This is a genomic window from Streptomyces sp. NPDC005402 (assembly GCF_040606575.1).
In the GTDB taxonomy this organism is placed as follows: Bacteria; Actinomycetota; Actinomycetes; order Streptomycetales; family Streptomycetaceae; genus Streptomyces.
Genome location: NZ_JBEXFB010000016.1, coordinates 1 through 57,671, shown reverse-complemented (window position 1 = coordinate 57,671; position 57,671 = coordinate 1). Strand labels below are relative to the sequence as shown.

Below are 57,671 nucleotides of genomic sequence, written 5' to 3'. Positions count from 1 at the left end.
GCGCCCTCCATGGCCCGCATCTCCCAGGTGACCTGGTTGAGGTCATGGTTGTTCCAGATGGCGACGATCAGCCGCGGATCTTCCCACAGGTCGCGGTACTTGGCCGCGGTGATCAGCTCGGCCATGCCGTTCATCTGCATCGCCCCGTCCCCGACCAGAGCGATCGCCGGCCGGTCCGGATGCGCGAACTTCGCACCGATGGCGTACGGCACCCCGGGGCCCATCGTCGCCAGCGTGCCGGACAGCGACGACCGCATACCGGGTCGCATGGTCAGGTGCCGGGCGTACCAGTTGGCGGTGGACCCGGAGTCCGAGGTGACGATCGCGTTGTCGGGCAGCAGCGGGTCGAGGGCGTGGGCCACGTATTCGGGGTTGATCGGGTCGGCGGACTGCTGCGCCCGCCGCTCCATCACCTCGCGCCAGCGCGTGACGTTGCCGCACACCGTGTCGTACCACTCGCGCCCGTCGCGCTCCACGTCCAGCATCGGGATCAGCCGCTGGAGCGTCGCCTTCGCGTCACCGACGAGGTTCACCTCGTACGGGTAGCGCATGCCGATCATGTGCGGGTCGATGTCGATCTGCACGCCCCGCGCCTTGCCGAACTCCGGCAGGAACTGCGTGTACGGGAACGACGAGCCGATGGTCAGCAGGGTGTCGCAGTCCCGCATGAGTTCGTACGACGGGCGGGTGCCCAGCAGGCCGATCGAGCCGGTGACGTACGGGAGTTCGTCGCTCAGCGCGTCCTTGCCGAGCAGTGCCTTGGCGACGCCCGCGCCGAGCAGTTCGGCGATCCGCTCCACCTCGGCCCGTGCCCCGGCCGCGCCCTGACCGATCAGGATCGCGGGCTTCGCACCGGAGTTGAGGATCTCCGCGGCCCGCTCCAGCGACTCCTGGGAGGGCACCGCCGTCCAGGCGCTGCGGTCCAGGCTGGAGGGCACCATCTTGAACTCGTGCGTGGGCGCCGAGTAGTCGAGCTCCTGGACGTCGCCCGGGATGATGATCGCCGTGGGGCAGCGGCGGGCGTACGCGGTGCGGATCGCCCGGTCCAGGACGTTCGGCAGCTGCTCGGGGACCGTCACCGTCTCCACGAACTCCGAGGCGACGTCCTTGAACAGGGTGTGCAGGTCCACCTCCTGCTGGTACGACCCGCCCATCGCGGTGCGGTGCGTCTGGCCGACGATCGCCAGCACCGGCACATGGTCCAGCTTGGCGTCGTACAGCCCGTTGAGCAGGTGGATCGCACCGGGCCCCGAGGTCGCCGCGCACACTCCGATACGGCCGCTGAACTTGGCGTAACCGACCGCCTCGAACGCGGACATCTCCTCGTGCCGCGACTGCACGAACCGTGGCTGGTTCTCGGCCCGTCCCCAGGCCGCCAGCAGGCCGTTGATGCCGTCGCCCGGATAGCCGAAGACATGGTCCACCCCCCAGTCGCGCAGCCTCTCGAGGATGTGATCGGACACCTTGGTGCTCATGGGCTGACCTCCCGGACATGGATGGACAGGCAGGCTTACGAGTCACCCTGCGGGGCGCCGGAAAACCTGCCCCGGTGTTTGGCCCGGAGGGCCGGGGGCAGGCGCACTCACAGTGCTTCGGACCGGAGGCACGTCCGTGGGAGCGGCGATCGGCCGCCACGGCCGCGCCTGCCCGCACGCGGACGCGCTCCCCACGCCGACCGTCCACCCCAGAGCACGATCTAGGGAGTTGCGACGCAGATGCCCACTCCAGTGAGCGCGAAGCACCACCCGCACGACGACGCACCCGACACGGCCGAAGCCTTCCGCAGGCTCGCCGAGCTGCCCCCGGGACCCGAGCGCGACAGCCTGCGCGGACAGGTCGTGGAGGCCTGGCTGCCCATGGCCGACCGCCTCGCCGGACGCTTCCGCAGCCGCGGCGAGAGCTTCGACGACCTGCGCCAGGTCGCCGCCCTCGGCCTGGTCAAGGCCGTCGACCGCTACGACCCCGCCCGCGGCAACGCCTTCGAGAGCTACGCCGTCCCCACCATCACCGGCGAGATCAAGCGGCACTTCCGCGACCACATGTGGACCCTGCACGTGCCCCGCCGGGTCCAGGACCTGCGCAACCGCGTCCGCTTCGCCTCCCAGGACCTCGCCCAGACCATCCCGGGACGCAGGCCCACCGTCGCCGAGATCGCCGAGCACGCGAACATGAGCGAGGACGACGTGCTGGTGGGCCTCGGGGCCCTGGAGAGCTTCACCGCCCTCTCCCTCGACGCCGAACTGCCCGGCAGTCAGGACGGCTACTCGCTCGCCGACGCCCTCGGCTCGGCCGATCCGGCACTGGACACGGTCGTCGACCGGGAGTCCGTCAAGCCCCGGCTGGCCGCCCTGCCCGAGCGGGAGCGCGCCATCCTCTACATGCGCTTCTTCGGCGACATGACCCAGAGCCGGATCGCCGAACAGCTGGGTATCTCCCAGATGCACGTGTCCCGGCTGATCAGCCGCTGCTGCGGACGGATGCGCGAGCAGATCATGCGCGACGCCGCCGGCTGACGGGAGCGCGCCGGCGGAACGACGCCTTCGGCGCCCGGCGTCACCCACTCGGCCCTCCCCGTCCCGCCAATGGCCTCCGGCCGCGCGCGGGACGGGGAGGGCCGGGCTGTGATGACCGTGGGTGCGACCGTCGTGCCCCCGGTCCAGTCGTCGTGACCCCGACGCCCGACGACGGGCCCCGCAGCCGTCGGCCGAAGGAGTCCACCCCATGCGCCGCACCGCCCGTCTCCGGGCCCTGTCCGTCGTCCTCCCCGCGCTCGGCATCACCCTGGGCGCCGCCGCGCCGAGCGCCTTCGCGGAACCGGCCGCGGAGGTCAGCCCCACCAGCGTCCAGCCGGGCGGCAGTGTCACCGTGTCCGTCTCCTGCGACCCCGCCACCGGGACGCCGCCCGCCACCGTCGACGCCACCTCGGAGGCCTTCGAGTCGCAGACCGTGCGGCTGCAACTGGTGCCCGGCAACGACGACAAGGTCTCCGGACCCGCCTACAGCGGCACCGTGCGCATCGCCGCCGACCAGGAACTCCAGGACGGTGCCGGAGGAGTCGGCCCGGACTCCGCGTGGACCGTCGACGGCACCTGCCCGACCGCTGACCGCGCACCGGGCAAGGCCTGGAGCGCCACCTTCACCGTCACCCGCGGCACCGCCACCGCCGACAGCAGCCACCGACCGTGCACCGAGCCGCACACCGAGCCATGGACCGAGCCGCGCACCGAGCCACGGACCGAGCCGGACACCGAACCGCGCACCCAGCCGCGCACCGAGCCGCGCACCGAGAGCTGCGCCCCCGCCGCCGTCCAGCGCCCCGTCCACGCCGGTCAGGGCGGCTCCTTCACCGACTCCGTGCCCGCCCTGGTCGCCGGCGGTGTGCTGATCGCGGGCGCCGCCGCGGGCGCCGTGTACCGACTGCGCCGCAAAGCTCCCGCGACGGACACCTGAGATCGAAACCTCAGGTCCGTGTGACAGGCGCAACCCGCGCCCCGCCCATGGACAGGCGGCACCGTGGGTACTCGGAGCGCGAGGAACGCAAGGAACGCGCCAGGCGCGAGGAGACGAGACGGCGGACCGGACGAGCCACCGGACAGCGCCTTACGGAGGTGACCATGCGGACCGACCCGGAGGGCCACGGCCCCGTCCGCTACGGCCCTCCGCCGCCCGACGACGGACTGCCCGTACTGCCCGAACTCACCGCCGTCCTCGCCGCCGCGGCCGCCCGCCCCCGCGCCGAACCGGTCGGCGGCGGCCACCCGCTCCTGGAGGCCGCCGGCGCTTACGCGGCCCGGCGCGGCCTGCCCGCCGAACCCGACCACGTGGCCGCCGCGCCCGGCGCCCCCGCCCTCCTGGTCGCCCTGACCGCCGCGCTCGGCGGCGACGTCCTGGTGCCCCGCCCCTGTGCCGCCTGGTGGGCGCCGTACGCACGCCTGTTGGGCCGACCCGTCTTCCACGTGGCGACGCCGGCCGAGTGCGGCGGAGTCCCCGACCCGTACGCCCTCCTGGAGACCGTGCGCCGGGTGCGCGCCGAGGGCGGTGACCCACGGCTGCTGGTGCTGTCCGTCGCCGACGACCCCACCGCCACCGTCGCCCCGCCCGAGCTGCTGCACGAGACCGTCGAGGCCGCCGCGGGGGAGGGCCTGCACCTGGTCAGCGACGAGACCTGGCGCGACACCGTGCACGCCCCGCACGAGACGGTCCTGCTCAGCCCCGCCGAGATGCTGCCCGACCGGGTCACCGTCGTCACCGACCTGGCCGGCAGCCTGCTCCCGGCCGGCTGGCCGGCCGCCTTCGCCCGCTTCCCGGCGAACGGCGGCGGCGACGGTCTGCGCGCCCGCGTGCTCGACGTCCTGACCGCCCTGGGCGCCCACATCGCCGCCCCCGTCGCCGCGGCCGCCACCCACGCCCTCACCGAACCCGAACCGGTCACCGCCCGCCGCACCGCCGTAGGACACCTCCACGCGCGCGTGGCCGCAGCCGCGCACTCCGTGGTCGTCGGCGCGGGCGCGCTCTGCCGGCCCCCGCGGGCCGGACGCCATCTCTACGTCGACCTCGGCCCCCTGCGCCCCGCGCTCACCGCGCGGGGCGTCGGCGACGCCCAGGACCTGGAGGACTTCCTCACCGCCCGGCTCGGCATGCCCGCACCCGGCGGCCACCGCTTCGGCGACGACCTCGGCGCACTGCGCGTACGGCTGTCCACAGGGCCACTGCTCGGCGGCTCGGACGAGGAACGCGCGGAATGCCTCACCTCACCCGCGCCGTTGGAACTGCCACAACTGCAACGCGCGTTGAACACCCTGGAGTCGGTCTTCGACGACCTCCGCGACGACGCTCAGCGATGGGAGCCTCCTCGATGACGCAGCAGTCCGAGTCGACCACAAGCATGCGAGTGGTCGACGAGCCCTTGGCCCCCTCCTCCTTCGCGCCGCCGTCCCCGCCACTCGCCGAACCCCGCCCGCTGGGGGAGCGCAGAGTGTGGCCGAAGTCCTTCCACGACCGTCTGACCGCCCCGCTGCCCGGCCTGAAGGCAATGGCCCGCTTCGCCCGCGAGGGCGCGGTACGGCCAGGACCCGAGGGCCTCGCCGACATCCCGAAGCTGCCCTACGCGCCCGGCCCGCTCCCCGCCGTCGACGCCAGCACGGTCGCCGTCTCCTGGGCGGGACACGCCAGTTGGGTGGTCCGGATCGGCGGCCTGACGATCCTGACCGACCCGGTGTGGTCCCGTCGCATCCTCGGCACCCCGGCCCGCATCACGCCGGTCGGCATCGACTGGGACGCTGTGCCGCGCGTCGACGCGGTCGTCATCAGCCACAACCACTACGACCACCTGGACGCCCCGACCCTGCGCCGCCTGCCACGCGACACCCCGGTCTTCGTCCCGGCCGGCCTCGCCCGCTGGTTCCACCGCCGCCGCTTCACCGCGGTGACCGAACTCGACTGGTGGGAGGCGGCCGAACTGGACGGCGTCCGCTTCGACTTCGTCCCCGCCCACCACTGGTCCAAGCGCTCCCTCACCGACACCTGCCGCACCCTGTGGGGCGGCTGGGTCCTCACGGCCCGGGACGGCCAACGCGTCTACTTCGCCGGCGACACGGGCTACGGCCACTGGTTCTCCCGCATCGGCCACCGCTACCCCGGCATCGACCTCGCCCTCCTGCCCATCGGCGCCTACGACCCCCGCTGGTGGCTCAGCGACGTCCACTGCGATCCGGAGGAGGCGGTGCGAGCCGCCCAGGACCTGGGCGCCCGCCGCATGGCCCCCATGCACTGGGCGACGTTCGTGCTGTCGGCGGAGCCGGTGCTGGAACCTCTGACGAGGGTGCGGGAGGCCTGGGAGAAGGCGGGTCTGGCACGCGAGGACCTGTGGGACCTGCCGATCGGAGGCTCACGCGTCCTGGAGTACCCCTGAGGGGCGCTCTCAGGAGCGCACCCGCTTCCACACCGTCGGCGCCGCGCTGATCGCCACGGTCAGCGCGACCGCCGCCAGCACGCCCTCCCAGGGCTCCTTGAACAGCGACCCGCCCAGAATCCCGATCAGCTGGTACGTCACGGCCCAGGCCAGACAGGCCGGCAGATTCCCCCGCACGAACCGCCGCAACGGCCACTCGGCCATCAGGCAGGCCAGCATCACCGGAATCCGCCCCGCCGGCACGAGCCGGGACAGCACGAGGACGGCCACCCCGTGGTCGGCCAGCTTCCCCTGCGCCTGGGAGAGCCGCTCCTCCGGCGCCCGGGACCGAAGGGCCTCCAGCCACCGCGAGCCGTTCTTCGACTTCATCCCGCGCCGCCCCAGCCAGTACAGGGCGATGTCCCCGAGGAACGCGGCGAGGGAGGCCGTGACGAACACGTACAGCAGGGACAGGGGCGCGGTCTGGTGAAAGGCCACCACGGCCGCCGAGCTCACCAGCGCCCCCGTGGGTATCACGGGCACCAACGCCCCCAGGAACACCAGCAGGAACAGCGTCGGATACCCGATCGCCTGCCCGGCGGCACCGGGTGTCGCCCCCGTGGTGGCGGCCGCGAGCCAGGTCACGGCGTGACCTCCAGCCGCACGCTCTCCCCGTGCTCCAGCCGGTGCACGTCCACCTCGGGCGCGAACCGAGCCGCCAGCCGCACGAACTCCGCGCCCGGAGCGTGGAACTCGTGCGGCCGCACCGAGTCCATCCCGATCGGCCAGTACGTCCCATAGTGCACCGGCACCGCACTGCGCGGCCCCAGCCGCGCCAACGCCTGGGCCGCACGCCCCGCGTCGAGGTGCCCCTCCCCGAGATACGGCCCCCACCCGCCGACCGGCAACAGCGCCACGTCGACCGGGCCGACCTCCTTGGCCATGTCGTCGAACAGGCCGGTGTCCCCGGCGAAGTACGTCCGCGCCGAGCCCTCGACGACGTAACCGAGCGCGGGGGAGCGGTGCGGCCCGAGCGGCAGCCGCCGCCCGTCGTGCCACGCGGGCACCGCGCGTATCAGAAGGTCGCCGACGCGCCGCTCGTCGCCGGGCGCCACCTCCTCCACCCGCAGATGGGTCAGCCGGCGCAGCCCCGGCACCTGGCGTGGTGCGCCCCGGGGCACGAGCAGGCGCGTGCCCGGCTCCAGCCGGGCCAGCGAGGGAACGTGCAGATGGTCGGCGTGCAGATGGGAGACGAGGACCACATCCGCCCGCCTGGCGTCCGGCGGGGGCACCGCCCCGCGGCGCCGGCGCAGATGCGCGAGCCGACGGGTGAACAGAGGGTCGGTGAGCACACGTACGTCCGAATCCGTGACCGTACAGGTGGCGTGGCCCCACCAGGTGATCTCCACCGGCACCTCTTTGCCTCCTTCGCGCGACTCCCCGAAGCCTACGGGCTGGAGTATGGTCGGCGGCGAAACCCGGAGGTGAGGGGGACACCATGGGAGCGGTCCATGTCACGGCGATCGCGAGTCTGACGCCGCTGGAGGAGCTGGACGCCGATCCCTTCCTGGTGGACTCGCGCAGCCAGCACGCGATGTGCGCGCGCTGGGCCGCGGAGCGGGGGTACACCGTGCGGCGGGAACTGCTGGTGCGGGGCCTGCGCGCCGACCACTGCGTGCTGTGGGACGGGGTGCGGGCGGGGCGGGATCTCTTCGTGGCCCCCAGCCGCCGGGTCCTGGAGAGCGCCCTGTCCTCCGTGGAGGAGTTCACCGCCGAATGCGCCCGCCGCGGAGTGCGGGTCGAGACAGTGGGCTTCGCGGAGCCCCTCTACGACGCCCAGATGAAGGCCAGCGTGCACCGCAGGCTGTCGATGCCGACGGCGGGATACGACGGACGCTGACTGTCCGACCCGTATGACACGCTGGTCCCAGCGCCCGCACCGACGACGGGCCAGGACGTGAGGTGTACGGGGCGTGGGTGCGGGGCGTGGGCGGCGGATCGCCAGTCAGGTCGGGCGGAGCATCACGGTATGGGCCGTCTCGACCCTGACGATGCTGGTGCTGGCCGGCATCCTGCCGGACTTCCGGCTGCAGTCCCCGACCGGTGACAGCGCGACCCGGATCGCGGTCACGGCGGCGTTCGGCGCCGGTGCCTTCGGTGTGCTGTCGGCCGTCGTGTGGCCCCTGCTCGTACGGCTCTTCCTGCTCGTGCCGACGCTGGTGCTCGGGCTCCTCGTCTTCTTCCTCAACGGGGCGCTGCTGCTGCTCGCCCTGCGCCTGAACCCCGCCGAGCGCGGCGACGCCGCCCCGGAGACCGCGGTCGTGGTCGCCGCCGTGATGTCCGCGGTCGCCTCCGCCACCGGCGGTGCCCTCGCCGTGCGCGACGACGACGCCTACCGGCGCCGCCTGTACCGTCTCGCCGACCGCCGCCGCAGAGGCGGTCCTGTCGGCCCGGCCACCCCCGGCACGGTCTTCCTCCAGCTCGACGGCGTCGGCCACGACGTCCTGCTGGCCGCGGTCGGCCAGGGCCTCATGCCCACGATCGCCCGCTGGATCGGCCACAGCCACACCCCCGGCCGCGCGGTACGCCCCACCCACCGGCTCACCTCCTGGCGCACCGACTGGTCCAGCCAGACCGGCGCCAGCCAGCTCGGCATCCTGCACGGCAGCAATCACGACGTCCCCGCCTTCCGCTGGTACGAGAAGGACCGCGGCGAGGTGATGGTCTGCAACCGCCCGACCAGCGCCGTCGAACTCCAGCGCCGGGCCGTGGAGCGGGCGGGTCACGCCGGACTGCTCGCCGTCGACGGGGCGAGCCGCGGCAACCTCTTCTCCGGCGGCGCCGAGGAACAGGCCCTCGTCCTGTCCATCGCCACCCGCCGCCGCAGCCGCGAGACCCGCTCCCGGGCGGGCTACTTCGCGTACTTCTCCGACCCGGCCAACGCCGTGCGCACCGCCCTGTCCTTCTTCGCCGAGGTCGGCCGCGAGATCGGCCAGTCGACCCGGACCCGGGCCCGCAAGGAGCGCCCGAGGGTCGGCCGCGGGGGTCTGTACCCCTTGGTCCGCGCCTTCGCGACCGTCGTCGAACGTGACGTCGTGGTCGCCGCCGTCATGGGCGACATGCTCGCGGGCCGTACGGCCGTCTACGCCGACCTCGTCGCCTACGACGAGGTCGCCCACCACTCCGGGCCGACCAGCCGCGACGCCGCCAAGGTCCTGGAGCGCCTGGACCGCTCGCTCGCCCTGATCGAGAACGTCGCCGAGCACGCCCCGCGCCCGTACCGGATCGTCGTCCTCTCCGACCACGGCCAGAGCCCCGGCGAGACCTTCCGCACCCGCTACGGGCTCACCCTCGGCGACCTGGTCCGGGCCGGCTGTGGGCTGCCCGTGTCGCGCAAGGCCGAGCGCACCCACAGCGGCGCCGAGGCCCGCGCCGCCGTCCGCGCCGCGCTGCGCCGGCCGGGTAAGGAAGGACGCGAGCAGTACCGTCCCGCGCGTGACTCGGAACCGATCGTGCTGGCCTCGGGGAATCTCGGACTGGTGTCCTTCCCCGATGTGCATCACCGGATGAGCAAGGAGGAGATCGACGCGCGGCATCCGGCGCTGCTGACCACGCTCGCCAACCATCCCGGCATCGGTTTCCTCCTGGTGCGGAGCGAGGAGCACGGCGGGGTGGTCCTCGGCCCGTTCGGTACGGAGATCCCGCTGGAGCAACTGGACGAGAATCCGGGGCCGTTGGCCGACTTCGGGCCCGGCGCGGCGGAGGCGGTACGGCGTACGCACTCCTTCCCGCACACCGCCGACATCATGGTCAACTCGTGGTACGACCCGGGTGAGGGGGAGGTGCTCGCCTTCGAGGAGCAGATCGGGTCGCACGGCGGGCTCGGTGGGGCCCAGGGGAAGCCGTTCCTGTTGTCGCCGCTTGCCTTGTCCGCGCCGCCCGAGGGGCTTGTGGGGGCGGAGGGGGTTCATGAGGTGCTGCGTCGGTGGCTGGATGAAGCGGGGGGTCCTCAAGTGCCGTTGACTGCGCGAGAGGACAAGGCTGCGTAGTCGTTCGGCCGCTGGGCGGTGGGGGCTTGTCGCGCAGTTCCCCGCGCCCCTGAAAGCGGATACCTGGGCCTCGATATTCAGCTGCGGTTATCCGGAGCCCCGCACACAGGGACGTGTTCTGCGACGCCGCCCCGCATGACGCCGGCTATCTGCCCGTCACCGAGATCGCCGAGCGGGTCCGGGTGCACGGGCGCGGCGGCACCGTCCTCCAGCCGGGCATCGACCTGCTGCACCGGGCCGACGACTTCCCCGCGAACGCGCCCGTGCTGGTGATCACCGACGGCTGGTGCGATGTGCTGCGGGTGCGGCGCGAGCACGCCTGTCTGATCCCCCAGGGGGCCAGGCTGCCGTTCAGCGCAGGGGGACCGGTCTTCCGCGTGAGCTGAGCCGTAGTGTGATCGGATGGATCCCGCATCCCCCGTCCGCGGGACCACACGAAAGGACTGATCGTGGCTACCACGCGCTCCGCACACACCGTCTGGGAAGGCAACCTCCTCGAGGGGAGCGGTGTCGTCAACTTCGACTCCTCCGGTGCCATCGAGGCACAGCCGGTCACGTGGGCCTCGCGCTCCCAGGACGCGAACGGCAAGACCAGCCCCGAGGAGCTGATCGCCGCCGCGCACTCCAGCTGCTTCTCGATGGCGCTGTCGCACGCCCTGAACGGCGCGGGCACCCCGCCCACCAAGCTCATCACCTCGGCCGACGTCTCCTTCCAGCCGGGCGAGGGCATCACCGGCATCCACCTCACCGTCGAGGGCACCGTGCCGGGCCTCGACGAGGACGGCTTCGTCGCCGCCGCCGACGACGCGAAGGCCAACTGCCCCGTCAGCCAGGCCCTGAAGTCCGTTCCGATCACGCTGGACGCGAAGCTCGCCTGAACCCCGAGACACCGCGTCGCGCAGGCCGCTCGTCCGGGGCGGTCTGCGCGAAGCGCGGTCTCGGGGCCGGTCCGGTGGGGTGAAAGGGCACACGATGACGGTGGGAACGGCAGGCGGTACGGCGGCACTCGACGCCGGCACCCGTGAACTCACCCGTGTCGTCGTGCTGTTCAGCCTCACCGGCCGACTCGATCCGGGGCGTCCCGCGCTGGGCAGCCTCGTCGACACCTTCGACTTCGGCCGCTTCGCCCTGCACCTCACGTCCAGCGAGGCGGTGCTACCGGTGCCGGTGCTCGTCGAGGACGTGGCCCCCGCGGACCTGCGGCTGCCGCACGGCGACCACGGGCTCGACCTCGCCGCCGTCGAGATCGCTGTCCTCGCCACTCCGCGCGGGGACCTCACCCTGGCTCTTGACTGCGGATTCGCCGGAGAAACGCCTTCCGCCGCCCTCGCGGCGTGGCTCGCCGACAGCTGCTTCGATCGGGACCGGATCACGCTCGGCTCCGAAGACCTGCTCGACTCGCTGAGCGGACGGCTCGCCCCGCGCGAACCGCTGGCCTTCGGCCAGAACGTCCACCAACTGGTGTTCCCCGGCGGCGACTTGGCGGACGATCTGTTGGGCCCGGACGAGACCCGCCCACCCACCCTGCTGAACGAGCTCGTGTACCGCGGCCGGCTGTCCACGTCCGAGCCGCCCCATCTCAGCAGGCACGGCCGCACGCTCTCCGCACACGGCCGCGGGGTCTCCGTCCACGCCGGCTGGGCCGAGCACGTGGAGAACGGTCTGACCCTGGTCGCCATCGGCATGGTCTCCGCGCTCGCCGTCCTCCAGCGCACGCGGCTGGCCGCCTTCGAGACGATGCGGGCGAACGAACAGGCCTCGGCGAGCTCGCCGTACGAGATCCGTTCGCTGATCTCGCAGCTGTCCGCGGGGGTCAACGAGCTCCAGCTGGACCTGGCCTTCGGGGTGGAGGCGTACGTCGACAGTCTGCTGATCCCGGAGATGGTCATGGAGGCCTTCCAGTCGTCCCTGCGGGACGCGCTCGGCATCCGCGACAGCCTGGACAACTCGGCCCGCATGGTGGAGCGGCTGACCTCGGTGATCAGCGCCCGCTCGGCGGCACTGGACGCCGAGCTCTCGGAGCGCGACGACCGCCGCGACCGTACGGTGTCCGTGCTGGTCGCGATCGCCACCCTGATCGCCCTGCCGCCGACGCTGCTGCTCGCGTTCTTCGGCGTCAACGCCACGACCGTCAACCCCCACCGCTCCGTCTTCGACCCGCGGTACCTCCCGGCGTACCTCCTGGCCTGGATCCCGTTTCTCGTGCTCGCCGTGATCGGATACGTCCGGATCATCCGCACCGGCAGACGCTCCGGCTCCCTGCTTACCCCGGCCGACCCGATCCCCGCCCAGCGCCCACCGTCCGGAAGCTGACCGCCGTATGTCCCGACGTCCCGCCGTCTCCGCCCACCGGGGCGGGTCCGAGCGTGCCGGTGCCGCGACCTGGGAGGCCTACGAGGACGCGATCCGGTCCGGGGCGGAGTACGTCGAGTTCGACATCCGGCGCACCGGCGACGGTGTCCTCGTCGTCCACCACGACCCGCGGGTGGGGCGCACCGGTCCGCTGCTCGGCGAGATCACCCACGCCGAGCTCAGCGACCGGGTGGGATACCCCGTGCCGGTCGTCGACGAGGTCATGTCCCTGATCGCGGGCCGGATGGTCGGCCACCTGGACCTCAAGGAGAGCGGCTACGAGCGCGAGCTGATCGACCGGGCGGTCGCCCTGCTCGGTGCGGACGGCTTCGTCGCGACCACTCTGGAGGACCGTTCCGTCGCCGCCATCGCCCGGGCCTTTCCGCGGGTGCGCACGGCCCTGTCCCTGGGGCGGGACGGCAAGGAGGTCGGCCGCTCCCGGCTGGCCGGCGTCCGGCTCAGCGAGCTGCTGCCGATGCGCCGGGTGCGCGCCTGCGGCGCGAGCGGGGTGGCCGTGCACCAGCGGCTGGCCCGCGCCAACGTGCTCCGTGAGGCCGTCCGGCACGACCTGTTCACCATGGTCTGGACGGTGAACGACGACACCCTGATGCGGACGTTTCTCGACCACCCGCGCGTCGACGTCCTGATCACCGACCGGCCGCGGCGGGCCGTCGCGCTGCGGGCGGAGCCGAGCGAAGAGCGTTCACCGGGGTACCCGTCCCGTTGACAAGAAAGCTCCCGGGTCTTGTGCTGGAGTGCGGGACGCTCCCTGGCGGAAGGGGACAGCGATGGGACGTGCGGTCGGGATCGATCTCGGTACCACGAACTCGGTGGTGGCCGTACTGGAGGGCGGTGAGCCCACGGTTGTCGCCAACGCGGAGGGGGCCAGGACCACACCGTCGGTCGTGGCCTTCGCCAAGAACGGCGAGGTGCTGGTGGGCGAGGTCGCCAAGCGGCAGGCCGTGACCAACGTCGAGCGCACCGCGCGCTCCGTGAAGCGGTACATGGGCGACGGGAGCTGGCGCTTCCCGGACCAGGGCGACATCGACGGCACCCGGTACCGGGCGCAGGAGCTGTCGGCGCGGGTCCTGCAGAAGCTGAAGCGGGACGCCGAGTCGTATCTCGGCGAGGACGTCACCGACGCCGTGATCACGGTGCCCGCCTATTTCGACGACACCCAGCGGCAGGCCACCAAGGAGGCCGGGGAGATCGCCGGCCTCAAGGTGCTCAGGATCATCAACGAGCCCACGGCCGCGGCGCTGGCGTACGGCCTCGACCGGGGCGAGGAGCAGACGGTCCTGGTCTTCGACCTCGGCGGCGGCACCTTCGACGTGTCCCTGCTGGAGATCGGCGACGGGGTCATCGAGGTCAAGGCGACCAACGGCGACACGCATCTGGGCGGCGACGACTGGGACCAGCGGGTCGTCGAGCACCTCGTGAAGAAGTTCCAGGGGCAGTACGGCGTCGACCTCGGCAAGGACAAGATGGCGCTGCAGCGGCTGCGCGAGGGGGCCGAGAAGGCGAAGATCGAGCTGTCGTCGTCCTCCGAGACCACGATCAACCTGCCCTACATCACCGCCTCCGCCGAGGGGCCGCTGCACCTCGACGAGAAGCTGACCCGCGCGCAGTTCCAGGAGCTCACCGCCGATCTGCTCGACCGCTGCAGGACCCCCTTCCACCAGGCGGTCAAGGACGCGGGCATCAAGCTCTCCGCGGTCGACCACGTGATCCTCGTCGGCGGCTCGACGCGGATGCCCGCGGTGACCGAACTGGTCAAGGAGCTCACGGGCAAGGACCCGCACAAGGGGGTCAACCCGGACGAGGTCGTGGCGGTCGGGGCGGCGCTCCAGGCGGGTGTCATCCGCGGCGACGTGAAGGACGTGCTGCTGCTCGACGTGACTCCGCTGTCCCTGGGGATCGAGACCAAGGGCGGCATCATGACGAAGCTCATCGAACGCAACACCACGATCCCCACCCGCCGTTCGGAGATCTTCACGACCGCCACCGACAACCAGCCCTCGGTGGGCATCCAGGTCTACCAGGGCGAACGCGAGATCGCCGCGTACAACAAGAAGCTCGGCGTCTTCGACCTCACCGGCCTCCCGCCGGCGCCCCGGGGCGTCCCCCAGATCGAAGTGGCCTTCGACATCGACGCGAACGGGATCATGCACGTCTCGGCGAAGGACCTCGCGACCGGGCGCGAACAGAAGATGACGGTGACGGGCGGATCGGCGCTTCCCAAGGACGACATCGACCGCATGATGCGCGAGGCCGAGCAGTACGCGGAGGAGGACCGCAACCGCCGCGAGGCCGCCGAAACCCGCAACCAGGCCGAGCAACTCGTCTACCAGACGGAGAAGTTCGTCCGGGAGAACGAGGACAAGGTCCCCGCCGAGACGAAGACGGAGGTCCAGTCGGCGGTCTCCGAACTGAAACAGCTCCTGGAGGAGAACGCCGACACGAACACCCTCCGGGGCGGCGTCGAGAAGCTCGCCACCGTCAGTCAGAAGATGGGCCAGGCGATGTACGCCCAGGCGCAGCCGTCCCAGGAGACACCCACGGAGGACGGCGGCCCGCGCACATCAGCCCAGGAGGACGAGGGCGTGGTCGACGCGGAGATCGTGGACGACGAGAAGGACCAGAAGGGCGGCGCCGCCTGAGGTCCCGTCAGACCTCCGTCATGTCCCCTCCCGGCCGCTCCGGTCGCGGCCCCAGCTGCCTGGGGTCGCGCGCACGGGGCAAGGGCCGGTCGACTCGCGGCAGTTGTGGCCGCTGCCAGAAGTGGGGGTCGGCTCGGCCACCATGCCCATCGCGGCGAGCAGCACGAGGTACATGAGCTTGTCGTAGATGCTCGCCGATCCCGAGCGCGTCCGTCCAGGAGTGTGCTCATCGGCGCACCCTCGTGGGAAGCGTGGCGCACACGGCGTCGAGGACCGTCGCGTACGGGGTGCCGAAGTCGGTGAGCCGGGAGCGGAGGTGCTCCAGGCCGTCGCGGTGCTCGGTGAGCAGGCCGAGGTCCCCGGTACGGGCCGCGAACTCCAGCACGGCAGGGAGGAAGTCCGGCAGCTCCTCGCCGGTGAACTCCAGCCCGGCGGCCCGGTAGACCTCCTTGAAGCGGGCCGGCGACATCCCGCGCCGCCGCGTGTTCCCGTCCTGCCGCCGGCTCAGATACAGACTGTGCCGGTTCTCGCAGTCGAAGACCTGCACATAGTGCGCCGCCAGCTCCTGCGCGGGCGTCACCGCCGCGTGGTCGACGAACTCGCGCAGTTGCGGCGCCGCTTCCCGCAGCAGCGGCAGCCGCGCGCGGAAGTCGTCGTCGGGATACGTCAGGCAGAGCGCCGCCGCCTGGTAGAGCACGGCGTCCGAGGGCATCAGGCCTCCTCCGCGTCGTCCGTGGTCTGCCGTCCGGGGAGCACGTGGAAGTTCTCCACCGACACCAGCGGCAGCTGCCCGCGCCCCGAGTCCCGCCCGAACGGCCCGTCCCCGCCCAGGCCAGGACCGGGTCGCGGAGCCTTCCGGGCGCCGCGCGGTACAGCTCCAGCAGGACGCCCCTGACGTACGGGTGGCGCACCCGGGCGGGGAGTGGGTGTACCCCGAGGGGGCGGTGCCGCGCGGGCAGCCGCGGGGCTCGTGCTCGGGGCGGTCGGGGCCCACCGGCGGACAGTCCGTTTCCGGGTGTCGGTCACGTGCGCTCCCTCCGCTTGCCCGCGGCTCGCTTCGAACCTAGGGCGGGGCGGGGGAGCGCACCCGTTCACGGCACCCGTACGGGTCAGACCTTGCGCGCGACCCCCGCGTACACCGACACGATGCCCTCCGCCTGGGCCGCCACGTCCTCCGGCCCCGGACGCCAGCCCGACACCGGGATCACCCCGGGGCCGAGCAGCTCCAGGCCGTCGAAGAAGCGGGAGAACTCGGCGAGCGAACGGGGGAAGAAGGGGGTGCCGCTGCGGCGGAACTGCTCGGCGGCCTTCTCGATGGCCTCGGGGCTCAGATCGGGCGTGACCTGGGAGAGGATCACGTGACTGCCCGGGGCGAGCTCGGTGACGTACCGCTCGAGCAGCCCGTACGCCTCGTCGCTCAGGTAGTGGGTGAGCGCCACCAGGGACAGTGCGACGGGCTGGGCGAAGTCCAGGGTCTCGGCGGCGAGGCGCAGGATGGTGTCCGGGTCGCGGACATCGGCGTGGACGTAGTCCGTGGCGCCCTCGGGGGTGCTGTGCAGCAGGGCCTGGGCGTGCCTGAGGACGATCGGGTCGTTGTCCGCGTACACGACCTTCGACTCCGGGGCGACCTCCTGCGCCACCTGGTGCAGGTTGGGCTCGGTCGGGATGCCGGTGCCGATGTCGAGGAACTGGCGGATCCCGGCCTCGGCGGCCGTCCGCACCGCCCGGTGCATGAAGCGGCGGTTGGCGCGCGCCCCGCGCATCACCGTGCCGTCAACGGCGAGGATCCGGCGCGCCAGCTCCTCGTCCACCGGGTAGTTGTCCTTGCCGCCCAGCCACCAGTCGTACACCCGGGCCGGGTGCGGCCGGCTGGTGTCCATGGCGGGCACTGCGGCGTCGGATCCGGTCATGCGGTCTCTTCTCCCCTGTGATGGTGGCGTGGTGCACCCGGCGTGTGGTCGTGCCCGCCCGCTCAGAAGTCCTCGCGGCGCTCCCGCAGGAGCTTCTTCGTGCGCTCGGCCGACGCGGCCCGCGCCGACATGTGGTCCAGGACCTCCAGGTGCGTGGCGACCTCCTGGCGGGAGTCGAGATACAGCGCACCGGTCAGGTACTCGGTGAAGACCAGGTCGGGCAGCTCCGGCTCGGAGAAACGGAACAGCGAGAAGGGCGCGTACGTCCCCGGGTGCGGCCCCTCCTCGAACTCGCACACCTGGAGCGTGACCCGGTCGCGCTCGGCGAACTCCAGGAGTTTGTCGAGCTGTTCGCGCATCACCTCGGAGCGGATGCTCACCGGGCGGCGCAGCACCGTCTCGTCCATGATCGCCCACAGGTGGGGCGCGTTCGGGCGTTCCAGCAGTTGCTGCCGGGCCATGCGCAGCGACACGTGCCGCTCCAGCGCCTCGGGGCCCGCCTGCCCGATGGTCCCGGCCTCCATGACGGCACGCGCGTAGTCCTCGGTCTGGAGCAGTCCGGGCACGAAGTGCGGCTCGTAGGAGCGGATGATCCCGGCGGCGCCCTCCAGACTGACGTACAGGCTGAACCACTCGGGCAGCACGTCGTGGAACCGCTGCCACCAGCCCGGTTTGTTCGCCTCCTCGGCCAGCTGGACGAAGTCCTCGACCTGTTCGTCGGGCACGCCGTACGTCTCCAGGAGCACCTGGACATACGGGATCTTCAGGGCGACCTCGGCCATTTCCATCCGCCGTACGGTCGCGGGGGCCACCCGCAGTACCTGCGCGGCCTCCTCACGCTTGAGGCCGGCCGCCTCCCGCAGTTCCTGAAGCCGTCGGCCGAGCACCACCTGGCCCACGGTCGGCGCAGGTCGCCGCTCACTCACGCCACGCCTCCCCTACGCGTCGAAGCTAGCGTGCAGTGTGCCATGTTCCGGTGCCGGCCTCACCGGTCACGACCGGTTCCTTCCTTACCTCCCGCGTAATCGACCGGGGCGCGGGGCGGCGGGATGGTGGAGCCCAGGGGTTCCGGGCCGGCGCACTCCGGTCCGGAACCCGCCGTCCGCTTCCCCGTTTCCGACCTCGACGGAGGGTGATTCGTCATGTCCGCGACCCAGCTCACCGCACTCGCCCGGACCTCCGACCCGCACACCATGCTGCGCCGCTTCCTCGCCCTGGACGCGGCGGTGACCGGTGCGAACGGTCTCGTGTACCTCCTCGGGTCCGGACCGGTCGGCCGGTTCCTGGGCGTCGGCTCCGGGCTGCTGCTCGGACTCGGGGCCTTCCTCGCGGCGTACGGGGCCGTCGTGGGCGTCCTCGCCTCGCGCGGCCGTCCGCCGGCGCTCGCCGTCCGTGCCGTCGTCGAGGCCAACCTCCTGTGGTCGGCCGTGAGTTGTGCCGCCCTGGGGCTGTGGCTGTCGCCGACCACCGCCGGTGCGGTGTGGACCGTGCTCCAGGCGATCACCGTCGCCGGGTTCGCGCTGCTCCAGTACGCCGCGCTGAAGGCGTGTCAGGGCAGCAGTGAGTGAAGGTACTTGACCGTCGCCGGGTCGGCCGGAAGGAACGTCTCGATGGCCAGCTCGGCGACGGTCACGTCCATAGGGGTGTTGAAGGTGGACGTGGACGAGATGAACGACAGCGTCCGGCCTTCGTGCTCGATCCGCATCGGCAGCGCGAAGTAGGGGACCTGCTCGGCAGGTCGGCCGTCGTCGGACTCCTCCGGGTCCGGCACCGGATAGGCCGCGACCTCCTCGTACAGCTCCCGCAGCCGCTCCGACCGGCGCAGGGCGATCTGCCGCCGCATCTGTTCCAGCAGATGGCCGCGCCACTCGCGCAGATTGCGGATGCGCGGGGCGAGGCCCTCGGGGTGCAGGGTGAGCCGCATGGTGTTGAGCGGGGGCCGGAGCAGGAACTCCGGGACGCCGTCGAGGAGCATCATGATCCCGCGGTTCGCGGCCACGACGTGGTAGCCGGCGTCGAACACCAGGGCCGGGTAGGGCTCGTAGCCCTGGATCAGCCGCTCGATCCCCTCACGCACGGCGTCCAGGGCCGGATCGTCCAGTGGGGTCTCGGGGAAGCGCGGGGCGTAACCGGCCGCGAGCAGCAGCGCGTTGCGCTCCCGCACCGGCACCTCCAGATGCTCGGCGAGCCGGAGCACCATCTCCTCGCTCGGACGGGAGCGCCCCGTCTCGACGAAGCTGATGTGCCGCGCGCTGGAGTCGGCCCGCAGCGCCAACTCCAGCTGACTGACCCGCCGTTGCTCCCGCCAGGCACGCAGGAGCGGACCGACGCCCTGGTCGGACGGGGTGGCTGGGGCGGAGTGGACAAGGGTCATACGCACGACCGTAGTCCAGGACCGGGCGCGTGGGCGGACCGTGGACGACGGCGAGGGCTGCGGTGCGGTGCGGTGCGGTGCGGTGCGCCAGGGCGGGGCCGTCCGTCGCAGGCGTCCGCTCCCCGCTGTAGCGATGCGTGTACCCGCGGTGACGGGGGACCCGGAGAAGGCCGGGACCAGGTCAGGCCGCCGCGGCTGTGGGACGCTGAAGACACCCCGACCCCCAGGAAGGAGCGAGGTCATGCCCGTCGAACCCCTGTCGCAGAAGGAGATCGAGGACCGGCTCGCGGAACTGCCGGGCTGGTCCGTCGACGACGGCCGCCTCACCCGCTCGTACCGCCTCGGCACCCACTTCGCCGCCACGGCGATGGTCGTCCACATCGCCCAGGTGCAGGAGGAGCTCGACCACCACTCCGACCTCACCCTCGGCTACAACACGGTCGCGCTGTCCGTGCACACGCACAGCGCGGGCGGCGCCCTCACGGAGAAGGACTTCGAGCTCGCGCAGCGGGTGGAGGCGCTCGCCGCCGGTCACCGGGCCCAGTGAGCCCGTGCTCGACTACGACAAGGAGGCCGACGCCTACGACGCCACCCGCGGCGGCGAAGCCAGGGCCGCCGCGGCCGCGGACGCCGTGCTCGGTCTGATCCCCGCGGACACCCGCCGGCTCCTCGACGTGGCCTGCGGCACCGGGATCGTCACCCGCAGGCTCGCCGCCGCCCGGCCCGCGACCCGGGTCACCGGCGCCGACCTGACGTGCGGGATGGCCCGCATGGCCGCGGTCCGGCTGCCCGGCGCGGTCGTGCTCGCCGACAGCCGCGCGCTGCCGTTCCCCGACGGGGTGTTCGACGCCGTCACCAGCGTGTGGCTGCTGCACCTCCTCGACCGGCCCGAGGACGTCCGGGCGGTGGTCGCCGAGTGCGCCCGGGTCCTGAGACCGGGCGGGGTGTATGTCACCACCGTCGACAAGGCCGCCGCGCACGACGTGGGCAGCGACATCGACGCGGTCCTCGCCCCGCGCCCGCGCCGTCCGGCCCCGGACGCGGCGCCGCTCGTCGAGTCGTACGCCGCCGCCCACCTCCTGCACCCGGCCGGCCAAGCCCGCTTCCCGGGCCGCGGTCAGGGCCGCAGCCCCCGGCGCACCGCCGCCGACCTGCGGCGCGGCTGGTTCACCCGGCTGCCGCCCGGCGACCCGCGCACCGAACGGTTCGCGGAGCGGTTGGAGACACTCCCCGACCAGGACCTCCCACGCCCCGACCCGATGTTCAGCGTCCGGGCGTTCCGGAAGGCCGATTGAAGTCCCCATGGTCCGCTCGGTCCCACAGACGATCGCCGAACTGGCCGAAAGGTACGGCAACTCCGTTTCCCCGGGCGGCGACTGAGGGGGTGGAACCCGTCCGCCCCCACAGCTTCGGAGGTCCACCCGTGCAGCACCCGCACCCGCACCCCCACCGCAGACGCCGAGTCGTCCTCTCGGCGGTGACCGCCGCGACGGCCCTCGTGGCCGCGGGACTCACCGTCCTGAGCCCCGGCTCCGCCGAGGCCGCCACCGCCCGCCAGGTCGAGAAGCTCGACCGGGGCGTCGTCAGCGTGCACACCAGCAGCGGCAACCTGGTCAGCTGGCGCTGGCTCGGCACCGACCCGAACGACGTGTCGTTCAACGTCTACCGCGCCGGTACGAAGGTCAACTCGGCCCCGGTCACCGGCTCCACCAACTACTTCCACTCCGGCGCGCCCGCCGAGGCCGACTACACGGTCCGCGCGATCGTCGGCGGAGTCGAGCAGGCCGACTCGGTCCACGCGGTCCAACTGCGCACCGGCTACAAGGACGTTCCCATCAGCCCGCCCGCTGGAGGGACGACCCCGGACGGGGTGGCGTACACCTACGAGGCGAACGACGCCTCCGTCGCCGACCTCGACGGGGACGGGGCGCTGGACTTCGTCCTGAAGTGGCAGCCGACCAACGCCAAGGACAACTCCCAGTCCGGCTACACCGGCAATACGATCCTCGACGGTGTCAAGCTCGACGGCACCCGGCTGTGGCGGATCGACCTCGGCCGCAACATCCGTTCGGGCGCGCACTACACGCAGTTCCAGGCGTACGACTACGACGGCGACGGCAAGGCCGAGGTCGCCATGAAGACCGCGGACGGCACGGTCGACGGCACGGGAGCGGTGATCGGCAGCTCGTCGGCCGACCACCGCAACTCCAGCGGCTATGTCCTGTCCGGTCCCGAGTACCTGACCATGTTCAACGGCCAGAACGGCAAAGCGATGCAGAGCGTCGACTACGTGCCGGGCCGGGGCACGGTGTCGTCGTGGGGCGACTCGTACGGCAACCGGGTCGACCGCTTCCTCGCGGGCACGGCGTACCTGGACGGGGCGCGTCCGTCGCTCATCATGGCCCGCGGCTACTACACCCGCACGGTGATCGCGGCCTGGGACTGGCGGGGTGGCGCCTTCACCCGCCGCTGGACCTTCGACACCAGCTCCTCGACCAACAGCGGCAAGGGGTACGACGGTCAGGGCAACCACCAGCTGTCGGTCGCGGACGTCGACGGCGACGGCAGGGACGAGATCGTGTACGGCTCGATGGCCGTGGACGACAACGGCTCCGGCCTGTGGACCACCAAGAACGGCCACGGCGACGCGATGCATGTCGGCGACCTCGACCCGTCGCGCGCGGGCCTGGAGGAGTTCAAGGTCGACGAGGACAGTTCGAAGCCGTCGTCCTGGATGGCGGACGCGAGGACCGGCCAGGTCATCTGGTCCACTCCCGCCAACGGCGACAACGGCCGGGGTGTCTCCGGGGACATCTGGTCGGGCAGCGCGGGCGCCGAGTCCTGGTCGTCGTCGGAGAGCGGCATCCGCGGCCCCAAGGGCACGGTGGTCGCGACCCGCAAGCCCGGTTCGACCAACTTCCTGTCCTGGTGGGACGGCGACACCGTCCGCGAACTCCTCGACGGCACCCACATCGACAAGTACGGCACCTCGGGCGACACCCGCCTGCTCACCGGAGCGTCGGTCCACTCCAACAACAGCACCAAGGCGACGCCGTCCCTTTCCGGCGACATCCTCGGCGACTGGCGCGAGGAGGTCGTCTGGCCGACGTCGGACAACAAGGCACTGCGCGTCTACTCCACGCCGTACGAGACGACGACGAAGATCACGACCCTGCTCCACGACACGATGTACCGCACGGCCCTGGCCTGGCAGAACACGGCCTACAACCAGCCTCCGCACCCGAGCTTCTTCATCGGCAACGGAATGGCGACGGCATCGAGGACGACGGTGTACACGCCGTGAGGTGACAAGATCTCAAACTGGTGAATCTTCAACCAGGCGGGGCGTATCCGGCCCGACCGGCGGATAATCTTCACACCTCATGCACATATGGGGGACAGATGACACAGCAGGACCTGCCGCCGCTGCCGGACGCTCCGCCGCCCGCTCCAGCACCCGTCATGCCCGCGCCGTTCCCGCCCCAGGTCGCGGTGCCCGGCAGGCGTATGAACCCGGCGGTGGCCGGGATGATCGGACTTGCCCTCGGGGCGGGCATCGTCGGCGGCGTGTGGGCGATCAGCGCCGCCGGTACCGGCGACCCGGGTACGTTCACTCTCGAGGGCAGCTTCGATCTGACCGACGACGTCGTCAGTGACGGCGGCGACGGCTGCCAGGGCCGGTACGACAGCGGATACGACGACATCGCCGAAGGCACCTCCGTCACCGTCTACGGAGCCGGCGGTGAGGTCGTCGCGACCGGAGCCCTCGGGGACAGCAAGGAAGACGAGGACGGTACCTGCACGTTCGCCGTCGCCGTCGATGGCGTCCCCAAGGGCGAGAGGTTCTACAAGGTCGAGGTCTCCCATCGAGGCACCGTGCAGCTGACGGCCGAGGAGGCGGAGAACGGCGAACTCGCCGCCAGCCTGGGCTGAGCTGAGGGCGCGTACCCGGTGCGGTACGCGCCCCCTGTGGTGCGGTCAGGCGATCGTGCAGTTCTGGTCGCCCACCTTGAACGCGGTCGGTTTCCCGTTCGTCCCCGACCAGCTCCCCGTGAAGCCGAAGCCGACGGACGAGCCCGCTGCCACGTTGGCGTTCCAGCCGACGTTCTTCGCCGTGACCGCCGAGCCAGTCTGGGTGGACTCGGCGTTCCAGGTCTGGGAGATCGTCTGGGCGTTGGGGAAGGTCCAGCCGAGCGTCCAGCCGGTCCACGCGCCGGAGCCCGTGTTGCTCAGCTGGACGTCCGCCTGGAAGCCGCCCGACCACTGGTTGGTGATCTTGTACGTCACCGTGCAGGAACCCGTGGGAGTGGGGTCCGGCGGGTCCGTCGGATCGGTGCCGCCACCTCCGCCGCTCGTGTCGGACGTGTCGCCGTAGATCACCCCCCGGCCGTTGGTCGAGACGTACACCCGGCCGTACACCCGGGGGTCACCGGTGATCGCCGCTCCGGTCCAACCCCACTGGTGGGCGTCGTCGTTGATGCGGGTCCAGCTCACGCCCTTGTCCGTGGAGCGGAAGATGCCACGCACTCCGCCGATCTTCGCGCTGGTGTAGAGCGTCTGGTACGACGCCCCCGTCGCCGCCTTCCCGAAGCCGATCGCGTCGGCCTGGTCGACGTTCGCGAGCTTCGTCCAGCTCGTGCCGCCGTTCGTCGAGTGCCACAGACCGTAGGCCCCGTCGCTCGCCCCGCCCGCCAGCCAGACATCGCCCTTCACCCCGGGCAGCGCCTTGAACCGCACACTGTCCCCGGCGGGCAGTCCGGTCGCCGGGGACGCCGTGAACGTGGCCCCGCCGTCCGTACTCACGTAGAACTTCCCGGACTTGAAGCCGTAGAAGGTCTTCGCGTCCACCCGGTCCGACTCCACGATCGCCCCGGCGGGGATCCCGCTCGACGCCGACCAGGACGAACCGAAGCCGGTCGTGTATTGCACGCCCGCACCCTCGGGGCTCCACACGAATCGGCTGCCGTCCGAGGCGGCGGCCACCGTCCCGCCACCGCTCACACCCGAAGGATCGGTCCCCGCGAACCAGTTGGCGCCGTTGTCCGTCGAGAACGCGATGTGCGGCCCCGAGTCCAGATTGCCGGTCCGCACGACCGTGTTCGGGTTCGTCTCCGCGAAGTCCAGACTCGTGGTCGTGGTGAAGTTCGGGGACGTGAACATCATCGAGGGGACCTTGGTCAGGTCCGTGTGCCGGAAGCCGCCGACGTCACCGAGCGCGCTCAGCAGCGGGGCGCCCGAGGGCGGCGACGCGAGGTCTTGGACCGCGGTCTCCTCCAGGCCCTGCACCATCGGCTTGATGGTGAACTGGCTCCCTGAGTCCCAGTTCGTGAGGTTCTCCGTGCCGTAGAGCGTGGCCCCCGTCCCGTACACCATGCGGTTCGAGTTGAACGGGTCGATCTCCAGGGACTCGGTCATCCACCCGAGTTTCGGGCTCTGTTCGGGCGGTGACGGGTTCGCGCCCCAGGTCAGCCAGGGGGAGGACGAGACGTCCATCGTGTAGCGGTTCGCGCGGTTGGGGTACGACGAGTAGTCCCACGCCTTCGTCCAGGTCGCCCCGCTGTCCGTGGAGCGGAAGATCTGGGTGTCCGGCCACCAGGAGCTGTACGCCGTCGCCATCACCGTGCCGGGTTTCTGCCGGTCCACCGTCAGTCCGCTGAAGCCGTAGTAGGTGTCGGCCTCGGCGACCGGGCTGATGTTCGTCCAGGTGCCGGTCGCCGTCGCGTACCGCCACACCTGGCCCTTGCCGCCGTCGTACGGCCCGCCCTTGTCGCTGTAGGAGAGATACAGATAGCCGTTCACCGCGTCCAGCACACCCTTGTGGGCCAGGTAGCCCGTCGGCTGACCGGCGAGCCGGCTCCAGGTCGCGCCGCCGTCCGTCGACCGGTACACCGAGTTCTGCAGGTCGGCGACCCCGACGTAGATCGCCTGCGTCGCGCTGCCGGACGTGCCCGTCTTCTCGTCGAAGGTGACCCAGACGATGCCCTGGTTGTCGCTGGCGTAGCCGCTGGTGTCGCTCGGATCCTGCTGGTAGTTGCCGACGTTGGGGAAGTTGGTCACCTGCGACCAGGTGGCCCCGGAGTCCGTCGACCGCCACAGTCCCTTGCCGCTCGGCGCCCCGAGATACAGCACGCTGTTCTTGTTCGGGTCGACCGCGAGCCGTTCGCCCATGCCCCGCCCCGGCATGTTGCCGCCGAGCTTGAAGGGCAGGTCGGTCTTCTGCCAGCTCGCGCCGCGGTTCGAGGAGCGCATGACCGCGCCGTTCGTCGGATCCCAGCTGTTGGTGTAGGTTCCGACGGCCGCGTACACCTTGTTCGGGTCCACGGAGTCGGACGCCAGGCTGACCACTCCGGTGTGCCCCCAGTCGTCCCAGCCGACCGAGTCGAGCAGCGGGGTCCAGGTCTTCGAGGACTCCTGCCAGCGATAGGCCCCGCCGATGTCCGTGCGGGCGTACGCCAGGTTCTTCTCCTTGCGGTTGAAGACGATGCCCGGCACGAAGCCGCCGCCGTCGATCCGGGCGTTCTTCCACGTGTAGGTGTCGGCTGCGAGCGAGACCTTCGCGGTGCTGTCCGCCGCCAGTGCGGGCGGGGTGCCGGCGAGCAGCCCGGCCGCGAGCGCGAGCACGGCCGTGAGGATGCGGGTTCTTCGCACGGGAGGGTCCTTTCCCGAGTGGGGGGCAAGCGCTTTCCGTATGGGGCGAGAGTTGCCGGGCGACCCCCAGTGCGGGAGGGGGTCGCCCGGCTTGTCGTCCCGTCGTCAGGTGACGGGACCGAGCACGCGGAGCTTTTTCAGGCGGTTCCGAGGTAACGCCGTGTACGGGTGCGCCCCTTCAGGGGCACGAGGAACTGCGCGACCAGCCACAACGGACCCGCAGTCGAACACGGCCCTACCCGCGGAGCGCCCGGCGGGGGCTATTCGAGAAGCTCCGCGTACGACCCCATGGCCAGGGCGATGTCCGCCTGGGCCCAGAACCGGTGATACGTGAACGAGGGCACCGCGCCGCCCGCGAGATAGGCCTGGATCTTCGACCAGGCCGGGTCGTTCTTGTAGAAGGACCGGATGGACTCGAACGTCGACGACGAGTTGATCGCGTCCCCGTTCGGCATGGTCCCGGTCCAGCCGCTCGGCACGTACACCGAGTCGTCGAAGCGGTTGTAGTCCGCCCGGTTCTCCGGCACCGCGATCCCCAGGCTGTCCTGGTAGTTGTTCCACATGCCGTCCAGCAGCGACTTGGCCGTGGCAGCGGCCTGGGTGTCACCACTGCGGTCCGCGTAGTACGTCAGGGTCTTGGCGTACGCGGCGGTCACCCCGACGTCGTTGGTGTAGTCCGCGACGGTGACGTGAAGTCCGCTGTTGGCACCGGGACTCGACGCGTTCCAGGTGTCGGGCTGGCCCGACCACTGCAGCGTCGACGGGATCTGGTAGGTGCCGTCCGGGTTGATCGTGGTCTTGGACAGCGCCCACTTGACCCACTTGTCGAGGACCGCCTTGGCCTGCGCGTTCCCCGTCTGCTGGTAGTACTCGGCCACCCGCTCCATCGACCACGCCTGGAAGCCGAACCACTGGTTGGACGGCGGGTCGTGGTAGACGGGCTGCTGGTCGTAGTACATGCCGTAGAACGTCGACTTGCCGGCCGGGGGAGTCGCGTAGCGGCCCGCCCAGCTGTTCGTCGCACCGCCCGCGATGGCACCCTCGTCGGACTGCAGCCAGCGGTAGAACTCCAGCTGCCGGCCCAGCGAGGTGTTCCAGTCCGCCGCGCCCGTCGCCGACTTGGGCTTCAGGTCGGCGTAGGAGCTCAGCGCGTACGCGGCCATCGGGTTCTGGTAGCCGCCGTGCGCGTGACTGGATCCGATGCGCCAGGCCCAGCCCGCCGAGGTGTCGGTGGCGCCGCCCCAGGCGTAGTACCAGGACAGCAGGTACATCGAGGCGTCCTTGCCGGTACCGGCCGCGCAGGTGGACGGACCGACACAGTTGCCGATCTTCTTGAAGTACTTGTCGTACATGGCGTAGCGCAGATAGTCGCCCATCTTCGCGGCCTTGCCCACGGTCGCGGAGACGTCGGAGCCCTTGCCCTGCTCCTTCGCCCACTTGTCGGCCCAGTACGCGGCCTGCACCGCGCGCGCGTCGGCGTCCGGGGCGTTGGTGAACTTCCACTGCTTGGCGTACGAGGCGTCACCGGTGAAGAGGTCCAGGTAGCCGTTCTTGCCGCCGTACTTGAACTGGTCGCAGGTCGGCTGCGGCACCGTCTCCCACACCGACTCCTGCGCACCGCGCTGGAAGGTGTTGATGTACGACGGTCCGGTGTCCGTCGGCCCCGCCTCGCACTTGCCGGGCGAGTTGCCGTAGCCGTAGACGTTGTCGACGTCCTGGAGCCAGTGCATGCCGTAGATGTCGTCCGTGCCGTACGCGCTCTTCAGCTCACCGGCGATCGGGTCCGAGCCGACGGAGACCGAGGAGTCGAGCTTCGCCGGGTACTCGTTCGGGGTGTCCAGCTCGGGCGCGTAGGTGGCCGGCTTGGAGGCGTTGTAGAAGGAGTTGGTCGGCTGGTCGGCGTGCGTGGGGATCATGTACTTCTCCATGATGTCCCAGGCCCCGTTGAACTTGGACCAGTCGCCCGTCACCTTGCCGTACATGGCCTGCAGCCACAGGAGGTAGCTGTACGCCTCCGACGTGGTCTCGTGGCCCTGGTCCGGCGCCTCGACGATCAGCGTCTCGACCGAGTGGTAGGGGATGCCCTCGGGGGAGAAGTAGCCGTTCGCCGGGTTGGTGATCTTGCCGTACAGATCCAGGAAGCGGGCGTTGTACGTGCCCGTCGCCGCGATCTGGGTGACGTTCACCGAGGCCTTCGCGTGACCGGTCGCCGTCGACTCGAAGGTCGCAGCTCCCGTGCCGGAGGCGTTGCCGGTGATGGTGACCGTCTGCGCGGTGTTCCAGTTCGACGGAGTGAAGGTGAGCGAGGCCCCACCGGTCACCGAGAGACCCGCGTTGCCGCTCGTGCGGGCGGTCGTGACGGTCACGTTGGCCGAGGGCTGCGTCGACAGCTTCACGGTGTACGTGCCCGTCTTGCCCTGCTGGACGGCCAGTTGGGTGGCGGAGGCGACGACCGCGGGGCCCGAGGCGACCGTGATGCCGACCGGCGTCGACTCACCGGACGCGCCCAGGCTGTCGTAGGCCTTCGCGAGCAGGGAATGACTGCCCACGGTCAAGCTTGAGACCGAGAGCGAGTACGGCGATGTCGTGTCGGTACCGAGCAGCGTGGTGTTGTCGTAGAACTCCACCTTGCTGATGGTCGCGTTGTCCGCGGCCGCCGCTGTCGCCGCGAGCGGCACCGCGTTGCCCTGGGTGTAGACCGCGCCCGCGGCCGGGCTGGTCAGCACGGTGATCGGCGGCTGGTGGGCGCCGGTGCAACTGGTGCCGTTGACCGCGAAATCGGTCGGGGCCGCGTTGGTGCCGCTGTAGGTGAACTGCCCGCCGGTGGTGACGGCGGCGCCCGCGGCGATGTTGGCGTTGTAGGTGGCGCTCTTGACCGTGACCGCCTGGCCGGACTGGGACCACGTGCCGTTCCAGCCGTTGCTCAGCTTCTGGTTGCCCGCGTAGCTGTACGTCAGGGTCCAGCCGTTGATGGCGTCCGTGCCGCGGTTGGTGATCGTCAGATCCGCGGTGAAACCGGAGCCCCAGTCGTTGGTCTTGTAGTCGACACTGCACTGAACTGCCGCTGCCTGTGCGGGAGTTGAAGCCGCACTCAGCATCGCGAACGGCAGTGCCATGGCCGCCACGACAGCGGTCCACAATCGCCGGACGGTCCGGCGTCTCCTGGTGGGGGGCATTGCTGGTTCCTCCTTGTGCGGCTCGGAGAAGTCAAGGCTTGAACCAGTGGGAGCGCTCCCATAGTGAGGACGAGCGTTCAAGGGGTCAAGGTGCTTGAAGAGTCGAAAAGATTCGACGAACGAGGCTCCGGAAAAGTCAAGTGACCCCTCTGTTCTTTGCTGTCACTTGGCGCTACCTTCCTTGACACCAGTGGGAGCGATTCCATCAGTCGACGCGTCCGTAACGACGCGCTGATCTGCAAGGAGTCGCTCATGCGACACCCCTCGCGTTCAGTACCTTTACTCAGGTTCGCCCCGCGCAGGACGCGCCGGTCACGTCAGCCGGCCCGTTTTTCTGCTGGGGGTCCGGGGGTTATCCCCCGGGGGAAAGCAGCAGCCGTTGCCGGCGCGGTCGCCCTCGTCGGGTCCGTGACGGCGCCGGTGGTCACGGCGTCCGGCGCCACCCCCGCCTGCTCGGTGGAGTACTCCGTCACCAGTCAGTGGGGCAGCGGTTTCCAGGGCTCCGTGAAAGTCACCAACAACATGGCCGCGGTGAGCAGTTGGAGTCTCACCTTCGACTTCGCCGGCGGTCAGAAGCTCACCCAGGGCTGGAACGCGAAATGGTCCCAGTCCGGCACGACGGTCACCGCTGCCAACGAGAGCTACAACGGCTCGCTCGGCAGCGGAGCGAGCGTCAGTGCCGGATTCATCGCGTCCTCGTCCGGGAGCAACGCCGTACCCGCGTCGTTCAAGCTCAACGGCACGGCCTGCAACACGGACGCCGAGCCGTCCCCCACTCCGGATCCGCCGGATCCTGAGGACACGGCTCCCCCCGTCCTGCGGGTCTCCGGCAACAAGCTCGTGGACGCGGGCGGCGCCACCCGTCGGCTGCTCGGCGTGAACCGGTCCGGCGGCGAGTTCATGTGCGTCCAGGGCCGCGGTGTCTTCGACGGCCCGGTCGACGACGCCTCCGTCAAGGCGATCGCCGACTGGAAGGCGAACACGGTCCGCATTCCCCTCAACGAGGAGTGCTGGCTGGGCCTGTCCAACATCAACCCGGCCTACGCCGGGGCGAACTACATCAACGCCGTCAAGGACCTGGTCGCCAAGGTCAAGGCCCACGGCATGACACCCGTGGTCGAACTGCACTGGACCTACGGCCAGTACACCGGCAACTCCGCCGGCTGCTCCGACGTGCACGCGAGCTGCCAGAAGCCGATGCCCGACATGCGGTACACGCCCTCCTTCTGGGCCTCGGTGGCCAACACCTTCAAGAACGACCGCACTGTCGTCTTCGACCTGTTCAACGAGCCCTACCCGGACCGCGCCACTTCCACGACCACCCAGGCGTGGCAGTGCTGGCGGGACGGCGGCACCTGCCCGGGCATCGGGTACGAGGTCGCCGGCATGCAGGACCTCGTCGACAGCGTCCGGGGCACCGGAGCGACCAACCTGATCCTCGCCGGGGGGATCGCCTACTCCAACGACCTCAGCCAGTGGCTGACGTACAAGCCGACCGACCCGGCGGGCAATTTCGCCGCCGCCTGGCACGTGTACAACTTCAACACCTGCTCCAACGAGAGCTGCTGGAACTCCACGCTCGCTCCGGTGGCCGCCCAAGTTCCCCTCGTGGCAGGGGAGATCGGCGAGAACACCTGCGCGCACGGCTTCATCGACCAGGTCATGAAGTGGTTCGACGACCGAGGCCTGTCGTATCTCGGCTGGACCTGGAACACCTGGGACTGCTCCTCCGGACCGTCCCTGATCAGCAGCTACGACGGCACCCCCACAGCGTTCGGCACCGGGCTGCGTGACCATCTGCGTGCCCTGAACGGATAGCACCCGCTCAACGGACCCACCCGCTCAACGGACAGCACCCGCTGAACAAACAGCACCCGCTCAAGGGACAACTCCCTCGAACGAGAAGGAAACCCGCACTCATGAGTCGTACGAGAACAGCGCTCCTCGCTGCCCTGGCGCTCGTCGCCGGGGCCTCCGGGACCGCGCTAGCCGTGACCCCCGGGGACGCAGGCATCGCCGCCGTCCCCTGCACCGTGGACTACAAGGTGCAGAACCAGTGGGACACCGGCTTCACCGCCGCCGTCACGATCACCAACAACAGTGCCGCCAAGTCGAGTTGGTCACTGAAGTGGTCGTACGCCGGAAACCAGAAGGTCACCAGCGGCTGGAACGCCAAGATCAGCCAGAGCGGAACGGCCGTCACCGCCGCCAACGAGAGCTACAACGGCACGCTCGCCACCGGCGGTTCGGCCAGCTTCGGCTTCCAGGGCACCTACAGCGGCACCAACGCGATCCCCGCCACCTTCACCCTCGACGGGGTGACCTGCAACGTCGACGGCGGCACCGGTCCGACGGACCCGCCGGACCCCGGGGGCGGCACCAAGGTCGACAACCCGTACACCGGCGCCAAGGTGTACGTGAACCCCGAGTGGTCCGCGAAGGCCGCCGCCGAGCCGGGCGGCAGCCGGATCTCCAACCAGCCCACCGGCGTGTGGCTCGACCGGATCGCCGCGATCAACGGCGTCAACGGCGGCATGGGGCTGCGCGCCCACCTCGACAAGGCCCTGGAGCAGAAGGGCAGCGGCGAACTCGTCGTCCAGCTGGTCATCTACAACCTGCCCGGCCGCGACTGTGCGGCGCTCGCCTCCAACGGCGAACTCGGTCCCACGGAGATCGACAAGTACAAGACGCAGTACATCGACCCGATCGCGGCGATCCTCGCCGACCCGAAGTACGCCTCGCTGCGGATCGTCAACACGATCGAGATCGACTCGCTGCCGAACCTTGTCACCAACGTCTCGCCGCGGGCCACCGCCACCGCCAACTGCGACACCATGAAGGCCAACGGCAACTACATCAAGGGCGTCGGCTACGCGCTCAACAAGCTCGGTGACGCCCCCAACGTCTACAACTACGTGGACGCCGGCCACCACGGCTGGATCGGCTGGGACGACAACTTCTCGGCGACCGTCCAGACCATCAAGCAGGCCGCGACCGCCGAGGGCGCCACCGTCAACGACGTCCAGGGCTTCATCACCAACACCGCCAACTACAGCGCGCTCAAGGAGCAGTACTTCACCATCAACGACTCCGTGGGCGGCAAGTCCGTGCGCGAGTCGAAGTGGGTCGACTGGAACCGGTACACCGACGAACTCTCCTTCGCCCAGGCCTTCCGCCAGGAGGCGGTGAACCAGGGCTTCGCCTCGGGCGTCGGCATGCTGATCGACACCTCCCGCAACGGCTGGGGCGGCACCGCCCGGCCCACCGGCCCCGGTGCCACGACGGACGTGGACACCTACGTCAACGGCGGCCGGATCGACCGGCGTATCCATGTCGGCAACTGGTGCAACCAGTCGGGGGCCGGTCTCGGTGAGCGTCCGAAGGCCAGTCCGGCCGCCGGGATCGACGCCTACGTGTGGATCAAGCCTCCGGGTGAGTCCGACGGGTCCAGCTCCGCGATCGCGAACGACGAGGGCAAGGGCTTCGACCGGATGTGCGACCCGACGTACACGGGCAACCCGCGGAACAACAACAACATGTCCGGTGCGCTGCCGAACGCTCCGCTGTCGGGGCACTGGTTCTCGGCGCAGTTCCAGGAGCTCATGAAGAACGCGTACCCCGCGCTCTAACCGGGCCGGGTGCGGTGGGGCTGCGGGTACCGGTCCGTCGTGGCCGGTCGCGCAGTTCCCCGCGCCCCTGAAAGCATCACGTCGGCCGGGGCCCGGTCAGTTCTCTTTGGCCAGGCCCCGGCGGATTGCGAACTCCACCGCCGAATAGTCGCCGTCGGGGCGGTCCAACTCGTACGGCTGCGCCGGGAGCAGTGGCGGCTGTGCCATGAAGCGGGGGTTCGTGCCGTGGTGGGGCTGGGCCGCGTGGACCAGAAAGGGGTGGCAGAGGTAGACGTCCCCGGGGCTGCCGGTGGCGTGGGCGAGCGGGCGGTGTGCCGAGGCCTTGTCCACCTCAGGGCCCAACTCCATGAATGACGCGCCCTGTTCGCCGTGCGGCTCCAGGACCGGGGGTACGTCGAGATGGGAGCCCACTCTGATGCGGGTCGGGGCGTCGGTCTCGGTGACCTCACTGAACAGGAACAGCATCAGCAGGGCGCGGTCCCGGGAGCGCAGGTTGGTGTGGTACATCCCGGCCGGCGCGTCCTCGGGAAGGTAACTCCCCTCGATGTGCCAGCCCGCGTCGTCGGGTTCCTCCGCGTGCGGAAACCGCAACGGGAAACTGCCCAGTGAGTAGCGGGGCTGCCAGCGGTTCTCACCCACCAGCAGGTCGAACGCCTCGTGCAGCACCGGCGAGTTGGCGGCCGCCGCGAACGGGCCCTGTGCCATCCCGGCCACCCACACCACCGGGTCCTTCCAGGAGGCCCGGTCCTCGGGATCGTAGGCCGTCTCCCGCCACAGCAGCGACGCGCAGTGCTGGGCGACGCGGGGCGGGAAGGCGCCCTCGATCCTCACGAATCCGTCTTCGAGGAAGCGCTCCACCAGTTCGTCGTCCATGGGGTCATCGTGGGGGACCGGCGGGGGCGGGCGCATCCCATTTTCTTTGCGTCCGCTTTGCCGTGCTTTTTGCTGTCGTGGCAACATCGCTGGCTTGTTCGCGGTGCGTCGGCGCACGCTGGCCGCGTCCCGAGGAGAGGCTGGCACCATGGCGCACGATCACGACACCCACGGTCACCACCACCACGACCACACCGACATCGACTGGTCCGAGATGGCCCACCACCTGGAGACCCAGGCGGAACTGTTCACGCCCCTGTACGAACGTGCCCTGGCCTGGCTCGGGCACAAGCAGACCGAGCCGGGGCTGATCGTCGACGCGGGCAGTGGGCCCGGGGTGCTGTCCTGTCTGCTCGCCGAGGCGTTTCCGGGGGCCCGGGTGGTCGCCGTCGACGGGGCCGAGGCCCTGCTGGAGCGGGCGCAGGCCCGGGCCGAGCGGCTCGGTGTCGCCGATCGCTTCGGAACCCTCGCCGGTGAACTGCCCGGAATCCTCGATGACTTGGACTACCCGGTGGATCTGCTCTGGGCCAGCCGGAGCCTGCACCACCTGGGCGACCAGCGGGCCGGGATCGCCGCGTTCGCCTCGCGGCTGGCGCGGGGTGGCACGCTGGCGTTGATGGAGGGTGGGCTGCCCGCGCGTTTCCTGCCCCGGGACATCGGGATCGGACGGCCGGGGCTCCAGGCCCGGCTCGACGCGCTGGAGGAGCAGTGGTTCGCCCAGATGCGCTCGGACCTGCCCGACTCCGTCTCCGAGGCCGAGGACTGGCCCGCGCTGATGGCCTCCGCGGGGCTGCGGCACACCGGTACGCGGAGTTTCCTGCTGGATCTTCCGGCACCGACGACAGACCGGGCCCGTGCGTACATCGCCGCGTCACTGGGGCGGCTGCGGGACGTGTTCGCGGACCAACTGGACTCCGGCGACTGCGAAACGCTCGACCGGCTCCTCGACCCCGAGGACGCGGCGAGCGTGCACCGGCGGCCGGATGTGTTCGTGCTGGCCGCGCACACCGTGCACACCGCTGTGCGGACGGGCTGACATGCGCCTCTGCATGGACCGCGTGATGCCGTCTCCCTCAAACCGACTACCGCCGGACCTGCCGCACTTGACTTGGAGAACGCTCCAACTGATGTACTCCCTGCCGTCCACGAGATGACAGAAGAACACAGGGGGAAGCCATGTCCGACTCACCGGTCGCGCTCATCACCGGCGGCGGCAGTGGTATCGGCGCCGCGGTCGCGCGGCAGCTGCTCGACGCGGGGCACCGGGTGGCCGTCACGGGGCGTGGTGAGCCGCGGCTGCGGGCCTTCGCCGAGGAACTCGGCAACCCGGAGGGCCTGCTGACGTTCGTCGGCAACGCGGCCGAGTACGGCGACATCCAGGCCGCCGTCGACGGCACGCTCAAGGAGTTCGGCCGGCTGGACACGGTCGTGGCCAACGCGGGCTTCGCCACCCATGACACCGTGGCCGCGGGGGACCCCGCCGGCTGGACCGAGATGGTGCTGACCAACGTGCTCGGCCCCGCCCTCCTCATCCGCGCCTCCATCGACGCGCTCAAGGAGACCCGCGGCCGGATCGTGCTGGTCGGCAGTGTCGCCGGGTTCATCCACGGGCCCGGCAACCTCTACGGAGCGACGAAGTGGGCCGTGACCGGGCTCGCCGAGAACGCCCGCCGCGAGGTGACCGAGTTCGGCGTCGGCGTCACCCTGATCGCGCCCGGCCGGGTGGAGACGCCGTTCTGGGACAGCAACGGCAGCCTGCCGCCCGGTCACCTCCTCACCGCCGACCAGATCGCCGCCTCGGTCGTGTGGGCCGTACGGCAGCCGGAGGGCGTCGACATCAACACCGTGGTCGTACGGCCGATCGGACAGCCCGTCTGACGCGCGGGGCCCTGCACGGGCCGGCTGACGCCGGACACGCGACGGCCGGCGGTGGGCTCCCTGTGACAGGGGCCCACCGCCGGCCGAACCGCTGTGCCGTCAGGCGGCGTTGAACGTCGACGGGTCCGGGCCCAGGCGCCGGTCCTCGTTGAGCGCGCTGATCGCCGCCAGGTCCTCGGTGTCCAGGCTGAAGTCGAAGACCTCGATGTTCTCCTTGATCCGGGACGGGGTCACGGACTTGGGGATCACGACATTGCCGAGCTGCAGGTGCCAGCGCAGCACGACCTGGGCCGGGGTGCGCTCGTGCTTCCGGGCGATGGCCACGACGGCCGGGACCTCCAGCAGGCCCTTGCCCGAGCCGAGCGGCGACCAGGCCTCGGTGGCGATGCCCTGCTCCGCGTGGTACTCGCGGGCCGCGTGCTGCTGGAGGTGCGGGTGCAGCTCGATCTGGTCGACGGCCGGGATCACGGACGTCTCGGCGATCAGGCGCTCCAGGTGGTCGGGCTCGAAGTTGGACACACCGACGGCCCGGATCCGGCCGTCCGCGTGCAGCTTCTCGAACGCCTTGTAGCTGTCGACGTACAGGTCGCGGGAGGGCGTGGGCCAGTGGATCAGGTACAGGTCCACGTAGTCCAGGCCGAGCTTCTCCAGCGAGGTGTCGAAGGCGCGCAGGGTGGAGTCGTAGCCCTGGTCGCTGTTCCAGAGCTTGGTGGTGACGAAGATGTCCTCACGGGCCACTCCGGAGGCGGCGATGGCCTTTCCGGTGCCCTTTTCATTGCCGTAGATCGCCGCTGTGTCGATGCTGCGGTACCCGGCCTCGAGTGCCGTGGCGACGGCGCGCTCGGCCTCGTCGTCCGGCACCTGCCAGACGCCGAAACCCAGCTGGGGCATCTCCACGCCGTTGTTGAGGATGATCGGGGGGACCTTGCTGCTCACGAGCTCTTGATCCTTACGGTTGTCGTCGGGTGGCACTCCTATGTTCAACGATCACAAGCCGTGATGCATTCCTGACCGGGGAATCCGTCCGAACTGACCCGCCGGTCAGTGGGCGATGGCTGAAATTGGCCGGAAATGCATCCGACCTCTTCGGTACAGACCATTGACCGCCGACGGTCCTGCCGCGACTCTGGATCGCGCAAACGGGCGGAATCCTGAACTCAGTTCATGGATATGAATTCGCCCTGACTTTCATCCGATGTTTCCCGTGTCTCCTGGCTCACGGAGAGGGAGGAACATGAGACGCCGTCGTCTCCGCACGGCTCTGACGACCCTTGCGCTCGCCGCCGCGACCCTGGTCACCGTGCCGGCCGCCGCACCCCCGCCCGCCGGCTCCCCGATCGGACCGTCCCCGGACCGGGACTGGTCCGTGGCGATGGTCGAGTCGACCATGGCCCGCTACACATCGAGCAGCATCGGTGGCTGGTCCTACCCGGTCGGCCTCTACCTCTACGGCCAGTACCTCGCGTACGAGCGCACCCATGACACCCGCTACCTGACCTATATCAAGGACTACGTCGACCGCTTCGTGAAGAGCGACGGCTCGATCGGCCAGTCCTTCAACAGCCTGGACAGCATGCAGGCCGGCCGGCTCCTGGTGATCCTGCACCACGAGACCGGCCAGGACCGCTACCGCAAGGCGGCGAAGAAGATCGTCGACCGCCTGGCCGGCTATCCGCGCACGAGTGACGGCGGCTTCTGGCACGCCGACACCGCGAGCCGCGCCCACCAGCTCTGGGCGGACGGCGTCTACATGGTGAACCCGTTCCTCGTCGAGTACGGAGAGGAGTTCGGCGACAGCTCGTACACCGATGACGAGGCCGCGAAACAGCTCGCCGTCTACGGAAGTCACCTCCAGGTCGCGAACGGACTGCTCAAGCACGCCTACGACGAGTCGAAGACCGCCGGCTGGGCCGACCCGCAGACCGGGCTCGCCCCCGAGCACTGGTGCCGTGCGGTCGGCTGGTACTCCATGGCGATCGTCAACGTCCTGGACGGCATTCCGCAGCACCACCCGCGCCGGGCCCAGCTGCTCTCTGTCTTCCGCAAGTTGGCGGCCGGCCTGGAGAAGTACCAGGACCCGGCGACCGGCCGCTGGTTCCAGGTGATCGACAAGGGCGCCCGCGGCGACAACTGGACCGAGACGTCCTGCTCCAGCATGTTCACCTACGCCCTCTCGCGCGGCGCCCAGCAGGGATACCTGGACCAGCATTTCAAGGCCGTCGCACACCGCGGCTACCAGGGCGTGCTCGCCCGGCTCTCGGTCGGCTCCGACGGGCGCACGAACCTCGCCGACATCTCCATCGGCACCAACGTCGGCGACTACGCGTACTACATCGCTCGCGACCGGGCCACCAACGACTTCCACGGCCTGGGCGCCTTCCTGATCATGAACGAACAACTGCGAGGTGATTAGTGTCATGAACACATCCAGAAGGGTGTTGCTGGGCGCCGCGCTCGGCGGTGCCACGGCGGCCGCGGTCGGTCTGTCGACGGCGACCGCCGCCCACGCCGCCTCCTGGCAGCAGAAGTGGGCCCCCTCCGCGAGCGCAGACGGCCTCGGCGCCTTCGAGACGATCGAGGACGACCGCGCCGACTCGCACACCGCCGGACAGCCGCACATCTACACCACCGGCAACAACTGGCGATTCGACATGCACACCGTCGACCGCGACACCTCGACCGACCGCCAGCGCCAGGAGGTCACCGGGCTGCGCAACGGCAGCGGCAGCAACTACCTGAAGTGGACGAAGGGCCAGACCTGGCGGGTCACCTACTCGATGTACATCCCGAGCTCCCTGAAGGCGACCACCACCTTCACCCACATCATGCAGATGAAGCAGCCCGGCAGCGGCACCTCGCCGATCGTCGTGCAGTCCCTGCGCCGGGTGAACGGCAAGCAGACGATCGAGCTGAAGCTCGCCATCGACGACATCCTCGTCGGCCGCACCGACCTGGACCCGCTGCACGACAAGTGGACCGACGTCGACTTCCAGATCAAGGTCGGCGACGGCTCGGCGGGTTCGGTCCGCTGGATCCTCAAGTCCGCCGGCTCGACCGTCATCGACGCGTCGAAGACCGGCGTCGACACCTTCCTGGCCGACCGGGTCCGCCCGAAGTGGGGCATCTACCGCTCCCTCGGCGACACCTCCGGCTCCCTCCAGAACACCTACCTGCTGCTCAGCAACCTCCGCGGCTACCAACTGGTCTGAGGAGCCGTCACCTTGATACCCCCCACTGCCCCACGCTCCCGTTCCCGGGCGGCGGCGATCGTCCTCTTCGTCGTCGCCGTCGTCCTCGGACTCAGCCACCCGGCGGCCCCGGCCGCCCCGCAGGACCCGTCCCGAGCCGCCGCCGTCTTCGACGTACGCGACTACGGCGCCAAGGGAGACGGCTCCGCCAACGACACCCCCGCCGTCAACAAGGCGATCAGCGCGGCGAGTTCGGCGGCGGGCGGCGGAGTCGTCCGCTTCCCGCCCGGCGACTACAAGTCGAAGAACACCATCCACATGAAGAGCCATGTGACGCTCAGCCTCGACAAGGGCGCCACCCTCCAGGGCGCCGGCGCCGACACCTACGACAAGGCCGAGTCCAATCCGTACGACAGCTACCAGGACTACGGGCACAGCCACTTCCGCGACGCGATGATCTACGGCGACAAGCTGACCGACATCGGCTTCGTCGGCCAGGGCGTCATCGACGGCATGGGCAACCTGATCACCGGCAACCCGAAGTCCGGCGAGGCCGACAAGATCATCTCCCTGACCCGGTGCGACGGACTCACGATCGGCGACGGCCTCACCCTCCGCCGCGGCGGCCACTTCGCGGCGCTCGTCAACGGCTGCAAGAACGTGACGTCGGACCACCTGACCATCGACACCGCGAGCGACCGCGACGGCTGGAACATCATCTCCACGACGAACGTCACGGTGACGAACGCGAACATCAAGGCCAACGACGACGCCCTGGTCTTCAAGAGCGACTACGCCCTCGGCGCCAAGCTGCCCAACGGCCACGTCCGCGTGGGCGACAGCTTCCTGTCCGCCCGTTGCTGCAACGCCCTCATGTTCGGCTCGGAGACCTGCGGCGACTTCTCGGACTACCGGTTCGAGAACATCCGTATCGACGGCGCCGACAAGTCCGGCCTCGGCATGGTGTCGATGGACGGCGCGAAGATCTCCGACGTCCACTACCGCGACATCACGATGACGAACGTCCACTCGCCGATCATGCAGAAGATCGGCACCCGAAAGCGGTGCGGCAACAGTCCCGGTGTCGGATCGATCAGCGACATCACGTACGACGACATCACGGCCACCGGCAGCAGTCCGTCCTTCAGCCCGACCCTGTGGGGCGAGACCGGCCACCGCATCAAGGGCGTGACCTTCAACAACGTCGACATCACGGTCCCGGGCGGCAACGGCACCATGTCCACCGGTGTGCCGGGCAACGACCCGAACGACTACAACCCCAAGGCCATCGGCACCCGGCCGGCGTACGGCTGGTACCTCCACAACGCCGACGACATCCGCTTCACCGACAGCTCCGTGAAGTTCGCAGCGGACGACGGCCGCCCGGCATTCCTCGCCAACGCGGCGGACGGCATCCGGCTCACCCGGTTCACCGCGCAGAAGGGCGGCGGCTCCCCGTACGACGTGGGCTTCCAGGACGTGACGGGCGGCTGCCTGACGGACAGTCACAACACCTCCGGGGGCTCCCTGCGGGTCTCGGGAAGCCAGGACTGCGGCAGTACGGCGGTGAAGCCGCTCGACCTCGAGAACCCCCGCCAGGACTTCCTGCGCAACTCCGTCGGCGGCCTCTTCCTGCACTGGGGCCTGCGCACCGCACCGGCCCACACCAGCTGCACGGCCTGGGAGGACGACGTCACGAACGGCGGCTGGAACGCCGACTACTGGGTGAAGGAGGCCCAGAAGCTGCACACGCAGTACCTCGTCCTCGCCTCCTTCCACAGCCGCCTCGGTTACGCCCGCACCTGGCCGTCGAAGATCCCCGGCTCCTGCTCCACCGAGCGGGACTTCCTGGGTGAACTGGTCACCGCCGCGAAGGCCAAGGGGCTGAAGGTCATCCTCTACATGACCAATGACCCCCAGTGGCACGACGAGGGCGGCCACGAGTGGCTCGACTCGGCCGCCTACTCCGCCTACAAGGGCAAGAACGTCGACCTGACCACCAACGACGGCTTCGGGCAGTTCAGTTACGACAACTTCTTCGAGGTCATGAACCGCTACCCCGACCTCGGCGGCTTCTGGATCGACAACGACAACGCCTACTGGGAGAGCCACGACCTCTACCGGCAGATCTACGAGAAGCGTCCGAACTACACGCTCAGCAACAACAACGAAGACACGTCGATCATGGACATGATCAGCAATGAGCAGAAGACGGGGATGACGCCGGCGTACGACTACCCGCAGGCGGTCTACACGGCCCAACCCCGCGTCACCGAGGCGGACTTCAAGCTGCCCTCCACCGGCGCCTGGTGGTACGGCGGCACCGACCCGTCGGTCGACAAGATGCTCACCCTCGGCCGCCTCGTCACCAACGCCGGCTCGTCCGTGAAGGCACTGATGGCCGAGACCGCCCAGGTCAACGGCAAGTTCCCGGCCAACCAGGCCGACTTCAACAATGTCGCGAACTCCTACCTCGACCCCATCTGGGAGTCCCTGCACGGCACGGAGGGCGGCGGCTACCTGTACGGCGGGCTCAAGCCGGGATTCTGGAACGACGGCGCCCATGGCGTCACCACGATCAGCAAGACCGACCCCGACCGCCAGTACATCCACGTCCTGACCCCGCCCAGCACCAGCACCCTGCGCATCCGCGACAACGGCTACCGCGTCGCGTCGGTCACCAACCTCCGTACGGGCGCGGCGGTTTCGTGGTCGCAGTCGGGCGGCGTACTCACCCTCACCGGCCTCGGGAACTGGGACCCGTACGACACGGTGTTCAAGGTCACCACAGCCGGGCGCCAGGGCATCCTCACCGGCGTCAAGGTGAGCGCGAGCGCCTCGGCGAGCGGTCACGCGGGCTCGGCCGCCGGTGACGGGGACTACCGCACCTACTGGGACAACGACAAGACCCTCCCCGTGAGCCTCACCTTCGACCTCGGCAGTTCGAAGAAGGTCCAGTACCTCGGGCTCAACCAGCGCGAGGACTCCGTCTCCTACGCCCGCTCGGACACCGAGCAGTCGGCGCGGATCAAGGACTACAAGGTGTATCTGAGTGCTGACGGCTCCACCTGGGGCAGCGCGGTGAAGACCGGCCAGCTGCCGAGCCGCCGCGGCATGCAGGGCATCGACCTGACCGCGGCCAACGCCCGCTATGTCCGCCTGGAGGTCAGCTCCACCTGGGCCGCCGCCACCGACACCACCCGCTACAAGCGACTGCGCATCGACGAGGCGTGGATCGGCACGTCGTACGCCACACCCACGAACGGGGGACAGTCATGATCCGGATCAGATCGCTCACGGCCGCGGTGGCTGGCCTGCTCCTCGCCGCCGCCGTGCCGCTCGTGGGCACCGCCCAACCGGCCGCCGCCTCCGACAACGGCCAGTCCGTCCGGCCCGCCATGGGATGGTCCAGCTGGAGCTACGTGCGCCGCACTCCGACCGAGGCGAAGATCAAGGCGCAGGCCGACGCGCTGGTCGCCAACGACCTCAAGGACCACGGATTCGTGTACGTCAACCTCGACGACTTCTGGCAGAAGTGCGACAGCAACGGCTTCGTCGTCGACGGCTACGGCCGCTGGACCGCCGACACGGCAAAGTTCCCCGGCGGGATCAAGGCGCTGGCCGACTACGTCCACTCCAAGGGCCTGAAGTTCGGCTTCTACGTCACTCCGGGCATCGCGAAGAACGCCGTCACCAAGAACACGCCGATCGAAGGGACCTCGTACCACGCGAAGGACATCGCGGACACGTCCAGGACCGAGAAGAACTACAACTGCAAGAACATGTACTACATCGACTACTCCAAGCCGGGAGCGCAGGAGTTCGTCGACTCCTGGGCCCGGCAGTTCGCGTCCTGGGGTGTCGACTACCTGAAGATCGACGGAGTGGGCAGCGCGGACATCCCCGACGTCCAGGCCTGGGACAAGGCGCTGCGAGCGAGCGGACGGCCCATCAACTTCGCGCTCTCCAACAACCTCCCGATCGCCGACGCCTCCACCTGGCGGAAACTGGCCAACAGCTGGCGTACCCAGGGTGACATCGAGTGCTACTGCGGGCCGGGGAGCAACGGCAGCGGCTATCCCCTCACCGACTGGTCCCACGTCACCAAACGCTTCGACTCGGCAGCCTCCTGGCAGCCGTACGCAGGCCCCGGCGGCTGGAACGACCTGGACTCGCTGGAGGTCGGCAACGGCTACCAGGTGGGCCTGACCGCCGACCAGCGGCGCTCCCACTTCACCCTGTGGGCGATGGCGGCCTCGCCGCTGCTGCTCGGCACCGACCTCACCCACCTCGACTCCGTCGACAAGGCGATGCTGACCAACGACCGCCTCATCGGGGTCGACCAGGACGGCGTGGCCGCCAAGCGGATCGTGAACAGCGGGGTCAAGCAGGTCTGGAGCAAGAAGGAGAGCGACGGCCAGTACGTGGTGGCCCTGTTCAACACCGGTACGTCCGGCAACGCGACGGTCACCGTGGACTGGTCCCAGGTCGGCTTCACCGGCTCCGGAGACGTCACCGACCTGTGGTCCGGCTCCCACAAAGGTGTGATCGCCGACTCCTACAGCGCGACCCTGCGGCCCGGCGAGACCCGGCTGATCCGTGTGAAGCCCGTCAACTCCCTCAAGAGCGCGGCTGCTTCACCGGGCATGGCCGTCGCCCCCTACGAGTACCTCGGCTGGGGCAACCCGCAGAACCCCACCTCGGTGATGTCGGCGACCGGCGTCAAGTGGTTCACCCTCGCGTTCATCCTCTCCGACGGCGGCTGCAACCCGAAGTGGGACGGCTCGCGCCCGCTGACCGGCGGCACCGACCAGTCGAGGATCGACGCGATCAGATCCGCCGGCGGTGACGTCATGGTCTCCGTCGGCGGCTGGAGCGGGAACAAGCTCGGTGAGAAGTGCTCCAGTGCCTCGGCGCTCGCCGGCGCCTACCAGAAAGTGATCAACGCCTACAAGCTGAAGGCCCTCGACATCGACATCGAGAACACCGAGTGGTCCAACGCGACCGTACGGCAGCGGGTCGTCGACGCGCTGAAGACCGTCAAGGCGAACAACCCCGGCCTGAAGACCGTCATCACCTTCGGCACCACCACCAGCGGCCCCGACTCCACCGGCGTCGACATGATCAAGCGGGCGGCGAACTCGGGCCTGGCGAACGACGTGTGGTGCATCATGCCGTTCGACTTCGGCGGCGGCACCACGAACATGGGCACCCTGACCACGCAGGCCATGGAAGGACTCAAGGCACGGGTCAAGTCGGCGTACGGCTACAGCGACGCCACCGCCTACGCCCATATCGGGCTGTCCTCGATGAACGGCAAGACCGACGACTCCGGTGAGCGCGTCCGGGTCGCCGACTTCAGGACCATGCTCGCCTACGCCCAGCAGCACCACATCGGGCGCCTCACCTACTGGTCCGTCAACCGCGACCGCCCCTGCGACTCGGGCACCGACGGCGACTCCTGCAGCGGCGTGACGCAGCAGCCGTACGAGTACCTCAAGGTCTTCACCCAGTACACGGGCTGAAGGGAACATCCGTGAAAACTAGAAGAGTTCTGCCCTACGGCCTCGCCGCGGCCCTCGCGCTGCCCCTGGCCGGCCTGAGCCAGGCCTCCGCGCTCGCGGCCACCGACTACCAGGCGGAGGACGCGACCGTCGTACAGGGCACGGTGGCCACCAACCACACCGGTTACACGGGCACCGGCTTCGTCGACTACACCAACGTCAAGGGCGCCTATGTGGAGTTCACCGTCAGCGCGGCTTCCGCGGGCACCACGGCCGTCACCTTCCGCTATGCCAACGGGACCTCGACCGACCGGCCCATGGACATCTCCGTGAACGGCACGGTCGTGTCCTCGGCCGTCTCCTTCCCGGCCACCGCCGACTGGAACACCTGGGCCACCAGAACCGTCGACGTCCCGCTCACCGCGGGCACCGCCAAGATCCGCGCGACCGCCACCACCGCCGCCGGAGGCCCCAACCTCGACCGCATCGGCGTCGATACGGCCACCGACTCCCAGGCCCCGAGCCGTCCCGGGCAGCCCAGTTGCTCCGAGATCGATGAGAACGGGCTCACGCTGGCCTGGGGCGCCTCCACCGACAACGTGGGCGTGACGGCGTACGACCTCTACGAGCACGGCAACAAGATCGGTGAGGCGCCCGGCGGTTCGACCAGCAAGCCGCTCACCGGTCTGACCCCCGCCACCACCTACAACCTCACGATCATCGCCCGTGACGCGGCCGGCAACACGTCCCCGGCGAGCCCCGTCGTCGACTGCACCACCAAGCCCAGCTCCGACACCACCCGACCGACCAAGCCCGGCACCCTGTCCGCGGCGGACGTCACCGCGAACAGCGCCGCACTGAGCTGGGGCGTCTCCACCGACAACCGGGCGGTCACCGGCTACGACCTGCGCAGTGACACCACCGTCTACAAGTCCGTCACCTCCGACACCTCGACCACGCTGACCGGGCTCGCCTGCAACAGCCCGTACAGCCTGAACGTCGTCGCCCGAGACGCGGCCGGCAACGTCAGCGAGCCGAGCAACACGGTCACCTTCACCACCAAGGCGTGCGCCACCGACGGCGGCGTCCCCTCCTCCATCGCCACGCTCTCCTCCGGCTGGACCATCCCCTGGGGTATCTTCTGGCTGCCCGACGGCAAGAGCGCGCTGGTCACCGAGCGGGACGACTTCCGGGTCTGGAAGGTCACCAAGGACGGCACGAAGACGCAGGTCGGCACCGTCCCGAACGCCGTCACCACCAACGGCGAAGGCGGACTGCTCGGTGTCGCCGTCGACCCGAAGTGGGAGACGAACCACCGCGTCTACTTCATGCACACCGCGTCCGAGGGCAACCGTGTGGTCCGCATGACGTACGACGGGACCACACTGAGCGACTACACAGTCCTCCTGCAGGGCATCAAGAAGAACCGCTACCACAACGGCGGCCGCCTCGCCTTCGGCCCCGACGGCTACCTCTACGTCTCCACCGGCGAGGCCCAGACACCCGACCTGGCGCAGGACAAGAGCTCCCTCAACGGCAAGATCCTGCGCATGACGACGGACGGGAAACCGGCCCCGGGCAACCCGTTCGGCACCTACGTCTACAGCCTCGGCCACCGCAACCCGCAGGGCCTCGCCTTCGACCGGAGCGGCCGCCTGTGGGAAGCGGAGTTCGGCAACAGCTCCAAGGACGAACTGAACCTGATCAAGCCCGGCGCGAACTACGGCTGGCCGGTCTGCGAGGGCACCTGCTCCACCGCCGGGATGACCAACCCGAAGGCCACCTGGAACGTCTCGGAGGCCTCGCCGAGCGGCATCGCGATCGTGCGCAACGTCGTCTACATGGCCTCTCTGCGCGGTGAGCGGCTGTGGCGGATCCCCATCAACGGCGACAACGAGAGCGTCGGCACGCCGACCGCGTACTACGTGGGCACCTACGGCCGGCTGCGCACGGTCACCAAGGTGCCGGGCGCCGACCAGCTGTGGCTGTCGACCACCAACTGCGACAACAACGGAGGTGCGGCGGACGGATCGGACAAGATCTTCCGCGTGACGATCAGCTGACAGACCCCAGGCCGTGACACGGGTCGTCAGGCCCGGTACAGCGCCTCGACCTCGCCCGCGTACGCCGTCTCGATCGCCTTGCGCTTCAGCTTCAGCGACGGGGTGAGCAGCCCGTGCTCCTCGGTGAAGGGCTGCGCGAGGATGCGGAACGTGCGGATCGACTCGGCCTGCGAGACCAGGGTGTTGGCGGCCACCACGGCACGCCGCACCTCGGTCTCCAGGTCGGCGTCGCGCACGAGCTGGGCCGGGGACATCCGGGGCTTGTCGCGCATACCCAGCCAGTGCTCGACGGCCTCCTGGTCGAGGGTGACCAGGGCGGCGACGTAGGGCCGGTCGTTGCCCACGACGATGCACTGCGAGACCAGCGGATGGTCGCGCACCCGCTCCTCAAGGACGCCGGGGGAGACGCTCTTGCCGCCGGAGGTGACGAGGATCTCCTTCTTGCGGCCGGTGATGGTGAGGTAGCCGTCCTCGTCGAGGGAGCCGAGGTCACCGGTGGCGAGCCAGCCGTCGTGCAGGGACTCGTCGGTGGCCTTCTCGTTGTTCAGGTAGCCCTGGAAGACGTTGGCGCCGTGCAGCCAGATCTCGCCGTCGTCCGCGATGTGCACGGTCATGCCGGGGATGGGCTGGCCGACCGTGCCGTAACGGGTGCGCTCGGGAGGGTTGGCGGTGGCGGCCGCCGTCGTCTCGGTGAGGCCGTAGCCCTCGTAGATGTGGACGCCCGCGCCGGCGAAGAACAGCCCCAGCTTGCGGTCCATGGCCGAGCCGCCGGTCATCGCGTGCCGGATCCGGCCGCCCATCGCCGCCCGCAGCTTGGAGTAGACGAGCTTGTCGAAGAGCTGGTGCTGCATCCGCAGCCCCGCCGACGGGCCGGGACCGAGACCCCAGGCCTTGGCCTCCATGGCTTCGGCGTACTTCACCGCCACGTCGACGGCCTTCTCGAACGGGCCGGCCTTGCCCTCCTTCTCGGCCTTGCGGCGGGAGGCGTTGAAGACCTTCTCGAAGATGTACGGCACCCCGAGGAAGAACGTCGGCTTGAACGCGGCGAGGTCGGGCAGCAGGGCGGCCGCGTTCATCTGCGGCTGGTGGCCGAAGCGGACCCGCCCACGGATCGCGGCGACCTGCACCATCCGCCCGAAGACGTGCGCGAGCGGCAGGAACAGCAGGGTCGCCGCCTCGTCGCCCTTCTTGGAGTGGAACACCGGCTCCCAGCGCTCGATGACGGTGTCCGCCTCGTACATGAAGTTGCCGTGGGTGATCACACAGCCCTTGGGGCGGCCGGTGGTGCCCGAGGTGTAGATGATCGTCGCGGTCGAGTCCGGGGTCACGGCCTGCCGGTGGCGGTGCACCACCTCGTCCTCGATGGCGGCACCGGCGTCGTACAGCTCCCGCACCGCGCCGGAGTCCAGCTGCCACAGCCGGTGCAGCTGGGGGAGCCGGTCGATGACGGTGGCGATCGTCATCGCGTGGTCCTCGTGCTCCACGATCGCGGCCGTGCACTCGGCGTCGTACAGCGCCCAGAAGCACTGCTCGGCGGAGGAGGTCGGGTAGACCGGCACCACCTGGGCGCCGATCGTCCACAGGGCGAAGTCGAACAGGGTCCACTCGTAGCGGGTGCGGGACATGATCGCGACCCGGTCGCCGAAGCGGATCCCCTGGGCGAGCAGTCCCTTGGCGAGGGCCATGACCTCGTCGCGGAACTCCGCGGAGGTCACGTCCCGCCACTGCCCGTTCCCGTCCTTGCGGCCGAGGGCGAGGTGCATGGGGTCGTTCTGGGCATGCTCGAAGACGACGTCGGCCAGTCCGCCCACGGGGGGTGCCAACGCCAACGGAGGGTTGGTGAACTCGCGCAAACCCCGCTCCCCGCTCTCCCTGGCGCTCAGTGAAGCTCCGCACAGCGCCGTGAAAGCTACCCCACCCGGGCATCCGGCGGGAGAGGGGCCGAAGCCGAGCGGTGCTCATGTATGGCCAGGTCAGCACCGGAAAATACGCTCACATGGGGAAGGGTCGGACACAAAACTGACGTTTGAGTAAGGTTCTGAGCCGTAATCTCCACCGAATCTGTACGACCCGGCTATGGCTCCGGATCTTGCAGGAACGGTCATCCCTGGGCTGTGCTCTTCTCTTCCGTCAGCGCCACCGGCGCGGAATTTGTCACTCCGGTCCGGGGCGCGCGATCTCCCGGCGGGACCGCGGCAGGGGCGTCAGCACGGTGCCGTGGACAGCCACCCCGAGCGCGGACCCGAGCCGTCGGTACGCGATCGCCGTCCCGTCGGCCGTGCCGAGCGCTCGGCCGGAGCGGCCCGCCGCACCGGGGCTCACAGGCGGCCCGTGCCGATACGGCGGTCACCGCCGATGCAGCCGGTCCCCGCCCGCCAGAATCGCGGAGGCGAGCGCGTCCGCCGCTCCCTGTGCGGCCGTACGCCGCCGCCCGTGGACCAGCACGAAGTCCACCCGCCCCAGCTCCGGCAGCCCGGACCGGTCGGGCACCCGCCCCAGCCCCGGCGGCACCAGCCCCCGGGAGTGCGCCATCACCCCCAGCCCGGCCCGTGCCGCGGCGATCAGGCCGTTGAGGCTCCCGCTGGTGCACACGATCCGCCACTCCCGCCCCTGCCGCTCCAGCGCCTCCAGAGCCAGCGTCCGGGTGATCCCCGGCGGTGGGTAGACGATCAGCGGCACCGGCCGGTCCGCGTCCAGGCGCAGCCGCTCCGCCCCGATCCAGACCAGCCGGTCGTGCCAGACCAGTTCACCCCGGGGGTCCTCCGGCCGCCGCTTGGCGAGCACGAGGTCCAGCTTCCCGGCGGCCAGTCGCTCGTGCAGGGTGCCCGACAGCTCGACCGTCAGCTCCAGGTCCACCTCGGGATGGTCGTGCCGGAAGCTCTCGAGGATCTCCGGCAGCCGGGTGAGGACGAAGTCCTCCGACGCCCCGAACCGCAGCCGCCCCCGCACGCGCGTGCCGGTGAAGAACGCGGTCGCCTGGTCGTGCACCTCCAGGATCCGCCGAGCGAACCCCAGCATCGCCTCGCCGTCCTCCGTCAGCTCCACGGAGTGGGTGTCCCGGGTGAACAGCTGCCGCCCCGTGGCGTCCTCGAGACGCCGGACGTGCTGGCTCACCGTCGACTGACGCAGCCCGAGTCTGCGCGCGGCCTGCGTGAAGCTCAGGGTCTGCGCCACCGCCAGGAACGTACGCAACTGCGACGGGTCGTACATACCGTGAGCTTATCGCGGAACATGATGACAGTCAGAGTGGTATGCGGGATTCCCGATCAAGGGGTGAAGGAGGACGATGGAGGGGGACCCCCCGTCCTGAGGGAGGGTGCCCGTCATGACCCCGTACCGCCGTCGAACACGAGTAAGTGGAGCACCGTGAAGCGCCTGAAGTGGCCGGCCTGGATGCCGGTCGACCCGTACATCCTGTTGCTGCTCGGCACGGTGGGCCTCGCGGCCCTCGTACCGGCGCGCGGGACCACCGCGGACGTGGCCTCCGGAGCCTCCACGGCGGCGATCGCCTTCCTCTTCTTCCTGTACGGCGCCCGCCTCTCCACCCGTGAGGCCCTGGACGGCCTCAAGCACTGGCGGCTGCACGTCACGGTTCTCACCTGTACGTTCGTGATCTTCCCGCTGCTGGGCCTCGCCGCCCGGGGACTCGTCCCGGTCTTCCTGACGGACCCGCTCTACCAGGGCCTGCTCTTCCTCACGCTGGTCCCCTCCACCATCCAGTCCTCGATCGCCTTCACCTCGATGGCCCGCGGCAACGTGCCCGCCGCGATCTGCGCCGGCTCCTTCTCCTCCCTGGTCGGCATCGTCATCACGCCGCTCCTCGCGGCCGCCCTGCTCGGCAACAGCGGCGGCGGGTTCTCGGCCGACTCGCTCCTGAAGATCGTGCTCCAGCTGCTGGTGCCGTTCCTGGCGGGGCAGTTGCTGCGCCGCTGGATCGGCGGCTTCGTCGCCCGCCACAAGAAGGTCCTCGGCCTCGTCGACCGCGGTTCGATCCTGCTGGTCGTCTACACCGCGTTCAGCGAGGGCATGGTCCAGGGCATCTGGCACCAGGTGAGCCCGCTCAGACTCGGCGGACTCATGGTCGTCGAGGCCGTCCTCCTCGCCCTGATGCTGGCCCTGACCTGGTACGGCTCCAAGGCGCTCCGCTTCGGCCGCGAGGACCGCATCGCCATCCAGTTCGCCGGCTCGAAGAAGTCCCTCGCCTCCGGACTCCCCATGGCCAGCGTCCTGTTCGGGGCGCACGCCTCGCTCGCCGTGCTCCCGCTGATGCTCTTCCACCAGATGCAGCTGATGGTCTGCGCGGTGATCGCCAAACGCCGCTCGCACGACCCCGCCCCGGACGAGACCGGGCAGGTCAGCGCGACGGGGTCAGCCGCAGGGTCACGAACCGCGGTCGGTACAGCGACACGTTCCGGTTGAGCTGGACCGAAGCGGCCGCCGTCTCCAGCCAGTTGACGTCGTAGCTCAGCACCAGCCGTCCCCCGCCGCTGAGTTCGAGGTGCGCCTGCGGGTTGTAGGCGGCGACCTGGCCGGACGGCAGGGGCGGGGTGAAGTCCTTCTCCGGACCGTGCCACGGTCCGGTGGGGGAGCAGGCCCAGTACGACGTCACGGCCGCCAGCCCCTTCGTCCCCGCGGCCATGGTGAACAGCACGTACGTCCCGTCGTGCCGTACGACGGAGAAGGCGCTGCCCACCCCGGTGCGCCGCCCGTCCCCGAGCACCGGACGCGGGCGGGCGCCGGTCGTCCACGCCGAGCCGTCCCAGTACTCCCAGGCGCCCGGCTCGGCGAGAGCGCCCTCGGGCACCCGGGCCACGTACGCCGAGGACGCGGACCGGGACGCGGCCCGGCCGTCGTCGCCGCCGAACACGTACGTCCACTCGCCGTCCTCGACCAGCGTGGTCCCGAACAGCACCCGCCGGGACGGGTCCTTGACCCGCTGCTCGTCGAGGACCTTCGTGATCGACTCGACGCGCAGGTCGGGCAGCGACAGCGTGGCGACCTCGGTGGCGGTCGGGACGCCGTAGATCCAGGGGAACTGCCCGGCGCTGCGCACCCACAGCAGGACCCGGACGACCTGCTCCCGCGAGCCGGGGGAGCGGGGCTCGACGCGGGCCGCGACCGGCCAGCGCCACTGGTTCGGACCGGGGTCCGGGAACAGGGGCGCCGAAAGGGTGCTCTCCAGGCGCCCGTCGCGCATCAGCACCGCCGAGTTGCGCACCAGGGGGGCGGTGGTGTCACGCCAGGCGTGCGGCTCGCCGAACGGGTTGGGCGGGCCGTACACCCGGCCCAGGTAGGTGTCGGAGAACAGCCACAGCAGCCGTCCGTCGGGCAGCCGTACCGAGTGGGTGCCGTCGCCGCCCGTCCAGTCGTCGCTGCGGCCGGCGTCGTCGCCGTAGCGGGCGAACTCGGCGGTGCGGCGCTGGTCCGCCGACCAGGAGCCGACGGTCAGCGGTGTGCAGTCGCCCGCCTTGCGCCCGTCGCCGTCCGGGAGGGCGGTGAGCAGCACGGCTCCGAGCACCAGCGCCAGCAGCAGACCGACGCCGGTGCCGGTTCGCTGTCGTGCTCGTGCGTCCTCGGGCACGGTTCGCGACGTTAGCGGCTGCCGCTCACCCGGTCCATGGGCAGCCACAGGACGGTGCCCGAGGGCGCGGCGTTCGCGCCGGAGATCTCCGCGTCGGTCAGGGCCCGGTTCCAGACCCGTACCTCGTCGATCGCGCCGGTGAAGAAGGCCCGGCCGTCCACGCGCTGCCCGATGTGCACACCGAACGGCGAGTTCCGGCTGACCGAGCCCGGCACGTCCGGTCCGCCGGTCGCCGTACCGTCGACGAAGAGGGCGAGCCGGCCGCCGCCCCGGCGCAGGGCCAGGTGGTGCCACCGCCCGTCGTTGTACGCGCCGCTCGTGCTCACCGTCGCCGTCCGCACGCGCGTCGCGCCCTCCCGCACGGTGATCAGCCCGCGCACCCGCCCGCTCGCCGGTTCCCCGCGCAGCCACACCTGCGGCTGGGTGCTGCCGACACCGCCCATCCACAGCAGCGGCTGCTCCCCGGTCGTGGCCGCGTAGCGGAACCACAGGGACGCGGTGAAGTCCCCGGTGCCGAGCGGGAGTTCCGCGCGATACGGCAGGCGTACGGCGTCGTCGGCGCCGTCGAAGCCCAGGGCGCCGCCGATCACCCCCGTCGTCTCGCGGGCACCGCCGAGAACGGCCGCGCGCGGGGCGCGCGGAGCGAGGTCGGGGGTGGTCGGGTCGGGGCCGCGGCGCGGGGTCAGCCAGTCCTCGGTGAAGCGGGCGAAGCGGATCTCGTCGCGCGCGTCGGCGGTCCCGCCCTCGTACAGCAGACCCACCGTGTCCTCGTCGACCCGGGCCAGGTCGGAGTAGCCGGACCAGTCCGTGGTGACGACCGTGCCGCGGTCGGGGGTGTCCCAGGTCCGGCCGCCGTCGTAGGAGGAGCGGATCGTCATCGTGCGGCGGCGGTCGGGATCGGCGGGGCAGGACAGCAGCAGGCGCTCACCGAGGCCGAGGGTGGCGCACTGCACCTGCGGTGCGTACAGGTCCGGGAGGGCCCGGAAGGGGGACGCAAAGCTGTCCCCACCGTCGAGGCTGACGGCCTGGGTGCGGTGGCCGAGGTCGGTGCCGTCCTGTTCACGTCCGCTGACGAGGACGGAGCCGTCGGTGCGCTCGGTGAGCGTGATTTCGGAGGGCTTCTGCCGGAAGGTGCCGCCGACGGTGACCGGCCAGGAGTCGGTGGCGCCGACCCGCCAGTGCTCCCCGCCGTCGTCGCTCACGACGAGTGCCGCGTGGTTCGCGGAAGCCCGGCCGCCGTCCCACGTCTCGGAGTTGACGCCGAAGACCAGCCGTCCGGCAGCCCGGCCGTGGCTCAGCTGGATGCCGTGCACGGGGCCGGTGGCGTACCAGGAGTGTTGCTGCGGGGGCAGGATCTCGTCGCTCAGATCGCGGGGCGCGGACCAGGTGCGGCCGTCGTCGTCGCTGTACTGGAGGTACGGGGTGCGGTCGCAGGGCGCCGCGCAACTCCCGCTGTCCGCACGGCCCGTGTTGTACGTCTCGGCCAGCAGGACACGGCCCGTCTCGCGGTCCACGACCGGGGCCGGGTTGCCGTGGGTGTCGCCCGCTCCATCGTTGACCACCTGGAGGGGACCCCAGGTGCGGCCGCCGTCGGTGGACCGCTTGACGACGATGTCGATGTCGGCGGCGTCCCCGCAGTTGAGGACGCGTCCCTCGGCGAACGCGAGAAGGGTGCCGCCGGTGGTACGGACGATCGCCGGGATACGGAAGCAGGCGTAACCGGGGTCGCGGTCCGCCTTGAAGAGGATCTGCTCCTCGAACTTCTGTGCAGCGGCCGGAGGTTGGGCGTGGACCGGGCCCGGCAGGGAGAGCAGGGCGGCGGTCGCGGACACGGCGGTCAGGGCGGTGGTGGTGGAAACGGCGGCCAGGGAGGATCTCAGACGTGCGCGACTCGACGGCACGGGCGCCCTTTCAGTTGTCCGTACATCCGGATATGTGACTTCGGGTCACGGACGGTAGTTCCGCACCCTGCGCCTCACAAGAACCCCGCGCGTGTCCCGTCACGGATGGAGTACGACTTTCCCGAGGTTGCGCCGTGACTCGATCACCTCGTGCGCCTTCGCCGCCTCCTCCAGGGCGAACTCCCCATGCACGACGGGCCGAAGGGTGCCCTCCCTGAACATCCGCCACAGCTCCCGCCGCCACCGCTCGTACAACTCCGACCGCTCACGGGCGATCCGCGCCATCTGGAAGCCCGTCACGGACTTGGCGCCGACGAGGAGGTCGTACGCCCGGATCGTCCCGCCGCCCGAGCTGTACGCCACCAGCCGCCCGCCCGGGGTCAGTGCGGCGAGCGCCGGGGTCAGGAGCTCACCGCCGACCGCGTCGAGGACGTAGTCGACGGGATCCCCCCAACTGGCGTCCGGGTAGAGGGCGATGGCGTCGGCGCCGAGCGAGCGCACGAAGTCCGCCTTGGCCGGGGCGGAGACCGCGCCCACCACCCGGGAGGCGCCCCTGGCCCGCGCGAGCTGCACGGCGAGGTGGCCCACCCCGCTCGCCGCCGCCGTGATCAGCGCCGTCTCGCCCGGCTCGGGGCGCGCCGCCTCCAGCGCGCCGAGCGCCACCAGGCCGCTGCGGACCAGTGCGACCGCGTCGACCGCCGAGGCGTCGTCGGGGACCGGGGAGGCCATGGCCTCGTGCAGCAGCGCAAAGTCGGCGTACCCGTGACCGAAGCACAGGCCCGTGACGCGTGCGCCGGGGCGGAAGCGGGTGACCCCGGCACCGACGGACACCACCTCTCCCGCGAGCTCACCGCCGAGCGGCACCGGCGCGGCGGCTTCGGTCACCTTGCGGACGACCGGGAGCGTGACGCCGACCGCCTCGCAGCGCACGAGGAGCTCGCCCGGGCCCGGCTCGGGGACGGGAGTCTCCTCCAGGAACAGCGGGCCACCCGTGGACTCGTAACGGACGCGACGCATCGATCCGACCTCCCGTGGATTCATTGGTGATCCCAACGATAGGGCGATGGTCGTTGGGAGGTCCAATGAATAATGACTAGGCTGGATGCATGGCCGAAGCACCCCTCCCCGCGATCCGCTCCCTCCCCAGCTGGCTCCTCGGGCGCGCCGCCGCCCGCGGGCGCGCCCTGGTGGCCGAGGCGCTGGCCGGCGAGGGCATGAAGATGTGGCACCACGTGGTGCTCTCCGCCGTCCGCGACCTCGCCCCCGTCGCCCAGGCCGACCTCGGCCGCGGGGTGCGGCTCGACCCCAAGGACCTGGTGGGCATCCTGAACGACCTCCAGTCCGCCGGTCTCGTCCTGCGCGAACCGGACCCCCGGGACCGCCGCAAGAACGCGGTGTCCCTCACGGACGAGGGGGCACGGCTGCTGAAACGCTGCGAAAAGCTCGCCCGCGAGGCCAACGACGAGCTGCTGGCCCCCCTCTCGGCGACCGAACGCGCCCAGTTCATGGGCCTGTTGATCCGGATCTCCGGTACGGAGGGCTGATGAAGGATAACGTTCCGTCATGACCGGACCCCTCGCGCTCGACCCCGCACGCAGCGCCCTCGTACTCGTCGATCTGATGGACCGGATCGTCGCGCTGCCCCTGGAGCCCCGCAAAGGCACCGAAGTTCTCGCCGCCGCCGAGGAGTTGACGACCTCCTTCCGCACGGCCGGCGCGTCCGTCGTGCTCGTGCGCGTCGAACGGCCCGGCGTCGCCGACCAGCCGCCCGGCAGCGGGCTGGTGCCCGGCCTCGCCCGCCACGGCGACATCGAGATCGTGAAGCGGACCATCGGCGCCTTCCAAGGCACGGAACTGGACGCACGCCTGCGTGAACTCGGCGTCACCACGCTGGTGTTCGGCGGAATCGCCACCAACCTCGGTGTCGAGTCCACCGCCCGCGCCGCCCTCGACCTCGGCTACGACCTCGTCTTCGTGGAGGACGCCATGGCCGCCTTCACCGCCGCCGAGCACGAGGCCTCGGCACGGCTCGACTTCCCGCGGCTGGGCACGGTGGTGACGGTGGATCAGGTGAGATTCGTGGTGGGCTGACCGATCGGACGGTCAGAGCAGATGCCTGGGCTGAACGGTCAGGCCAGGGGCGCGAGCTGAACGCTCAGGGCAGGGGGCGTGGGCACTGAACGCTCAGGCCAGGGAGCGGGGGTTGAATCCTCAGACCAGGACGGTCCCGCCGTCCACGACCACCACTGAGCCGGTGCTGAAGCCGCCGCGCATCAGATAGAGGTACGCCTCGGCGATCTCCTCCGGCTCGCCGACCCGGCCGACGGGGAGCGACTGGGCGGCGGACGCGAACAGCCCGTCGCGCTCCTGCGCCGGCAGCTCCCGCCACAGTTCGGTGCGGACCACCCCGGGCTCGACCACGTTGACCCGGATCGGGGCCAGTTCCAGGGCCAGCGCCCGGGTCAGCGACTCCATCGCCCCGGCCAGGCCCGCCACCACACTCGTCCCCGGCATCGGCCGACGCGCGACGGTGCCCGTGGTGAGCACGACCGACCCGCCCTCCCGGATGTGCGGCGCCCCGTGCTTGACCACCGTGACCGCGCCCCACAGCCGCGTCTCCAGGAAGCCCCGCGCCCGGGCGAGGTCGGTCTCCGCCAAGGGCTCGAACCGCAGCGGCTCTCCCGCCGTGAAGACGAGATGGTCGAAGGCGCCGGTCCGCGCGAAGAAGGCCTGCACCTCCGCCTCCGAGGTGACGTCGAGGACGTCCCCCGAGACCCCTTGCGGCAACCGCTTCAGCGCCGCGTCCACACTCTCCTTCCGCCGCGAGGCGACCACCACCTCGGCCCCGTCCCGCACTGCCGCGTCCGCCACCGCCAGACCGATGCCCGATGTGCCGCCGACCACGACGATCCGCTGTCCCCGCAGGCTCATACCGTTTCCCCTTCCGTGGGTGTCCGGCTCCAGCCTGCGGGCGGCCCGGCCGCGCCGTCCAAGACCTCTTCCGACGTCGGCGATACCCTGGAGGTATCGCCGAGGGAAGGAACGGCCATGGACCTCGACCTGCGGAAAGTGCGCTATTTCGTCGCGGTGGCCGAGCTGCTGCACTTCGGGCGGGCGGCCGAACGGCTGCACATCGCCCAGCCCGTGCTGAGCCGCCAGATCAGGGCCCTGGAGAAGGACTTGGACGCCGAACTGTTCCGACGCGACAGCCACGGCGTCACCTTGACCCCCGCCGGACGCCAACTCCTCGACGACGCCCGGAACCTGCTCGCCGGCGCGGACGCCACCCGGCGCCGGGTCCGCCGGGCCGCCCACGGCCCGCACCGCCTGGTCGTCGGTTTCCGGGCGGGCATCGTCCTGTCCCAGGCCCTGCGCGCCTTCTGCGCCACCCGCCCCGACATCGCCGTCGAGGCACGCCGGGTCGAGTGGGACGACCAGGAGGACCTCATCCTCGACGGCACCGTCGACCTCGCCTACGTACGGCCGCCGGTACGGGAGCGCGGTCTGGAGCTGCTGCCGTTGTTCACCGAGAACCGCGTGGCGATGCTTCCCGCGGACCACCGGCTCGCCGGCAAGCAGGAGTTGATCCTGGCCGACCTCGAGGACGAGCCCCGGCTGCGGTACGCCGACCCCGGCCCGGACGACGTCCCGATCCGCACCATCGAGGAGAAGTTCGAGCGCGTGGTGGCCGGGCAGGGCATCACCCTGGTCCCCGAGTCCGTCGCCCAGCAGTACTCACGGCCGGACATCACCTACGTGCCGGTCCGGGACGCGGAGCCGGACCAGGTGTTCCTGGCCTGGGAGGCGAGCCGGAGGTCACCGCTCGTCGAAGCGTTCGTCCAGACCCTCGCCGAGGAGTCGAAGGGCTGAGGCGGGAGCCGGTCCACCCTGGTCGGCAGTCGGTCAGCCCTGGGCGGCCGTGGTGGCTGTCGGGGTGAGTCGGTGTTCTCCCGCGTACACGTTCATGGAGTGGCCGCGTAGGAAGCCGATGAGGG

46 protein-coding genes and 2 pseudogenes (1 of these 48 running past the window's edge) are annotated in these 57,671 nt (G+C 70.4%); 29 read left to right on the top strand and 19 right to left on the bottom strand.

The window, feature by feature from the left end; translation table 11 throughout:
• Positions 1 to 1,475, bottom strand: the 5' portion of a protein-coding gene (locus ABZT02_RS28485; protein ID WP_356022213.1) for a thiamine pyrophosphate-requiring protein. 319 nt of this gene lie to the left of the window's left edge; the window shows 1,475 of its 1,794 coding nt (coding positions 1–1,475); its start codon is at positions 1,473 to 1,475; its stop codon lies off the left edge, out of view.
• Positions 1,476 to 1,715: 240 nt separating this feature from the next.
• On the opposite strand from ABZT02_RS28485, the gene ABZT02_RS28480 reads away from it, so the two are divergent.
• The 4 genes from ABZT02_RS28480 (at position 1,716) to ABZT02_RS28465 (ending at position 5,911) form a co-directional block, all read left to right on the top strand.
• On the top strand, positions 1,716 to 2,513 hold the full coding sequence (locus ABZT02_RS28480; RefSeq protein WP_356022211.1) for an RNA polymerase sigma factor SigF: 798 nt from the start codon (positions 1,716 to 1,718) through the stop codon (positions 2,511 to 2,513).
• A 208-nt stretch (positions 2,514 to 2,721) separates the two neighbouring features.
• Positions 2,722 to 3,450 carry a hypothetical protein gene (locus ABZT02_RS28475; RefSeq protein WP_356022209.1) on the top strand — a complete coding sequence of 243 codons (729 nt, stop codon included), beginning with the start codon at positions 2,722 to 2,724 and terminating at the stop codon, positions 3,448 to 3,450.
• A gap of 164 nt (positions 3,451 to 3,614) precedes the next feature.
• Positions 3,615 to 4,859, top strand: coding sequence for an aminotransferase class I/II-fold pyridoxal phosphate-dependent enzyme (locus ABZT02_RS28470; RefSeq protein ID WP_356022205.1), 1,245 nt, complete (start codon positions 3,615 to 3,617; stop codon positions 4,857 to 4,859).
• A complete protein-coding gene (locus tag ABZT02_RS28465) occupies positions 4,856 to 5,911 on the top strand; it encodes an MBL fold metallo-hydrolase (RefSeq protein WP_356022203.1) in 1,056 nt (351 codons plus the stop codon). Before ABZT02_RS28470 ends, ABZT02_RS28465 begins: the two co-directional genes overlap by 4 nt.
• Positions 5,912 to 5,920: 9 nt before the next feature.
• On the opposite strand, the gene ABZT02_RS28460 is transcribed toward ABZT02_RS28465, so the two are convergent.
• On the bottom strand, positions 5,921 to 6,535 hold the full coding sequence (locus tag ABZT02_RS28460; protein ID WP_356022200.1) for a VTT domain-containing protein: 615 nt from the start codon (positions 6,533 to 6,535) through the stop codon (positions 5,921 to 5,923).
• Entirely contained in the window at positions 6,532 to 7,305 is a 774-nt protein-coding gene (locus ABZT02_RS28455; RefSeq protein WP_356022198.1) for an MBL fold metallo-hydrolase, read from the bottom strand. Before ABZT02_RS28455 ends, ABZT02_RS28460 begins: the two co-directional genes overlap by 4 nt.
• Positions 7,306 to 7,388: 83 nt before the next feature.
• Here ABZT02_RS28455 and ABZT02_RS28450 point away from each other — a divergent pair, with 83 nt between their 5' ends.
• From ABZT02_RS28450 to dnaK, 7 genes and pseudogenes are all read left to right on the top strand, one after another.
• Positions 7,389 to 7,790 (top strand): hypothetical protein, encoded by a 402-nt coding sequence (locus tag ABZT02_RS28450; RefSeq protein WP_069760383.1) that lies wholly within the window; start codon positions 7,389 to 7,391, stop codon positions 7,788 to 7,790.
• Between the two features lie 73 nt (positions 7,791 to 7,863).
• Positions 7,864 to 9,939 (top strand): phage holin family protein, encoded by a 2,076-nt coding sequence (locus tag ABZT02_RS28445; protein WP_356022195.1) that lies wholly within the window; start codon positions 7,864 to 7,866, stop codon positions 9,937 to 9,939.
• Between the two features lie 98 nt (positions 9,940 to 10,037).
• A pseudogene (locus ABZT02_RS28440) lies at positions 10,038 to 10,325 on the top strand (hypothetical protein); the annotation flags it as partial.
• Between the two features lie 63 nt (positions 10,326 to 10,388).
• On the top strand, positions 10,389 to 10,817 hold the full coding sequence (locus ABZT02_RS28435; protein ID WP_356022193.1) for an OsmC family protein: 429 nt from the start codon (positions 10,389 to 10,391) through the stop codon (positions 10,815 to 10,817).
• 94 nt (positions 10,818 to 10,911) lie between these two features.
• Positions 10,912 to 12,252, top strand: a complete 1,341-nt coding sequence (locus ABZT02_RS28430) for a hypothetical protein (RefSeq protein ID WP_356022191.1) — start codon at positions 10,912 to 10,914, stop codon at positions 12,250 to 12,252.
• Between the two features lie 7 nt (positions 12,253 to 12,259).
• Complete coding sequence (locus ABZT02_RS28425; protein WP_356022188.1) at positions 12,260 to 13,018, top strand: glycerophosphodiester phosphodiesterase family protein; 759 nt, start codon at positions 12,260 to 12,262, stop codon at positions 13,016 to 13,018.
• A 61-nt stretch (positions 13,019 to 13,079) separates the two neighbouring features.
• Complete coding sequence (gene dnaK, locus ABZT02_RS28420; RefSeq protein WP_356022186.1) at positions 13,080 to 14,951, top strand: molecular chaperone DnaK; 1,872 nt, start codon at positions 13,080 to 13,082, stop codon at positions 14,949 to 14,951.
• A 226-nt stretch (positions 14,952 to 15,177) separates the two neighbouring features.
• Here dnaK and narJ read toward each other — a convergent pair whose 3' ends face one another.
• From narJ to ABZT02_RS28400, 4 genes and pseudogenes are all read right to left on the bottom strand, one after another.
• Positions 15,178 to 15,663: a nitrate reductase molybdenum cofactor assembly chaperone gene (gene narJ / locus ABZT02_RS28415; RefSeq protein WP_356022184.1), complete on the bottom strand. Its 486-nt coding sequence runs from the start codon at positions 15,661 to 15,663 to the stop codon at positions 15,178 to 15,180.
• 112 nt (positions 15,664 to 15,775) lie between these two features.
• Positions 15,776 to 15,963 (bottom strand): annotated as a pseudogene (locus tag ABZT02_RS28410) (hypothetical protein); the annotation flags it as partial.
• 97 nt (positions 15,964 to 16,060) lie between these two features.
• Positions 16,061 to 16,861, bottom strand: coding sequence for an SAM-dependent methyltransferase (locus ABZT02_RS28405; protein WP_356022181.1), 801 nt, complete (start codon positions 16,859 to 16,861; stop codon positions 16,061 to 16,063).
• 62 nt (positions 16,862 to 16,923) lie between these two features.
• The gene (locus tag ABZT02_RS28400; RefSeq protein ID WP_356022180.1) at positions 16,924 to 17,787 is read right to left on the bottom strand and encodes a helix-turn-helix transcriptional regulator; all 864 of its coding nucleotides are present in this window, start codon (positions 17,785 to 17,787) and stop codon (positions 16,924 to 16,926) included.
• 216 nt (positions 17,788 to 18,003) lie between these two features.
• Between ABZT02_RS28400 and ABZT02_RS28395 the strand changes: the two genes are divergently transcribed.
• Positions 18,004 to 18,429 (top strand): hypothetical protein, encoded by a 426-nt coding sequence (locus ABZT02_RS28395; protein WP_356022177.1) that lies wholly within the window; start codon positions 18,004 to 18,006, stop codon positions 18,427 to 18,429.
• Here ABZT02_RS28395 and ABZT02_RS28390 read toward each other — a convergent pair.
• Positions 18,411 to 19,235 carry a helix-turn-helix transcriptional regulator gene (locus ABZT02_RS28390; protein ID WP_356022175.1) on the bottom strand — a complete coding sequence of 275 codons (825 nt, stop codon included), beginning with the start codon at positions 19,233 to 19,235 and terminating at the stop codon, positions 18,411 to 18,413. The two genes, ABZT02_RS28395 and ABZT02_RS28390, sit on opposite strands and share 19 nt — an antisense overlap.
• A 241-nt stretch (positions 19,236 to 19,476) precedes the next feature.
• On the opposite strand from ABZT02_RS28390, the gene ABZT02_RS28385 reads away from it, so the two are divergent.
• The 4 genes from ABZT02_RS28385 (at position 19,477) to ABZT02_RS28370 (ending at position 23,168) form a co-directional block, all read left to right on the top strand.
• Positions 19,477 to 19,782, top strand: a complete 306-nt coding sequence (locus ABZT02_RS28385) for a 4a-hydroxytetrahydrobiopterin dehydratase (protein ID WP_356022173.1) — start codon at positions 19,477 to 19,479, stop codon at positions 19,780 to 19,782.
• Positions 19,783 to 19,786: 4 nt separating this feature from the next.
• Positions 19,787 to 20,530, top strand: coding sequence for a class I SAM-dependent methyltransferase (locus ABZT02_RS28380; RefSeq protein WP_356022171.1), 744 nt, complete (start codon positions 19,787 to 19,789; stop codon positions 20,528 to 20,530).
• A 128-nt stretch (positions 20,531 to 20,658) separates the two neighbouring features.
• A complete protein-coding gene (locus tag ABZT02_RS28375) occupies positions 20,659 to 22,539 on the top strand; it encodes a rhamnogalacturonan lyase (RefSeq protein ID WP_356022169.1) in 1,881 nt (626 codons plus the stop codon).
• Positions 22,540 to 22,637: 98 nt separating this feature from the next.
• A complete protein-coding gene (locus ABZT02_RS28370) occupies positions 22,638 to 23,168 on the top strand; it encodes a hypothetical protein (RefSeq protein ID WP_356022167.1) in 531 nt (176 codons plus the stop codon).
• A gap of 45 nt (positions 23,169 to 23,213) precedes the next feature.
• On the opposite strand, the gene ABZT02_RS28365 is transcribed toward ABZT02_RS28370, so the two are convergent.
• Together ABZT02_RS28365 and ABZT02_RS28360 are read right to left on the bottom strand one after the other, a co-directional pair.
• Complete coding sequence (locus tag ABZT02_RS28365) at positions 23,214 to 25,883, bottom strand: cellulose binding domain-containing protein (protein ID WP_356022164.1); 2,670 nt, start codon at positions 25,881 to 25,883, stop codon at positions 23,214 to 23,216.
• A 260-nt stretch (positions 25,884 to 26,143) separates the two neighbouring features.
• Positions 26,144 to 29,059 (bottom strand): glycoside hydrolase family 48 protein, encoded by a 2,916-nt coding sequence (locus tag ABZT02_RS28360; protein WP_356022162.1) that lies wholly within the window; start codon positions 29,057 to 29,059, stop codon positions 26,144 to 26,146.
• Between the two features lie 408 nt (positions 29,060 to 29,467).
• On the opposite strand from ABZT02_RS28360, the gene ABZT02_RS28355 reads away from it, so the two are divergent.
• Both ABZT02_RS28355 and ABZT02_RS28350 read left to right on the top strand, forming a co-directional pair.
• Positions 29,468 to 30,877, top strand: coding sequence for a cellulase family glycosylhydrolase (locus ABZT02_RS28355; RefSeq protein WP_356022159.1), 1,410 nt, complete (start codon positions 29,468 to 29,470; stop codon positions 30,875 to 30,877).
• A 101-nt stretch (positions 30,878 to 30,978) separates the two neighbouring features.
• On the top strand, positions 30,979 to 32,688 hold the full coding sequence (locus ABZT02_RS28350; protein ID WP_356022157.1) for a glycoside hydrolase family 6 protein: 1,710 nt from the start codon (positions 30,979 to 30,981) through the stop codon (positions 32,686 to 32,688).
• A gap of 96 nt (positions 32,689 to 32,784) precedes the next feature.
• Here ABZT02_RS28350 and ABZT02_RS28345 read toward each other — a convergent pair whose 3' ends face one another.
• Entirely contained in the window at positions 32,785 to 33,561 is a 777-nt protein-coding gene (locus tag ABZT02_RS28345) for a phytanoyl-CoA dioxygenase family protein (RefSeq protein WP_356022155.1), read from the bottom strand.
• A 148-nt stretch (positions 33,562 to 33,709) separates the two neighbouring features.
• Here ABZT02_RS28345 and ABZT02_RS28340 point away from each other — a divergent pair, with 148 nt between their 5' ends.
• Together ABZT02_RS28340 and ABZT02_RS28335 are read left to right on the top strand one after the other, a co-directional pair.
• Positions 33,710 to 34,597 (top strand): class I SAM-dependent methyltransferase, encoded by an 888-nt coding sequence (locus tag ABZT02_RS28340; RefSeq protein WP_356022152.1) that lies wholly within the window; start codon positions 33,710 to 33,712, stop codon positions 34,595 to 34,597.
• A gap of 140 nt (positions 34,598 to 34,737) precedes the next feature.
• On the top strand, positions 34,738 to 35,439 hold the full coding sequence (locus ABZT02_RS28335) for an SDR family NAD(P)-dependent oxidoreductase (RefSeq protein ID WP_356022150.1): 702 nt from the start codon (positions 34,738 to 34,740) through the stop codon (positions 35,437 to 35,439).
• Positions 35,440 to 35,538: 99 nt separating this feature from the next.
• Here ABZT02_RS28335 and ABZT02_RS28330 read toward each other — a convergent pair whose 3' ends face one another.
• The gene (locus ABZT02_RS28330) at positions 35,539 to 36,375 is read right to left on the bottom strand and encodes an aldo/keto reductase (protein WP_356022148.1); all 837 of its coding nucleotides are present in this window, start codon (positions 36,373 to 36,375) and stop codon (positions 35,539 to 35,541) included.
• Positions 36,376 to 36,673: 298 nt separating this feature from the next.
• Between ABZT02_RS28330 and ABZT02_RS28325 the strand changes: the two genes are divergently transcribed.
• From ABZT02_RS28325 to ABZT02_RS28305, 5 genes are read left to right on the top strand one after another with little or no spacing between them, the layout of a single operon-like run.
• Positions 36,674 to 37,852 (top strand): glycoside hydrolase family 88 protein, encoded by a 1,179-nt coding sequence (locus ABZT02_RS28325; protein WP_356022145.1) that lies wholly within the window; start codon positions 36,674 to 36,676, stop codon positions 37,850 to 37,852.
• 4 nt (positions 37,853 to 37,856) lie between these two features.
• Positions 37,857 to 38,648, top strand: a complete 792-nt coding sequence (locus ABZT02_RS28320) for a Tat pathway signal sequence domain protein (RefSeq protein ID WP_356022143.1) — start codon at positions 37,857 to 37,859, stop codon at positions 38,646 to 38,648.
• Positions 38,649 to 38,660: 12 nt separating this feature from the next.
• On the top strand, positions 38,661 to 41,906 hold the full coding sequence (locus ABZT02_RS28315) for a glycosyl hydrolase family 28 protein (RefSeq protein WP_356022140.1): 3,246 nt from the start codon (positions 38,661 to 38,663) through the stop codon (positions 41,904 to 41,906).
• A complete protein-coding gene (locus ABZT02_RS28310; RefSeq protein ID WP_356022138.1) occupies positions 41,903 to 44,152 on the top strand; it encodes an alpha-galactosidase in 2,250 nt (749 codons plus the stop codon). The genes ABZT02_RS28315 and ABZT02_RS28310 overlap by 4 nt, the downstream gene beginning before the upstream one ends.
• 11 nt (positions 44,153 to 44,163) lie before the next feature.
• Positions 44,164 to 46,194: a PQQ-dependent sugar dehydrogenase gene (locus tag ABZT02_RS28305; protein WP_356022135.1), complete on the top strand. Its 2,031-nt coding sequence runs from the start codon at positions 44,164 to 44,166 to the stop codon at positions 46,192 to 46,194.
• A 26-nt stretch (positions 46,195 to 46,220) separates the two neighbouring features.
• Here the strand turns inward: ABZT02_RS28305 and ABZT02_RS28300 are convergent, their stop codons facing one another.
• The 3 genes from ABZT02_RS28300 to ABZT02_RS28290 all read right to left on the bottom strand — a co-directional run bounded on the left by ABZT02_RS28300 (position 46,221) and on the right by ABZT02_RS28290 (position 49,404).
• Entirely contained in the window at positions 46,221 to 48,047 is a 1,827-nt protein-coding gene (locus ABZT02_RS28300; protein WP_356022133.1) for an AMP-dependent synthetase/ligase, read from the bottom strand.
• A gap of 301 nt (positions 48,048 to 48,348) precedes the next feature.
• Positions 48,349 to 48,516, bottom strand: a complete 168-nt coding sequence (locus ABZT02_RS28295; protein WP_356022131.1) for a hypothetical protein — start codon at positions 48,514 to 48,516, stop codon at positions 48,349 to 48,351.
• A gap of 24 nt (positions 48,517 to 48,540) precedes the next feature.
• A complete protein-coding gene (locus tag ABZT02_RS28290) occupies positions 48,541 to 49,404 on the bottom strand; it encodes a LysR substrate-binding domain-containing protein (protein ID WP_356022129.1) in 864 nt (287 codons plus the stop codon).
• A 183-nt stretch (positions 49,405 to 49,587) separates the two neighbouring features.
• Between ABZT02_RS28290 and ABZT02_RS28285 the strand changes: the two genes are divergently transcribed.
• Positions 49,588 to 50,613, top strand: coding sequence for a bile acid:sodium symporter family protein (locus ABZT02_RS28285; protein WP_356022531.1), 1,026 nt, complete (start codon positions 49,588 to 49,590; stop codon positions 50,611 to 50,613).
• Here the strand turns inward: ABZT02_RS28285 and ABZT02_RS28280 are convergent.
• From ABZT02_RS28280 to ABZT02_RS28270, 3 genes are all read right to left on the bottom strand, one after another.
• On the bottom strand, positions 50,549 to 51,775 hold the full coding sequence (locus tag ABZT02_RS28280; protein ID WP_356022126.1) for a DUF4185 domain-containing protein: 1,227 nt from the start codon (positions 51,773 to 51,775) through the stop codon (positions 50,549 to 50,551). The two genes, ABZT02_RS28285 and ABZT02_RS28280, sit on opposite strands and share 65 nt — an antisense overlap.
• Positions 51,776 to 51,786: 11 nt before the next feature.
• Positions 51,787 to 53,676, bottom strand: coding sequence for a sialidase family protein (locus ABZT02_RS28275; protein ID WP_356022124.1), 1,890 nt, complete (start codon positions 53,674 to 53,676; stop codon positions 51,787 to 51,789).
• Between the two features lie 99 nt (positions 53,677 to 53,775).
• Positions 53,776 to 54,693: a zinc-binding dehydrogenase gene (locus ABZT02_RS28270; protein WP_356022121.1), complete on the bottom strand. Its 918-nt coding sequence runs from the start codon at positions 54,691 to 54,693 to the stop codon at positions 53,776 to 53,778.
• A gap of 89 nt (positions 54,694 to 54,782) precedes the next feature.
• On the opposite strand from ABZT02_RS28270, the gene ABZT02_RS28265 reads away from it, so the two are divergent.
• Both ABZT02_RS28265 and ABZT02_RS28260 read left to right on the top strand, forming a co-directional pair.
• A complete protein-coding gene (locus tag ABZT02_RS28265; RefSeq protein WP_356022119.1) occupies positions 54,783 to 55,220 on the top strand; it encodes a MarR family transcriptional regulator in 438 nt (145 codons plus the stop codon).
• A 19-nt stretch (positions 55,221 to 55,239) separates the two neighbouring features.
• Positions 55,240 to 55,767: an isochorismatase family protein gene (locus ABZT02_RS28260; RefSeq protein ID WP_356022116.1), complete on the top strand. Its 528-nt coding sequence runs from the start codon at positions 55,240 to 55,242 to the stop codon at positions 55,765 to 55,767.
• A 120-nt stretch (positions 55,768 to 55,887) separates the two neighbouring features.
• On the opposite strand, the gene ABZT02_RS28255 is transcribed toward ABZT02_RS28260, so the two are convergent.
• Positions 55,888 to 56,607, bottom strand: a complete 720-nt coding sequence (locus tag ABZT02_RS28255; RefSeq protein WP_356022113.1) for an SDR family oxidoreductase — start codon at positions 56,605 to 56,607, stop codon at positions 55,888 to 55,890.
• A 117-nt stretch (positions 56,608 to 56,724) separates the two neighbouring features.
• Here ABZT02_RS28255 and ABZT02_RS28250 point away from each other — a divergent pair, with 117 nt between their 5' ends.
• On the top strand, positions 56,725 to 57,546 hold the full coding sequence (locus tag ABZT02_RS28250; protein ID WP_356022111.1) for a LysR family transcriptional regulator: 822 nt from the start codon (positions 56,725 to 56,727) through the stop codon (positions 57,544 to 57,546).
• The last annotated feature ends 125 nt before the right edge of the window (positions 57,547 to 57,671 follow it).

Coding starts and splice junctions, on each gene's coding strand:
- ABZT02_RS28480 (WP_356022211.1), top strand. CDS start 1,716: ATGCCCACTCCAGTGAGCGCGAAGCACCACCCGCACGACGACGCACCC.
- ABZT02_RS28475 (WP_356022209.1), top strand. CDS start 2,722: ATGCGCCGCACCGCCCGTCTCCGGGCCCTGTCCGTCGTCCTCCCCGCG.
- ABZT02_RS28470 (WP_356022205.1), top strand. CDS start 3,615: ATGCGGACCGACCCGGAGGGCCACGGCCCCGTCCGCTACGGCCCTCCG.
- ABZT02_RS28465 (WP_356022203.1), top strand. CDS start 4,856: ATGACGCAGCAGTCCGAGTCGACCACAAGCATGCGAGTGGTCGACGAG.
- ABZT02_RS28450 (WP_069760383.1), top strand. CDS start 7,389: ATGGGAGCGGTCCATGTCACGGCGATCGCGAGTCTGACGCCGCTGGAG.
- ABZT02_RS28430 (WP_356022191.1), top strand. CDS start 10,912: ATGACGGTGGGAACGGCAGGCGGTACGGCGGCACTCGACGCCGGCACC.
- ABZT02_RS28425 (WP_356022188.1), top strand. CDS start 12,260: ATGTCCCGACGTCCCGCCGTCTCCGCCCACCGGGGCGGGTCCGAGCGT.
- dnaK (WP_356022186.1), top strand. CDS start 13,080: ATGGGACGTGCGGTCGGGATCGATCTCGGTACCACGAACTCGGTGGTG.
- narJ (WP_356022184.1), bottom strand. CDS start 15,663: ATGCCCTCGGACGCCGTGCTCTACCAGGCGGCGGCGCTCTGCCTGACG.
- ABZT02_RS28405 (WP_356022181.1), bottom strand. CDS start 16,861: ATGACCGGATCCGACGCCGCAGTGCCCGCCATGGACACCAGCCGGCCG.
- ABZT02_RS28395 (WP_356022177.1), top strand. CDS start 18,004: ATGTCCGCGACCCAGCTCACCGCACTCGCCCGGACCTCCGACCCGCAC.
- ABZT02_RS28390 (WP_356022175.1), bottom strand. CDS start 19,235: ATGACCCTTGTCCACTCCGCCCCAGCCACCCCGTCCGACCAGGGCGTC.
- ABZT02_RS28385 (WP_356022173.1), top strand. CDS start 19,477: ATGCCCGTCGAACCCCTGTCGCAGAAGGAGATCGAGGACCGGCTCGCG.
- ABZT02_RS28370 (WP_356022167.1), top strand. CDS start 22,638: ATGACACAGCAGGACCTGCCGCCGCTGCCGGACGCTCCGCCGCCCGCT.
- ABZT02_RS28360 (WP_356022162.1), bottom strand. CDS start 29,059: ATGCCCCCCACCAGGAGACGCCGGACCGTCCGGCGATTGTGGACCGCT.
- ABZT02_RS28350 (WP_356022157.1), top strand. CDS start 30,979: ATGAGTCGTACGAGAACAGCGCTCCTCGCTGCCCTGGCGCTCGTCGCC.
- ABZT02_RS28345 (WP_356022155.1), bottom strand. CDS start 33,561: ATGGACGACGAACTGGTGGAGCGCTTCCTCGAAGACGGATTCGTGAGG.
- ABZT02_RS28340 (WP_356022152.1), top strand. CDS start 33,710: ATGGCGCACGATCACGACACCCACGGTCACCACCACCACGACCACACC.
- ABZT02_RS28335 (WP_356022150.1), top strand. CDS start 34,738: ATGTCCGACTCACCGGTCGCGCTCATCACCGGCGGCGGCAGTGGTATC.
- ABZT02_RS28325 (WP_356022145.1), top strand. CDS start 36,674: ATGAGACGCCGTCGTCTCCGCACGGCTCTGACGACCCTTGCGCTCGCC.
- ABZT02_RS28320 (WP_356022143.1), top strand. CDS start 37,857: ATGAACACATCCAGAAGGGTGTTGCTGGGCGCCGCGCTCGGCGGTGCC.
- ABZT02_RS28310 (WP_356022138.1), top strand. CDS start 41,903: ATGATCCGGATCAGATCGCTCACGGCCGCGGTGGCTGGCCTGCTCCTC.
- ABZT02_RS28290 (WP_356022129.1), bottom strand. CDS start 49,404: ATGTACGACCCGTCGCAGTTGCGTACGTTCCTGGCGGTGGCGCAGACC.
- ABZT02_RS28285 (WP_356022531.1), top strand. CDS start 49,588: ATGCCGGTCGACCCGTACATCCTGTTGCTGCTCGGCACGGTGGGCCTC.
- ABZT02_RS28270 (WP_356022121.1), bottom strand. CDS start 54,693: ATGCGTCGCGTCCGTTACGAGTCCACGGGTGGCCCGCTGTTCCTGGAG.
- ABZT02_RS28265 (WP_356022119.1), top strand. CDS start 54,783: ATGGCCGAAGCACCCCTCCCCGCGATCCGCTCCCTCCCCAGCTGGCTC.
- ABZT02_RS28260 (WP_356022116.1), top strand. CDS start 55,240: ATGACCGGACCCCTCGCGCTCGACCCCGCACGCAGCGCCCTCGTACTC.
- ABZT02_RS28255 (WP_356022113.1), bottom strand. CDS start 56,607: ATGAGCCTGCGGGGACAGCGGATCGTCGTGGTCGGCGGCACATCGGGC.
- ABZT02_RS28250 (WP_356022111.1), top strand. CDS start 56,725: ATGGACCTCGACCTGCGGAAAGTGCGCTATTTCGTCGCGGTGGCCGAG.